The following is a 42,149-nucleotide window of genomic DNA, read 5'->3' as shown; positions in this document are numbered from 1 at the left end:
TGTTTCGCAGCGCGTCAACAACTTTCTGCACGACATCGTTGCGACTGCGGGGCCATCTTCCTGCGCCGTCGGGCTCGTTACTCCGAACCCCAACAGCACCGCTTCCCTTCCTCCCGCGCTGCGTTTCCGTTAGCGCGAAAGAGGCGTGATTCTATGCATCCGCCCCCGTCCGTGCAAGCCTTTTGTGAAGAAAGTTTGAAAAAGCCCCCGTGCGCTATCGCGCACGGGGGCTTTGGGTTCGACGAGCCGTAAATCGCAACGCGTGCCAAGCTCCAAAAATATGACGAGCACGTCTTCCCCCTGTATTACAGGTGGACGCGGAACGCGCAAGGAACCTGACGCGGTCGAGTATCATGCCGCGACCGAACCACGCATTCATATCGATGATGGACAGCACGACTCAACCCGGCGACACCGACCTTCGCGACGAATATGCCGCCCTGCGCGAACGCGCGATCCGGCTGGAAGAACAGGTCCCGCCGCTTCTGCAACGCATCTCGGATATGCTGCCGCGCATCAGCGGCGAATCCGAACTGGCGGACGCGCATCGCGAGCGGCTCGTCGGCGCGCGCAATGCGGCGCTGGTCTCGATCGAAAATTATCAGCAGGCGATTCCATTCCTGCAGACGGCCGACTCGATCATCGAGCAGTTGGACAAGGCGCCCGAGCGCGATGAAGACATCGAGTGGCGGGAATCGCTGCTGCAACGCCTGGACGAGCTGATCGACGTCGCGGTCGTGATGATCGACGATGCGGACAGATACTTCGAGCATGCACAGGCCTGTGACCTGTCCAGCGTGCCGAAATCCATCCTCGAGGATTGAACAGGCTTCCTCGAATCGCGCGGTGCACCGGCCTCGCGTCGTATCCGACGACAACCGCTAGCTGACAATCTTCGTCCCCGCGCCGGCCGCCTCCTCCCCACCCGAAGCGGCCACCCTGCAACCGCCACCACGCGCAGAGCCGGACATCGCTCCTACGGCGAATCCAGCACGATCGTCTCGCTCATCATCGGCACACGGATGTATCCGCCCGCCGCATCGCCATACGCATGCGCGTTCCCGTCGATCACGTACTGCGCCGTCAACGCGCACAGGGTCGCGTCTCGCGCATCGACGGAGCGCAGCATCGATACGTCGATTCCCAACCGCTCCAGCAATTGCCGGCGCTGATTGCGCTTCTGCTTCGCCGACGCCACGGCCTTGCCCAGCATCGCGCAGGTAATCGCATATGGATAGGTCTCGAAGCTCGCACGTCCGCCCGCATAACGCGCGTCGGTCAGCAACGGATAAGCGTCCGCGAGCGCGCGGTAGACGCGCTCTCCCATGAACATCCAGTCGAAGAAGCCCGACGTGCTCGCGATGGCCTGCTCGCGCGACGGCGTCGGGAAGCACGAGATCCGTTCACGCGCGAGCGCCTGTTCGGCCGCGCGGCGGCCGCTTCCCGCCCACCACAGGCTCGGTGCGTCGACGCCAATGGCCACGACGTCATGGGCGAGACATAGTGAAGGCAGCGATTCGGGCGCGATCCGCGCTTCCCGGCAGACGACCGTCGAGCCACGCAGGATCACGAGATCGCACAGCTTCCTGTCGCCGCCGACATCGACACCCGCCACGGCGGCCGGTTCTTGCGCGGCGGATCGGGCCGATCGCATGTGCGTGCCTCAGTCAGCCGGCCGTGCGGCGTACGCGGTGTCGAAGATCGCCTCGAGACCTGGATGGACACCGCGCATCGGGTCGACGACCGACTTCGCCCAGTCGAAATACGCCTGCTTGCGTTCGAGCGGCCAGTCCGCAGGCGGATGCCGGGCGATGTCGCGCAGGTTGCAGATCTTGTCGGCCAGCTTCACGAGCTTCGCGCGCCGGCTGATGGTGGCCGCGTGCTCGACTTGCAGACGCTTGCGCTCGTCCTTCGGCAACGACTTGTCGTCGGTAACTTCCATCACGATGTCCGCCACGTCCTTGCCGAACAGCCGCAGCAACTCCTGCTCGGTCGTCTCCGTATCCTCGACCGTATCGTGCAACACGGCCGCGACGATCACGCGTTCGTCCTCGACGCCGGCCTCGTTGGCCAGCACGTCGGCGAGCGCGATCGGATGATTGATGTACGGCGACGCCTCTTCGTCCTTGCGCCGTTGATTGCGATGCTTGTCCGCCGCGAACGCAATCGCGGCTACCAGCTTCTTCATATTCACCCCTCGTGTGGCCAGACCCGCGACCGCCGAACCGGCCGCGTGCGTTTCGGAACCGCTCATACTACCTGTACGCGATGACCCTTCCCGTGCGCCGGCACCCCGGCGTACTCCGCCGCGTCACGCGCCGCATCACGCGCCGGCCGGCGCGCGCTGCAACTCGACCACGTTGACCCGCGCGCCGAAGACGTCCTTCACGAGCGGCAGCAGGTGGTCGTGGTGCGTCAAAAACAGCACCTGGGTGCGCGTCGACAGATCGCGCAGCGCATCGAGCCCCGCCTTCGCGCGCGCGTCGTCGAAATTGATGAACAGGTCGTCGGCGACGAACGGCAGCGCCGTGCGGCTGCCGAGCTGCAACTCCAGCGCCGCGATCCGCAGCGCGAGGAACAACTGATCGCGCGTCCCTTCGCTCAGCCCGGCGACCTCGACCGACGTTCCCCTGGTACGCCGTGCATACAGCGCGGGCGGCGTCCGTTCGGTATCGACGGTCAGCTTCGCGAATTCGCCCAGCGTGAGTCCGGCGAAAATCTCGCCCGCGCGCCGCAGCATCGGCCCCTGCTTCTGGTCGCGGTAGCGATCCGTCGCCCACTTCAGCAAGCGGCTCGCCGTGGCCGCTTCCAGATACTGTTCGGCCGCATCGCCCATCGCCGCAAGCGCCTCTTGCCGTTTCGACTCGGCGACGGCCGCGTTCGCCTGGCCGTCGATTGCGCCGAATGCCTGATCGGCCACGACCTGCTGCTGCGCCAGCTCGTTCAACCGCTTGCCGATATCGCCCAGCGATTGCTTCACCGCTTCGAGATGCGCCGGCACGTCGGCAATGTCCTGTTCCGCCACCTCGGCCTCGACGGCGGACCGGGAAAGCCCGTCTCCGTCTCGCACCAGCGCCTCGTGCGCGGCATCGACCGCCTGTCGAAGCTGGCGCTGACGATCCGAGCGCTCGGCCAGCGGCAGCGCCGCGTCGATCGATGCGACGCCGGCCAGTTGCAACAGCGGCTGGATGCGCGCATCGGCGCCGGCCACCGCGGCAGCCGCGTCCGCAACCTTGCCGTCGGCCTGCCGCACGGCCTCGTCGGCACGCTCGATCGCGCGCGCGATTTCCCGGGCGGCCGCGAGGCGCATCGTCAGCCGGCGCGCCACGTCCGGCCAGTCGCCGCTCGCCAGCCACTCCGGCGCGAGCGCTTCGGCGAGCCGCCTCGCGCCGGCCTCGAGCGCGGCCAGCTCCGCGCGGATCGCGGCGATCCGGTTGCGCGGCGCGTCGGCATCGGCCAGTTCGGCCGTCACCGTATTCGCGAGCCCGAGCGCACCTTCCGCCGCGGCCAGCGTCGTCGCGCTCGCGGACAGTTTCGCGTCGGCCAGCGCGTCGCGCCATTGCGCTTGCCACGCGTCGTAAGCCGCTTGCGCATGGCCGACCCGCGACTGTGCGATCGCGCATCCGCGTTCGGCTTCCCGCGCGCGATCGTCGAGGCTGTCCTTCTGTGCAGCCGCCTTCTCGGCCGACTGCACGAACGTCTCTGCAACGGCAACGAGCGCGGCCAGCCCGTCCGATTCGCCGCCCCGCGATACCGTCAGCAGCGCCGCACGCAGTGCGGCTTCGGCGCCGGCGCGGGCAGCGCACATCGCGTCGAATTCGCGACGCTGACGATCGAGATCGACCTGGGCGGCGAATACCGTGTCGCGCTTCACGAGCCAGTCCCCCATCGCCGCCAGCGGCATGCCGGGCACCGCGGCCGCCGTCGCGAGCGCGGCCCAGGCGTCGCGATGTGCGGCGAGCTCGCGCTCACGTTCGTCCAGCGCGGCCTGCCGGCGCGTCACGCCCGCACGCGCGGATTCGACCTGCTGACGCAAGGATTGCAGCGTCGCGGCGGCCTGGGTCGCGCCGAGTTGCGCATCGACGAGCTCGTCGGCGAGGCGAATCGCGTCGTCGAGCGCCGGTGCGCCCGTGGCGAGATCGACGGCGCCGTTGCGGATATCGCCCCACGCGCCATCGCGACGCGCACGCGCCGCCAGCACGTCGGCGGTCGTGACGACCTTGTGGTTCTCCGCGAAATGCTTTTCTTGCAGTTCGAGGCGTTCGAGCTCTTCGAGCGCACCGTCGCGCGCCTCGCGCGCGGCGGCGGCCGCACTGGCACGCTCGCTGTCTTCCTTGAGCAACGCGCCGAGCCGCGCCGCCGACGGCACGTCGAGCGCACGCAGCGCATCGACCGGCATGCGCCACTGGCCGAGCGCGTCGAGCGCGCCGGACAGCGTGCGTTCGGCGGCCGCGATTTCGTGCGCCAGCGCCTGCTCGCGCGGGCCGCTGTTGCGAAAGCCCTGCGCATCGGCCAACGCCGCGCGCAATGCTTCCGGCACGTCGACGGTCGACAGGCGCGCCTGTTGTTCCCGGACCTGCGTCAGTTCGCGCGTGCGTTCGTCGAGCGATTCGCGCGCACCGGCAAGCGCCTGGTGCAGCGCGCCATGTTCGCGCAGCAGGTTCGCGACGGTCTTCAGCGACAGCGCCGTCGGCAACGCGGCGCGCAGCGACGCTTCGTCCGTCGGCCAGCCGAGCTGCGCGGCCGCCGACAACGCGGCGGACAGATGCCGCTCGACGTCCGCGCCGAGCAGCAGCAGATCCTGCGTGTGATTCATGCATGCGCCGCGCAGCCGATCGAGCGCCTCGATATCGGCTTCGAGCGCCAGCGTGTCGGCATCCGCGACGATCGCCTCGCGCGCCTGCCGCTTCGCGAGCAGGTCGGCGCGTCGCTCCTCGAGCACCTTCTGCTCGGCCGCGAGATCGCCCTGCGCTTTCAGCAGATCCGCATACGCGGTCGGCGGCAACTCGACGACCGCGCCCAGTTCGGCCAGCGCGGCGTCCTTGACCGTCAGCTCCTTCAGGTACGGCGCGAGCCGTCGCACGCGTTCGAGCTTCGAGCGCAGCGCTTCGAGCCGGCGTTGCTCCGCACGCGCCTGCTCGATCTGCTGCTCGACCGCTTCGCGCGCATCCTTGCGATCGACCCAGTCGCGCGTGCGCACCTGGACCGTCTTCAGCTCGGTCACGGCTTCGTTGAACGCCGTTTCGGCCAGCGTAAATGCGCTGCCGCTACGACGCGGCGCCCACAATTCGAGCGCACGCGCGTCGAGTTCCTCGCGCACCCGCCCGAGGCTGCCGACGCCGGCAGCCGATTCGAACAGCACCTGGCCGAGCTTGTCCGATGCGTCGAGAATGCTGCGACCGCCATCGACCAGCCGCCCGTGATCGAGCCCGAACATCTGCTCGAAAAATTCGCGCGTCGCGCCGTCGAGGATCGCCGTCAGATAGTCGTCGGGCAGCTTGTCGTCGGCCGGCGTGCGCAACGAACTGCGCCCGCGCGCACGGTGGAACGCGAGCTCGCCCGTGCCGCTCTCCAGCACGCCGCCGATCCGCAACTCGGGCGTGCTGTGCAGGAAATCGAGCGGCGTCTGCAGCTTCATGCCGAACAGCAACTCGGACACGGCCGTGCGGATCGTCGACTTGCCGGCCTCGTTCGGCCCGACGATCACATGGAAATCCTCGCGGGCCGACGGGAAACGCAGCGTCTCGTCGGTGAACTTGCCGTACTTGATCAGATCGAGCTGGCCGATGCGCATCGCTTACTCCCCCCTCGCCAGCCGTGCCAGCAACGCGGGCCCGACCTGCTCGACCAGCGCCGTCAGCTCGCCCGCACGCGCCATCGTCAGCAACGGCACGTCCTCCTTCACGTCGCTGCGGACCTTGCCGACGAACGGCTTCAGGTCGCGTTCGAGCAGCGCGAGGAAATCCGGATCGCGCGCGGCGTCGGCCAGAATCTGCTTCAGATCCTCCAGCGCCTCGAGCGGTTCGCTTTCGCCCGGCTGCCGATCGGCGGCGGACGTCGCGAGCCGGACCTTCTCGAGCCACAGCCGCTCGTTGCCGATGATGCCGATCTGGTTCAGCACCTCCGCACGCAACTGCGGCGCGCGGCCGAAAAAGAGACCGTGCGCGGGCGTGCGCCCGGTGACGGTGACGCGCACCGCGCGCGGCACGTGGCCGTCGACGGTCAACAGCGCCTCCAGCGACTGACCGATCTTTCTCGACAGATCCGCAACCGACTCGCAATCGGACGCATCGACCGATACGGCTTCCCAGCGCAGCACGTCGAGATACAGGCGCTCGACCTGTGTCTTGCCTTGCTCGACCGTCACGAGTACCGCGCCGCGCCGGCCCGTCTCGCGGATATGGCGCCCCTGCAGGTTGCCGGGAAACACGACGGTGGACGCGCCCGTCCATTGCTGGAATTCGTGCACGTGGCCGAGGGCCCAGTAGTCGTAGCCTTTCGCGTGCAGTTCGGCCAGCGTGCACGGTGCGTAGTTCGCATGCGCCGCATACCCTTCGAGCGCCGTGTGCAGCACACCGATGTTGTAATAGCCGGGCACCGGATCCGGATAGCCGATCGCGAGATTGTCGACGACGGCCTTGTCCTTGAAGCTCTGCCCGTGCAGCGCGACGTCGAATTCCGGCAGCCTGAAGGTTTCCGGCTTGCGGTGGCCGAACACGGTGACGTTGTCGGGCAGCGTCAGCTTCTTGGTCATCTCGCTTTCGGCATCGTGATTGCCGCCGAGCACGAACGCGCGGATGCCGGCCTTGCGCAGGCGGCCCATCTGCTGGCCGAAGAAGATGCCCGTGTTGTGATCCTTCCAGTCGCCGTCGTACAGGTCGCCTGCGATCACGAGGAACGCGACTTCCTCTTCGATCGCACGATCCACGAGTTGCCGCAGCGCCTCGCGCGACGCGTTGCGCAACTGCGCGGCCGGCGCGTCGGGATAGGCGCTCAGGCCGTGCAACGGGCTGTCAAGGTGAATGTCTGCCGCGTGGATGAACTTCACGAAGGTTCCTCTGTTTCATGACGAAGGGGCGACGTCGCTCGCGCGGGCCCGTGCCGTCAAGCGTCGTCCCGGGAGCCGCCGGGCTTGCCACCGCACTTGCGACATGCGTCGGACCGGGTCGCGCTGCCCGCTGCAAGCGGGTCGGGATGGTACCTGAAAGCGGATGACGACATGCGTTCTCCGTCGGTGCGGATGGCGGGAAAGCATGCGATACCGATGCGAACCGACATTGTGCCGCAGCAGGAGCGGGCGACAGCGATACCGCGCCGCTGAAGAACGGGCAGCGCAGGAAAAGAGGCCGCGCGATCGTCCGGTCGCGCGGTTGCGCTCCGGACCATGTTTCGAGCGAAACGAAACGGGAACGGCGCCGAACGGGCAGCAGGAAAGCGCACAGGATTGCCCCGCGTGCGCGCGATGCGCTCAGTCGCCGCGCGGGACCGGCGGCGGCGCATAGCCGCTATCGTTGCCGGGAAACGGATTCGCGTTGTGGCGCAACACGTCCTCGTCGCTCTCCTTCTGCGCGAACAGCGCGACGCCGATCACGCCGACGTTCGCGGCATCGCCGTACTTCGAGTTCGCGACATAGCAGTCCGGCACGGCCGCGAAACGGAACGCGGCGACTTCGTCGCGGCTCTTGCGGAAGCCCTCGATCGTCAGCGTGCGGCCCGGATACAACACGTAGCCGCCGTTCGCATAGCTGCCCGGCCGCCCCGACCGCACGTCGAGCCCGTCGACCGTCGACACGACTTCGAACGCGCGCCGCCCCTGGTTGCGCAACACGATCATGTAGCGCGAACCCTCGACGCCCGCCATGTGCCAGCGGCCTTCGCGGCGCGCGAGACGCAGCGGCGCGCCCTTCTCGTCGGTAAACGACAGCGCGATGCCGCCGTTCGCAAGTACGACGCGGGTCGGCAGCCGGCGCACCTGCGGCGCGGGAAGATGGCTGGGCAGCACGTCGTTGTAATAAACCGACGCGAGATCCGTCGGCGACGTCGGATCAGCACGTTCGAATTCGACCTGCCGGGTTTCGGATCGCACCGACTCGCCCCACGCGGTGCCGAGCCCGCGGCGCTCGCTGGCGTCCGGTGCGGGGGCGGGCGCGGCGGTACCGGGAGGCGGCGGGGGCGGCGCCGCACAGGCGGCCAGCCAGAGCGCGCAGGCGAGCGCGAGAAGACGGAACACAAGGGTCATGACGTGATGCCTCGGAATGTTGTCGGATCGCGCCGGGCAGGCCGGATCGGCACTTTTGTATCGTCTGTCGTCACGGGTATCGATCGGACATGCCCGCCCATGCCGGCCGGCGGTGCCATCGCAGCGGTCGGCGGTCGGGAGCCCCGTTATTTAAGCATGATGCGCGGGCATTGGGCAGGGTCGCCCCTCGATCCCGGAATGATCGAGCGCGGCACCTCGGTGATGTTCGTTGGAGCTATTTTTTCACCGATGCAAGCGTTGCTGCCAGGCGACCCTGCGCACGGCACCGTCGAAGGCACTTCAACCGCTCGCGATCCGAGAACGCGGTCGGCAGACACCGTTTCGATGCCGGCTCGACCCGCCCGACATGCAAGACGGCAACGCATCGCTTTCGGGCAATGCGGGAACCGGGACGACGGCGGCCCCGCCTTCCCGGGCATCGACTATTCGATGGGGCCGGTCGTCGCGCCCCGACGACGCCGACTTCAGATCATCGTCTCGCGCTCGGTCGCACGGGCGAACCGCGGCTCATGCGGTGACCAGCCTTTCATGCGGTTGCTCGAGAAAACCGTCTTCGTAGAAATAATCGAAAAACGTGCGCAACCAGTCGTTGGCTGGACGCAGACTCGATGCGAGCACGTCACCCGCGAGCCGCTTCAACTGGGTGACGTCGATCGGAAGAATGCGCCCGACCGTCGGATCCGCAACGGGATTCAATTTTTTGAGTACCGGAATCAGCATCGAAAGCGGATGCGCCGGATCCTGCCGGACATGTTCCGCCAATGCCGCGAGCCACGCGTCGTAGCTCATCCGTTCGATCGCGAAGCCTTCGTCTTCGATGAAATCGACGAGCGCATCCAGCGAGTTCCAGCGCGGGTTGATCACATGCACGCCATGCCCCGCGGCAGTCGGGTCGAGCGACGCGCGTACGATGATCCGGCTGACGACGTCGACGGGCAGGATGTTGTCGAAACCGACGTCGCGCGGCGCCTTCCCGAACAGGATGATGCCCTTGATCAATCGACAGAACAGATCGTCCAGGTTCATCCGCCCGCTCGCGGCATGCCCGACGATCCGCGCCGGACGATAGACGGTGACGGGAACGCCGCGCGCGTGCGCCTGCGCGAGCAACTGCTCGGCGACCCATTTGCTTTGTTCATAGCCGCTCGTCAGGTGTTCGTGGAACGGCACCGCGAGCGTTTCCGGCAACGCATCCGAATAACGGTCGAGCGTACCGACCGTGGACACGTAGTGAATCGGCGTCACTCGATGCTGGCTCGCCAGTCTGACGATGTCCTGAGTCGCGAGCACGTTGACCTGCTTCAGCGTCGCGTACGGATAAACGAAGTTGACCAGCGCGCCGTTGTGGTAGATCGCATCGATTTCACGCGCGAGCGCGTCGAATGCAGCCGCCGACAAGCCCAGGTTCGGTTCGCCAAGATCGCCCGGCACGGCCACGATCCGATCGCGGTGCTGCGCGTCCCACAAGCCATGCGACTGCATCGCGGCCTCGATACGTCGTACGCCGGCGGCCGGATCGTCGGCGCGGACCACGCACATCACGCGTGCGTCGGTCGTCGCGAGCAGCGTATGAAGCAGGTGCACGCCGAGGAAACCCGTCGCGCCCGTGAGCAATACCGTGCGATACGGTCGCAACACATACGGTTGCCGTGTCTCGATTGCCGGGTCGAGCCGCGCTTCACCCGACAAATCGACGGCCGGCGTATCGCGATGCACATCGCCATTCGCGATACTGGCGGCCAGGCCGGCGATCGTCGGCGCGGCCAGCAGCGTTTCCATGTCGATCGGGTGCTGAAGCCGCTCGCCGATCTGATACAGCATCACGGTCGCTTGCAGCGAATCGCCGCCGAGATCGAAGTAATTATCGTGAATGCCGATGCGTGGCTGCTTGAGCAACACGCACCAGATGTCGTGGATCGCCGTTTCGACGATGTCGCGAGGCGCCGCATGACGATCATGCTGGCGAACCTCGACGTCACCGGAAAGCAGCCGGACGCGATCAATCCTTCCTTTCGCGGAACGCGGCAGCGCAGCGAGCGCGACAATTGCGCCGGCGGACAGTGCCGGCATGCCGCGCTGCCCGGCCAGTCGGCGCACGATGTCCGCGGCGTCGGCCGTCGCGTCCTGATGGAACAGCGCATGGTCCCATTGTCCGTTTTCCGCGATCCGCTCCACGAGCGCGACCTCATCGACACCCGCCTGCCGTGCAACGTCGGCCTCGAAATCGAGCCAGTCCGCCGTCGTCTCTTCGGAACACGCGCGTCGGTCGGGCAGCCACATATGACAGCCATGCTCCGTGTGCCACGCGTCCAGCGTCGTACGCAACCACGTACCGTTGCGCGTGACGGTCAGGCTGTCCCGGTCCGGCTCGCCGTTGCGCAACATCAGATCGGGCACCGAATGCCCCGACACGACGAGCGTACCGAGTGCATCCCCACCCGCCGGGTTCAGATGGGTGTCGGCGACGAACACGGATCCGTTTGCCGATACCACGCCCGATTCGACGCGATCGAATTCATCGGCCGACGAAACCGCATGCGGGAGCGACCATGCAGGCCAGCACAATCGCCGAAAGCGCTTCGCGCCGGGTGCGAGCTCGGCGAGTCTCTCTGCGTCCTCACGCGTCAACGAGCGTGCATCGGCCATGACCCAGTCGGTGCGAAGCGCGCCGGCCGACAGCATCGAGGAGGCGCGGACGATATGACGCGTCGCTTCCGGACTCAGGACGATACCGTTCCAGTGCGCATTCGGAGCCGCCGCTCGCCGCAGAAACGCAGGATCGCCGGCGCTCGCGATCTGGTGCAGCGACAGTCCGGCACTCAGTGCGCCCAGTACCGTCCACAACGCCGTATGCGACAGCGGCCCGTCGCCCAGCGCAACATCCCGCGATGCGCCGGCCGGTACCGTCGCTCCGAACGCGCGCGCGGCTTCGACGAGCTGGGCGTGGGTATAGCGCATGACGCGCCAATCACCGTCGACATCGCGCCGCAGCAACGAACAGGCACCCTGCACCGGGTCCGAACGATCGTCGAGCGCACCGCCGATTTGCCCGTACATCGGATCCCGCTCGTCGAATACGTAACACATGACGCCGGTCAACGGCGTATGCTGCGCAGTCGTCACGCAGCTTCGCAGCGGCTCCGGCGACCAACCGCCATCGACGATCGCATCGAACGCGGACGACGGCAGATTCGGGTCGGTCATCACGCAATCGATGCCATACGTCAGGCCGGACAGCAGCAACACCAGCCCCGAGACGGGGTCATCGCATGCAATCAGTACACGCTCGCCCGGCCGATAGCCGAAACGCCGCCATTGGCGAACAGCACGCTGCACGCGATCGGCAATCGTTCCATAGGTGACGCCGTGCGCGCTGTCCGGCGACTCGCGCCCGTCCAGTCGGGAAAAGGCAATTCGATCCGGCGTGCGAGCGGCATGCGCGGCGATATGCGCCGACAACGTCGCGTCGCCAATCGACGCGGATGCAGACGCGTCGAGCGTCGCACCGGTACCCGCCGACGATCGCGCATCGAGCACCAAATCGCACACTTTTCGCGGGGTCGCGTCGACCAGGACTTCCAGGAGTCTGCGGTATTGCAACGCCATGCGCTCGATAAACGCCGTGTCGAATCGGGCCGTGTCGTAGGTCAACTGAATCGTCAGCGTATCCGTGGGCAATACGATCAGCGTCAACGCATAACTCGTTTCCTCGACGGCGCGCGGGTCGTCGATCCGCCACCCGCAACTCGCCGCGAGCCGGTCGAACGCATCCCGGCCCGGATAGTTCTCGAATACGTAAAGCGTCTCGAAGAGCGATTGCTGGCGCGGCACTTCGCTGCATTTCAATACGTCCGCGAGTGCGCTGTGCGCATGCTGTTCCAACCGTTGCGTATCGGCTTGCAAGCGTCGCAACCAGTCGGCCGTATCGAGCTCGCCGTCGAGCGTCGCACGCCACGGCAGCGTGTTGATGAACAGACCGGCCATGCGTTCGATACCGTCCACCTCTGCGGCACGCCCCGATATGACGATGCCGCCGACGACGTCGTTGCAACCGGCGTAGCGCGCAAGCAGCATCGCCCACGCGCCCTGACAAAGCGTGTTGAGCGTCACCCGGGCGACGCGGCATGCGCGGCCAGCCGCCTCCATCCATCCGGCCGGCATCGTGTCGGCCCGAACCGACAGCGTGCGACGCGGCTCGGCGCCGCCTGCGGCACCGTTTGCCGGCGAAGGGAATACCGACGGCGCGAATCCTGCCGGCCTGCGATAGCCGCGCAACAGATCGCGCCAATAGTCGAGCGAACTGTCGCCATTGCGTGTGCGCAGCCACGCAACGTAGTCGCGATAGTCCCGCGCGATGGCAGGAAACGGCGCATCCGGACGGGAATAGCGCTGGAAAACCTCGCCGAGCAGCAACGGCATCGACCAGCCGTCGAGGATCGCGTGGTGATAGGTCCAGAGGAACCGATGCCGTTCGTGACAGAGCTGAATCAGCGTGACGCGCATCAGCGGCGCGACGCTGAAATCGAAGCCACGTGCGCGGTCGCTCGCCAGCAGGTGTTCGAATCGATCGGCTTGCTCGTCGGCCGCTCGATCACGCCAGTCGATCATCTCGAACGGCAATCCGACCGTATGCCGGACGACCTGCAACGGATTCTCTTCATGCAGGCGAATGAACAGCGTCTTGAGTGTGTCGTGGCGATGCACGACCGCTTCCCACGCGCCGCGGAATCGCTCGAGGTCCAGCGGGCCGTGCAACACGCAGGAAAATTGCTCGACGTAGATGCCGGAGGCCGGGTCGAGTCGCGAATGGTGAAGCATGCCTCGCTGCAGAGGCGTAAGCGGGTAAATGGTGTCGACGTTTCGGGTCATCCTGGATTCCTGGTGCGGTCATGCTCGACGAACGCGCGCTATCGCGCGCCGCCGCGTTCAGCGCTCGAGTGCGTCGATTTCTTCCAGCAGCGCGTCAAGCGCGTCCTGGTCGACATCGAGTTGAGGAACGTCGTCGGGTGTCAGACCGCCCACCCCGTCGGCGCTGCAATGGCGAATCAGCATCGTCAGCGCCTCTTCGACGCGGCACATGAGGCAGCCGATGCTTTCGTCGACGCCCGGCACGCCGAAGAAGCTGGACTCCATGGTCAGCCTGCCGCGCGACACATACGCGACGACGTCCAACAGGTGCGTGCGCCGCTGGCGCGGGCTGCGGATGCCCGGCGCCGGCTCCGGCGGCCCGCCGTACAACGGCGACGACGGCCCCGACAATTGCTCCAGTTGACCGAGGTAGGTAAACAGGATCGGCGCACGTGGAAACGACGTCAGCGCATCGGCGCCGGCCTGCGGTTTCGTGTCGAGATAGCGCAGAACGCCATAGCTCGCACCCTTTCGCGGCACCTCGCGCAGCCGCGCCTTGACCGACTTGACGAGCGCCGACGGTTCCGCGGCGTTGACCGGCGTGTCGATCAACACCGGATAGATCGACGTGAACCAGCCGACCGTGCGGCTCAGGTCGATCGCATCGCCGAGCGCGTCCCTGCCGTGCCCCTCGACATCCACCAGCAACGCATCGCTGCCGCTCCATGCATGGAAACCCGCGTGCAACGCGGCGATCAGCAGATCGTTCGCGTCGGTGCCATAGGCACGCGGCGCCGTGGTTCGAAACGCGTGCGTCAGATCCGCATCGAGCGTGATCGCGCAACTGAGCGACGATTCCTGATAAGCATGCTGAACGATCGAGGTCAACCCGTGACGCATCAGCGCCACCCGCTTCGGCCCACCCAGCACGTCGCGCACCTGTGCGTTCACCTTGCGCCAGTAGAGGCGATCGTCGTCGAGCGCGTCGCCCTGCGCCAGCGCAAGCCACTGGTCGACCCAGGCCTTCACGGAGCTCGTCTTCAGCGGCAACGCCGCGGCCGTGCGGGCGCGCAACCGCAGATAGCAATCGGCCAGGTCCTGCAGCAGGATGCTCCATGACACGCCGTCGATCGCCATGTGATGAACGACGATCAACAGCCGGCTGCTCGACACGCTGGTGCTCTCGAGCCACCTGACCGCCATGAGCCGGCCCCCTTCGAGGTCGAGGCTGCTCTGTGCTGCGTCGATCGCGCCGCGCCACATGCGTTCGCAACGCCGGCCAGCCGGGTCGATACACCGAACGATCGCAAAATCGACGGCATCGGAGCCGCCGTCGCCGGCAAACACGTGCCGCATTTCGTCGCCGTGCGCGACGAACCGGGAGCGCAGCACGTCGTGATGGCGCATGACGACGCGAATCGCCTCGGCCATGATGTTCGCGTCGGGCGTCTCGTCGAGCGGAATGAGCAGCGCCTGGTTGAAGTGCGAACGATCGACGTCGACGCGCTCGACGAACCATTGCGCCGCCGGGCCGAGCACCGTCTCGCCATGCACCGGTCCCTGATCGACATCGAGACCCGGCGTTTCGCGCACCACCGTCGACAGGCTCGCCACGGTCGTATGCAGGAAGATGTCCTGCGGCTTCAAATACATGCCGTCCAGCGCGGCCCGCGATACGATGACCGCGGCGAGAATCGAATCGCCGCCCAATTCGAAGAAATCCTGATCGACGCCGACCGACGGCTGGCCGAGGACGTCGGCCCAGATCGCGGCGAGTTTGCGTTCGATGTCGGTCGACGCGCTACGGTCGGCCCGCTCGCTCGCGCAAGGCAACGGGAGCCCGCCTGCGTCGAGTGCGCCGTCCGCGTCGAGCGGCAGCCGGTCGAGCACCATGATCGCGTCGGGGTGCATCGAGTCCGGTAACGCGCGCTTCAATGCCGAACGAACCGCGTTTTCGAGTGCATGCGCGTCCACGTGGCCGTCATCCGCGACGAGATAGGCGACGAGCATTTCCTGCGTGTCCCGAACGACGCACGCACAGGCGACGGCGGCCACACCGGGGATCGCGGAGATGGCCTGCTCGACCGTGCCGATCTCGATCGGCACGGGCCGGTGACGCGCGACCCGTGCAGAAGGATCGGCGCACAGCAAGTCGGCGCCACGTCGGACGACCGACACGCCGGTGGATATCAGCGTCCTGTCCGTGGGCGCGGTTTCGAGCGGCGCTCCCGCACCCAACGCGTGGATCGACGCGCCGTCGAAGAAATGCAGTGTTCCGGCCTGACGATCGTCGGCGAAACTGCCGGACGATCCCAGCGCGAACGCAACGCGTCCCGGATACGACGGCGCCAGCAATTGCCAGCCGTCCGGCCCGGCCGCGAACGCACACAGTGCCGAACCGGTGTCCGCGCGCCGCACGGGGACGAAGTACGCCGCTGCGGGTATCCGGTTGGCCGCGGCGAACGACTTCAACGTATGCGGATGCTCGCCGTACGCGACCAGCGTGCGTGCCCGCCCCAGGCCGGCGACATCGGCACGTTGCAACAGAAGCGACGGCAGGAGTAGCGACGGGCCACCCGCGACCAACCGGTCGAGTTCCGCGTACGCGATGTCCGCGATCGCCGGGTCGCCGGAAGCGAGCGCGCCAATGGCGGCCCGCTCGGACAGTCGAGCCGTGCCGCCGACAAGCACGACCTGGGCGAGCGCCGCTGCCGACAGCCAGTCATGCGCTCCGTGCGGAACGAGCGCCGTTGCGTTGGCGTCGAGACGGAACAATTGACCGACATAGTCGAGAAGCGGCTCGACCGCCGACGCATTGCCTGCGGCAACGCCGTCGGCGCGCGCGGCGACGTCGCGCGCATGCGCCACTTCGATCGCATCGATCTCCCAGCCGGACCACTCGTCGCTACGGCCGCGGCACACTGCGTCGGCCGTGTCGGCCGACACCGTATAGCATGCGTCGACGGCGCGGATCGCGAGCAACGCGACCGCGCGCTCGGCGACACTTTGCAGTCGGAGTTCGACACGTTTTCCGACACCGATTCCGAGAGCATCCAGTTGCGCGCGGACGGCGCGAACCGCATCGCGGACCTCGCCGTTGGTGATCGCGCGATGGTCGAATTGCCAGACGACGCGCGAGGCATCCCGCTGCACATCGGATTCGGCATGGGCCGCGCGGCGCACGAATGCGTCGGCCGCGGCAATGCGGTTTCGCGCATCGTCGATCGGTGCGGTCGCGAGTGTGTAATGGTGCAGAGAACGGCTTGTGTCAGCCACCACCTGCTCCACGAGATGCGCATACTGGCTCGCGAATCGCTCGATCGTTCCGTCGTCGAACAGATCCGTATTGAACGTCCAGGCGGTCAGATATTCGTCACCGAGATCCTGTACGTTGAGCGTCAGGTCGTGTGTCGCACCGCGCGTACCGGTGCTCGATGCGGCGAGACGCTCGCGATAGAACGGCACACCGCTCCCGCGTTCGGCGGCGAAATCGCCGCGGGCCTGATTCCAGTTGTACATCACCTGGTAGATCGGCGACCGGCTCGGATCGCGTGCCGGACGCAGTGCATCGACCAGCAACGGAAATGGATAATCCTGGTGATCGAGCACGCGCAGCATCATCTCGCGCGTGCGCCGCAGCAGATCGTCGAACGAATCGTCCGGTCGGACTTCGCACGCGAGCACGACGGTGTTCACGAAATGACCGACCACGCTCTCGCTGCCCGGCGCATTGCGCCCGGAAGTCGGTGCGCCGATCATCAACCGCCCCTGCCCGGTATGAAGGTGAAGATGCAACTGGTAGACCGCGAGCAGCAGCATGTACGGGGTCACCCGCAGCAGCCTGGCCGTGTCGCGCACCTGGTGCGACAGTGTCGCGCCGAGCGACCGGTCGTATACGCGGCCATGCTCGGTTTTGCGCGGCGGACGCAACCGGTCGGTCGCCAGGCTCAACACCGGAAATCCGTGTGCCAGCTCGCGTCGCCAAAACGCCGCGAGATGCTCGCCGTCCGCGCCGTCGAGCCGTGCGCGCTCGTGTTCGACGCAATCCTTGTACTGCACCGGTAGAGGCGGCAACTTCAGCGGCTCACCCGCGCAGGCAAGCCGGTAGAGCGTGCGAAGCTCGTTGAGCAGGATCTCGAGCGACCAGAAGTCGGCGGCAATATGGTGGACGTTCAACAGCAGCGCCGTGCGAATCGCGTCCGCGCCGTCCCGATCGTTCAGCAGCAGCTTGAGCCGGATCGGCGATTGCGTCAGGTCGAACGGGCGATTCGACTCTTCGTCGATCCACCGGCGGATGGCGGCTTCGTCAGCCCCAAACACGCGATCGACCGAGAACTGCGCGCGCGCTTGCGACCCTACCTGCTGACGCGGCTCGCCATCGATCACGCGGTACGCGGTGCGCAGGATCGGGTGGCGTGCGATCAGATAGTCGACGCAGCGACGCAGCACGGATATGTCGACATCGTCGTCGATGCGCGTCGCGTACGTCACGTTGTATGCCGCACTGTCGGGATTGAGCTGATGCAGCGACCAGAGCGATTTTTGCGCGAACGAGAGCGGGTAGGTGCCCGCCGTTCCCGCGAATTGCTCGAGCAGCGCGACGAGCGTCGCCTTGTGGGTCTTCAGCTCGTCGACGAGCGCAGGTGTCACCGCGCCCTTCGGCGCCTTGTATTGCAACTTGCCGTCCTGGGTCCAGAGCTCGATTCCGCGCCCCGCCAGTTCGTTGATGAATTCGATCGAGCTCACAGCTCCCCTCCTTCCATTTCCACGCCGAACGTCGCTTCTCCCGACACCACGTCGATCCGGTCCGCGACGCGCGACGGTGGTGCTCCGTCGAGCGCCCGCGACTCGCTACGGTCGAGCGTGGCCACGATCGTGCGCACGACGTCGTCGACGGTCGCGCCCTCGAGCAATCGCCCGAACGGAACATCGACGCCCAGCTCGCTGCGCAATGCATTGCGGAATTCCGCGGCCATCAGCGAATCGAGCCCGAGCTCGATCAGCGGGATATCCGGCGCGATCCGCTCGCTCGACGTATGCAGGGTCGCGGCGATTGCGTCGGTCAGGTGTCCGCGCAGCAATTGCATGCGCTCGTCGTCCGGCAACCCCGCGATGCGCTCGCGCAAGCCGTGGCCGGTACCGGTCGTGCGATTCGCCGTCGGCGCGGGCGGCACGAGTTCCGACAACAACGTCGCCATCGCGCGGCTCGGGCTGCGCTTGATCAGCGTATCGACTTCCACGTTCCAGATCTGCGTCTGCCCGTCCGGTTCGGCTACCAGCGTGTCGAACAGGCGCAATGCGGCGTCCGGCTCGATCGGCTCGAGACCGAACGATGCGATGCGGCGCAGTTGCCGCGCGTCGAGCTGGTCGACCATCCCGTTGCCGCCCCACAGGCCCCAGTTCATCGTGTGCCCGGGCAGGCCGTCCTGATTGCGCAAGGCCGTCAGCGCGTCCACGTAGGCGTTCGCGGCGGCGTATGCGCATTGCCCCGGGGAGCCGATGCAGGCCACGATCGACGAAAACGATACAAAGTGCCGCAGCGGCAGATGCGCGGTCGCACGATGCAGATTCGACGTCCCCGCGACTTTCGGCGCGAGCACCTTCAATACGTCGGTCATCGGCTGGGTCGCGAGCAGGCCGTCGTCGAGCGTGCCCGCCGCATGCAGGACACCCACGAGCGGATGCGCGGAATCCGCTTCGAGCGCATGGACGAGCGCGTCGGTGTCGGTGGCCGACGCGACGTCGGCCGCCACGAATTCGACGATCGTGCCGTGCGCACCGGCGATCGAGGTCAGGCGAGCGCGTTCGCTGTCGGTCGGCACCTGGCGGCTGGCGGACACGATCTTCGGCACACCATTCCGGATCAGTTGCTCGATCACCCGCGTACCGATTGCGCCGCGTCCGCCCGTCACCAGATAGGCGCCGCGCGCAAGCGGTTGCGCCCCGCCGGCGTCGCGTGCAACGAGCCGCGGGACATATACGGTGTCGCCGCATGACACGAACTGTGTCTCGCCGGTCGCCGCGGCGCCCGCCAGTGCGGTCAGCGCGCTCGCGCAAGACGTCGCATCCGGCGCCGGCAGATCGACCACACACACCGGAATGTCGCCGCTCTCGTGCATCAGGCTGCGGGCGACGCCCCAAGCCGCCGCCTGAAACGGCGACACGCGCACGTCGATGCCGGGCACGTGCTGCGCCGCCCGGGTCACGATGCAGACGGTCGGCGCGCCCTGCGGCCAGCGGGTCGACTGCACTTCGCGCCAGAAGTTCGCGAAGCGCCGGTAAGCCGTGCCGACTGCAGCGAGTTCGTCTTCGGATCCTGCATCGCCTATCGACGGCCACACGTAGAGCAGTACGGCAGGTCGTGCATTCGGGCCGGCGAGGGCGTCGTCGTCGAGCGCAGCACGAATGCGCCGGGCGCCTGCATCGTCGTCGAACATGTCGTCCATCGTCAGCGCCGCGATTGCACACGCGTTGCCAGCGTCTTCACATGCGTGCCCCAACATCGCATCCAGCGCGGAACCGTTGCCGATCAGCACGAAGTTCGCGCGTGCGTCAGCCGCTTCACGTGTAGCCGCGAACGGCCGCCAGACGAGCGTGTTCAGCGCGACTGGCTCCGAGGTCCGCCGAAATCGGCGCGGATCGACGGCCATCAGCCGCAGTCCGGAGACGACGGCGACGCAGGTGCCCGCGTCGTCGTATAACGAGAGATCCGCGGTTGCAAGGCTGCGCTTCACCCGGGCCCGCACCGCGCACCACACCGCCCGCACGTCGGGCATCGGGACGCAGGCGATCCGCTCGATGCCGATCGGCACGAAGGCAGTGTTCAACTCCGCATCCCATAGCGCGCCCGCGACGGTCTGAAACGCATTGTCGAGCAGCGCCGGATGAACGATGCGGACGAGGTCGTTCGTGCCGTCCGGCTCCATTTCGATTCGGGCCAGCGCCACGTCGCCGCCCCGCGACAGCGCGCGAATCGAGCGAAATGCGCCGCCGTATTCGAGCCCGGTCGCTTGCAAGCGCTCGTAGAAACCGTCGACAGGCAACGCGTCGCCGCATTGCATGCGCCATTCGTCAAGTGCCGGCGCGTCGGGAACGCCGTGCGTCGTCCCGATCCGCGCGGCGCACTGCAACGTCCATTCGGGTTTGCAAGCTGCCGTGTCGTGACAGGCGTGAATGTCGATCCGCACGCCTTCTTCGCCGGGATGCAAGGTATCGCCTGCGTGCACGACCGTGCCGAACGTCACCGCGCTGCCGGGCTCCAGCGTGAGCGCGTTATCGAACGACACGTCACGCGCGAACAGCCACGGACCGCTCCCGGATTCCGACTCCGCGCCATCACGCCGCGACGCGGCGTCGAGCAGCGCCTCGACGAACCCTGCCGCCGGGAAAACGAGTTGCCCGTGCACGCGGTGTCCGCCTAGAAACGGCAGATACCGATCGGATACCTCGCTCTCGTAGCGACGGCGGTCCGACGCCGGAATCGCGAGACGCCAGCCCAGCACGCCGCGACCGGCGGTCCGACGCGTGACGGCTGCGCTCGTCAGCACGTTCGCCCGCTGCGCCGGCTCCCGCGCATTCACCCAGTAGCGGTGCGCTTCGAGCGGATACGGCGGCAGCACGCCGCGGCGCGCAGCTTGCCGCATCGGCGCACCGGTTCGGGACCGCTCGTATGCATGCCAGTCGACACGACGGCCGCACATATAGATATGTGCCAATGCACGCAACAACTGCTCGGTCTCGCGCCCGTCATTGTTCATCGACGGCAACGCAATCACGTTGCCATGATCTGCCCGCTCCGCCATGCAGGCGGTGACGAGGCCTGCAAGCGTCTTGCCGGGCCCGATCTCGACGACCGTCGTCACCTTGTCGTCGAGCAGGGTGTCGACACCCGCACGGAAGGCCACCGTGGCCCGGACATGCTCGACCCAATACGCGGGATCGCACAGGCGTTCGACCTCGAATCGGCCCGTCACATTCGAGACGATCGGAATCGCAGGCGCGCGATACCGCACGGTCGCGGCCACGGCGCCGAATTCGGCAAGCATCGGCTCCATCAGCGGCGAATGGAATGCGCGCGATGCCGCCAGCGCCTTCGTCGCGATGCCGCGCGACGCGAACAGCCGCTCGATCGACTCGATTGCGTCGGGGTCACCCGACACCAGCACGCTCTCCGGTGCGTTGTCCGCGGCGATGGCGACCCGTCCGGGGTAGTCGCGCACGGCATCGGCCACGTGACGTACGCTCGCGAACACCGCGAGCGCACGGCCCGGCGCGGTGAGCGTATCCATCAACCGCCCGCGCGCCGTCACGAGACGGCAGCCGTCTTCGATCGAGAACACGCCGGCGATGCACGCAGCCGCGTACTCGCCGATGCTGTGGCCCATCACGACATCGGGCACGACGCCCCAGTGCATCCACAAGCGCGCGAGCGCGACCTCGAGCGCGAACATCGCAGGTTGCGTGTAACGCGTTTCGCTTATCCGGTCCTGATGGTCGCCCCACAGCACGTCCACGAGCGACAGTTCGCCTTGCGCCTCGATATGGCTGTCGCATGCGTCGAATACGTCGCGAAACGGCGCGAAATCCCGATAGAGCTGCCGAGCCATGCCAGCGCGCTGCGCGCCCTGTCCGGTAAACAGGAACGCAAGCCGGTCGCGAATGCCGCCGGGCTGCCCGCTCCGGACCGTCATGGCCCGCGCGGCGTCCGACAGCGCATCGAGCAGCGTGTCGCGGGAATCCGCGACGATCGCCACGCGATGCCGATGGCTGTCGCGTGCGAGACGCAGCGCGCTGGCGACCGCGGCGGGTGCCACCGACGCGTCTGCCCGCACGTGCGCCGCGCAGTCTTCGATCGCCTGCTTCAACATCGGCGCCGTGTGGGCGGACAACGGCCAGATGTCGTGACGCGCGTGACCGGCCAGCGCGACGTCCGCGTCGGGTTCCGCCGCGCACGCCTCCTGCCATGCCTCGACGATCAAGTGTGCGTTCGTGCCGCTCATGCCGAACGAGCTGATCGCCGCCACTCGCCGGCCCGGTCGGGACGACGGCCACGCCGCATGCTCGGTCGCGACGCGAATGCCGTTCGCATGCCAGTCGACGTGCGTGGTCGGCGTATCGAAATGCAGGTGCCGCGGCAGTTCGCCCTTCTGCAGCGCGCAGACGACCTTCATCAGCCCGGCGACCGCGGCGGCCGATTCGAGGTGCCCGATATTCGTCTTGATGCTGCCGACGTACAGGTCGCCGGTGCGGTTCGTGTCGCGACAGTACACGTCCTCGAGGGCACGCAGCTCGATCGGATCGCCGAGCGGCGTACCGGTGCCGTGCGCCTCGACGTAGTCGACGTCGGCCGGCGACACGCCGGCGTGCTCGAGCGCCTCGCGGATCACGTCGCGCTGCGCGCGGCCATTCGGCGCCGTCATGCCATTGCTGCGCCCGTCGTGATTGACGGCGGAGCCGCGGATCACCGCCCGGATCGGCCTGCCCTGTGCCCGCGCATCGGACAGCCGCATCAGCGCGACGACGCCGCAGCCTTCGCCGCGCACGTAACCGTCGGCGGCGGCGTCGAACGTCCGGCAGCGGCCGCTCGGCGACAGCGCCTGAAGCTCGCTCAGCGCGATCGTCATCTCCGGCGACAACATCAGGTTGACGCCGCCCGCGAATGCGACATCCGACTCGCGGGTGCGCAGGCTATGGCAAGCCAAATGGACCGCGACGAGCGACGACGAGCACGCGGTGTCGAGATGCAACGCCGGGCCATGGAATCCGAACAGGTAGGAAATGCGTCCGGCCGCGAAGGGCCGCGCGGTCCCGAGCGACGTCTGTGCATAGCTGAGCGTGTCGCCCGCTACGCCTTCGCTAACGCGCGCGTAGTCGTCGACCGATGAACCGACGAACACGCCGGTTCGGTACGACGCGATCGCTTCTCGCGAAAAGCCGGCGTCTTCGAGTGCACGCCAGGTGCATTCGAGCAGCAGCCGCTGCTGCGGATCGATATGCGGCGCCTCGCGCTCCGACACGCCGAAGAATCCCGCATCGAACCGATCGACGTCGTCGATGAAGCCGCCATGCCTGCTGTAGCTCGTGTCGCGACGGCCCGGCCGAGGATCGTAGATCGCATCGGTCCATCGATCAGCCGGCACGGAGCCGACGGCGTCGGTCCCGTCCGCGAGCATCGACCAGAGCGTGTCGGCGGAATCCGCCCCGCCGGGCAGACGGCAGCCCATGCCGACGATCGCGATCGGTTCGTTCATCGCGCTGCGCGCTTCGGCCAGTTCGCGTTGCAGCGCGTCTATCTTCAGCAACGCTTGCTTCACGGGAGTAAGGGGCGCGGCGGGCGCGCGATTGGACTCGATCATGTGTACCACTCCAGACGTTCGCGGAACGAGACTGCCGGGGATCGGCTCAGCGCTGCAGCGCTTTCAGCAGCAGCGCTTCGGCCTGCGCGTCGGAGAGCGCCGCAAGCTGCTCCCGGGTATGCGGCGCCTCGGCGCCGCCGACGATCGGCGCGGAACGCGCGTGCGCGGCGGCCGATGCGGGTGCGCCGCTCGATCGCAATGCATCGGCCGCGCCCTGCATCCGCGCCAGATGAGCCGCAAGCTGCTCGACATTCGAACAGTCCCACAGCACGGCGGCATCGAACGTCAGCCCGATCGTGTGCTGCACCTTCAACGAAAACTGGAGCGCGCTCATCGAGTCGAAACCCATCTCGACCCACGCGGCCGTGCGCGACACCTGCGTCTCGGCGATCTTGAGCCGCTCGGCGACGATCTGTACGATCCGGTCCGCGATCTCGCGCTCGATCAGCATCGGTTCGGAATGGGTCGCGGTCTCGGCGACGGCCGGCGCCACCGCACCGTCCCGCGCAGCGCCCGCACCCGTCGCATAGGCGCCGTCGGTCCAGCTGGCGACGGCGCGCAGTTCGCCTTGCAGATACGCACGACGACACAGCGCGCGCGCGATCTTGCCGCTGGAAGTCTTTTCGATGGTCGCCGGCTCGACCAGCACGATCGCGTGCGGCGTGACCCCGAAGTCCTCGCCGATCGCCACCACCATCGCGCGCAGCGTGGCGTCGAGGTCCAGCGTCCGGCGCGCGGTGCGGCCGACTTCCTGGATGATCACGAGCTTCTCTTCACCGTCCGCTTGCACCGATACGGCGGCGCCGCATCCGCGGCGCAACGCCGGCACGGCGTGCTGCACGCATGCCTCGATATCCTGCGGATACAGGTTGCGCCCGCGAACGATCAGCATGTCCTTCACGCGGCCGGTCACGTACAGGCGGCCGTCGACGATCGCGCCCAGATCGCCGGTGCGCAAGAACGGACGTGCGCCGGGTTCGCCTTCGAAATGCGCGTCGAACGTCGACCGTGTCGCTTCCGGGTTACCGTAGTAGCCCACGCCGATCGCACCGCCGCGCACCCAGATCTCGCCGACACCATTCGGGTCGGCAACCGGGCGACCGTCGGGGCCGGCGATCCGGATCTCGGTGCCGGGCGCCGTGCCGCCGCACGACACGAGACTCTTCGCGTTCGCAGCGCCGGGCTGAACCGGTTCGACGAGGCCGGCGGCGAGCTTCACGTTATCGACGTCCAGGTAATGGGCGCCGTCGCCGTAAGGGACACCCGACACGATCAGGGTCGCCTCGGCCATCCCGTAGCACGGATAGAACGCCCCCCGAGCGAAGCCGTGCGGGCTTGCGGCGTCGATAAAATCGGTGACGGTCTGACGATGAATCGGTTCCGCGCCGCAGAACGCGACACGCCAACTGGACAGATCGAGCCGGCCCTCGTCGTCGCTTCCGTCGAGCGCGGCAGCGGCAAGCGCATAGGCGAAATTCGGCCCGCCGGACGTCGTCGCACGATGTGCGGAAATCGCGCGCAGCCATCGGCCCGGCTGCTGGACGAACGCAACGGGCGACATCAACACCACCGACAGCCCGATCGACGCCAGTTGCAACGGCATCGACAGTCCCATGTCGTGATACAGCGGCAACCACGACAGCATGCGGGTGTCGCGATCGTGTCGCATCAGCAGCGCGATCGACCGTTGGTTGTCGATGATGTTGCCGTGCGTGATCATCACGCCCTTCGGCGTGCCCGTCGATCCGGACGTGTATTGAAGGAACGCAAGATCATCCGGCGCCGGCATGCGCGGCAACGCCGACGTATCGTTCGCGCCGGCATCGACGAGCGCTTCATACGTGACGAGCTTGCAGCCGGCGAACAGCTGCTGCGTCGCGCGCAGGGTCTCGATGGTATCGATCGAGGTCGCCGGCGCCACGATCAGCGCGGCGCCGCAATTGTCGGCAATCGCTTGCAGCTTCGCCCATTGCGCGACCTTGCGTACCTGCTGCGGATGATAGGCCGGCACGGCGACGCGCCCCGATGCCAGACATCCATAGAACGTGCAGACGAACTCGGCGCTCGTCGGCAACAGCAGCAGCACGCGGGCGCCCGGCTCGGTCAGTTGCGCGAGTCCGCGCGCCACACGCGTCATGCCGGCATGCAGATCGCCGAACGTGCTTTCGCTTTCGATCGCTTCGCCGTCGCGCAGGATGGTCAGCGCGATACGGTCGGGGTCCCGCTCGGTGTGATGGGCGAGCGTCTCGACGATGGAAGTCGGTTCGGCTTCCATCTGAAACACGTTCGGATTCGAATGCGTCGTCATGGTCTATCCAGAATGAGGTCGGTGCGAGCCGTCGCGCAAAGGCGGCGGCTCGCGCACGAGGGGGATCTCATGCGTGTCGCAGGAACGCGTCCGCGATCGCGCGGCGATTGAGTTTGAGGTTGCGCGTGCGCAATCCGCTTTCGACGTCGAATGCGCGGTCGGTGAAAATCACCTTCACCAGTTGCCGTTGTGCAGGCAGCGTGCCGTTGACCGCACGGACGAGTTCGCGCAGCGCGTCGGTGACTTCGGGATCGTCCGGCCGGCGCGTCGCGATGACGACGCCGAGCCCCGCTTGCGGGCCCGCCATCACGACGGCCACGTCGACACGCGGATCGCGATACAGCAGCGCCTCGATCGGCTCGGGATGGAATTTCTCGCCGTTGCTCGTGATGATCGCGTCCTTCTTGCGCCCGACGACGTGCAGAAAGCCGTCTTGGTCGAATTCGGCAATGTCGCCCGTCGCTACCGCATTCGGCGCGATGAATGTCGCGCGACTATCCTCTTCCGGCGCATCGAAGTAGCCGAGCGACAGCAGTGCGTTCCGTGTGACGACGACTTCGCCGTCCTCCAGCAACGAGACGCTGCCCGGCTCTGCCGGCTGGCCGACCGTACCGACGCGTACCCGTCCGGGCTTGTTCCACGCAACCATGCCTGCCTCGGTAATCCCGAATGCCTCATACAGCTCGATCCCGCAATCCCAGAAGAAATCGAGCGCCGCGCGCTTGATCGGCGCCATCCCGGTAACCATGTAACGGATGTTGCCGCCGGTCAGTGCGCTCAGTCGCTCGGCGAGCGTCGACGGGTCGCCGCCCGGTCCGGCAGCCGCTCGCGCCAGCGTATGCAGCGTCTCGTACAGCACCGGCGGCGCGATCACGAACGTCGGACGGTGTCGCTTGAGACCCGGAAAGAGTCCGTGGAACGGTACCGACACGAGGTCGATCCCGTGATACAGACAGAAGTAGTACGTCATCCGTTGCTGGTAGTTCGCGAACGGCAAGAACGTCAGGAACCGCTCGCCCGGCGCGACGCCGAATGCGTCGCCATACAGATCGAGCAAGTGCGAGGTGCCGCTGCGGCTCATCACGAGCCCTTTGGTCCGGCCTGTCGTGCCCGAACTGAACACCAGGGAATGGGTATCGGGTACATGCTCCACCCGCACCGGCTCGATACGCGCGTGCGAATCGCCGCGGCTGGCGGGATCGATATCCACGACGCGCCCGGCAATCGCGCCGGCGGTATCGGGCCATCGTGCGTCCACGGCCAGCACGCTCAGCTGGTAGCGCTCGATCAACGCGTCGCACGTGTCGAGCAGGCCATCGTTCGGAAAAGCGACCGATACGCAGCCGAGCTCGATGCACGCCAGATCCCACACCATCCACGGATAACCGTTCGGCGCGGCGATGCCGACGCGCGCTCCGGGTACGAGGCCGATTGCCTTGCCGCGCTCGACCGTGGCGAGCACGTCTTCGAACAGTTCGTGGAAGGTCCGGACGGTTTCGGCGCCCTTGTCGTCGACAAAGGTCAGGGTATGGCTGCTGTCGCGCAAGCGCGCGACGAGATCGTCGAAGGTCATCATCGGCGTTGTCCCGTCACGCGTGCGCGACGCCCTCCGCGGACGCGTAGTACTTTTGCGCGGCACTTTCATACATGTTCCAGAACAGCTTGCACGTGTGGCGCACCGCGAACAGCGCTTCCTGCTGCATCTCCACGGTCGTGCACAGATCGGTCACGAGCGAGATGCCTTCGGCGACGTGCGCGACGTCCTCTTTCTGGTGAACGGAGAAGAATCGCGTGTCCTCCTCGGTGAGCCCGTAGCACTTCGCCAGAATCGAGTGGCGCGCGTCGCCCGCACGGGTTTCCAGGCTCTGCCCTTCGCTCGCGATCATCACCGCGGCGGCGCCGATATGGTAGGTACCCTCGCCCTTGCAGTTCTCGAGGCGATAGTCGATCAGTTCGCGCGTGGCCTCGGACGGCGTCCATGCATCGCGCTCCTCGTCGCCGATGTTTTGCGCACGAATAAAGTCCTCCATGAGCTCGACATGGTTCTTCGTTTTCGAGAAGCGCCCGGTTTCCTCTTCGAACAGGTTGTACAGCAGCCGGCGCTTGTGGTCGGGAAACGGGCAGCGGAAATACAGATTCTCGATGTACTCGAGAAAGTACCGGGTGATCTGGTATCCCTCGAGCGTGATGATCTTCAGCAAGCGCCAGTTTTTCTGAGGCGTGAACAACTCCGCGAAGATCGGGTGATCGAGTGTGAGCTGCTCGTCCAGCGTTTCGCGCAGCGCGCGGGAAAACGTCGCTTTGTCCATCAGCACGGCTTCTTTGGTGAGGGTCATGATCGTTCCCTGTCGGTGAGGTAACCGGCAATGTAATGGCGGCTTTCAAGACTGAAACCTGTCCGTTCGGGCGACTGTTTCCACGGCCGCGCCAACCCTGTACGTCAGTGCAGGTAGGCAGTGCGGTGGCTGGACGCTATAAAGCGGAACCCCTACGGCACTTGGAGAATCCGATGGACGACCACGCGAACGTGTTCGCTACGCTTACCGAACTGATTCCGCAGATTGCTGCGCTCGATATTGCGCCGGACATGCTGACGCGGAAAACGTCGCTGACGTCGGATCTGATGCTCGATTCGATCTCGCTGCTGTCGCTGATGGCGCTGACCGAGGATCGGCTCGGCATCAGCTTTGCATCGCACACCGAACAGGTCGCGAACCTCGAAACCATCGGCGATGCGGTCGATCTGGTGGAAATGCTGTTGTCCGTGAAAGCGTAACGAGATGACGACGAACGATCATCCGCTCGACACATGCAGGGTGTCGGCAGCCGGCGGCTACGACCGTGTCTGTCTGCTGGATGCAGGCGATCTCGACGCGCTGCGCGCAGCGGCCGATGCCGGCGATGCGGCATCGGCCGGCGTAGCGAATGCGGAGCCCGACGCGCATACGCGCATCGCTCGACTCCGCGACGCATTGAACGCGCCCGGTTCCGGGCGGCTCGCCGTCGTCGTCGACGATCCCGAGATGCGTCGCACGCGCGCATTCGCGTCCTTGCCTCGCATCCTGTCGGCCGCGCTCGACGTTGCTTTCGCATCCGTTGCGAACGCATGCATCGTCGTGCTCGGCGACCCGCTCGCGGACGGCACGAAGTCCATTGGCGAAGGCAATACGCTCTCGCCGGCGTCGCTCGACACGCTCGCCGATGCGGTCGCCGAAACCGTGTTCGAGGTACGCCGCCGCGCCGACACGTACTTCGAGCAAGAGCCGCTGGCGTTGCCTGCCGAAACTGCCGGCACGGCCTGCCTGCTGACGGCTGAAGCGGTGCTGGCCTGGCTTGCGACGGAAGCGTCGCCCGGGCTTCACGTGGTGCGTGGCGATCGGCGCATTGCGTGGCGCGAACTCGCTGAATGCGTCGCGCGATGGGCGCTCATTCCGACGCGAAGCAATGCTGATCAGGCCGGCTCCGACGCCGTTCTCGCGCTACTCGAAACGAACCTGAAGCATGCCGAGCACATGCTCGGATACGCGGATGGCTCGTACGTGCCCCTGACCGACATCTCTTCTCACCGACTGCACTGCGACGGCTTCGACTGGCGAGCCCGGATCGCTTCACGCGTCGCCGCTCACGCGGCCCGGCACGAGCGGCGCGACGCTCCCCGCTTGGTCGACCTGCCGTCGGCGCGCCGGATCACGACCGGCAGCGGGCATGGATATCTCGCTGCCGGGCGCGGCCCGCGGGCCATGTTGCTCATCAACGCATTCGGCATTCCGCATGACGTGTGGCACGACTTCGCGGCCGGATTGGCGCCGGATTTTTCGCTCTATGTGGCGGACGATGCAAACGATGCGCCAGGCGATGCAGGGCTGACGCGCGCCTACTATTCGAGCCCCGACGCGCCGAACCGCTACGCGCGAAGCGTGGCTGAATTGCTCGACGTCGAGGGAATCGACGCGATTCACGTCGCGAGCTGGTGCGGAGGCGCCCGATACGCGCTGGCGCTGGCTCGCTCACTTCCCCGCCGCATCGCGTCGATGAGCCTGATCGCCCCGTCGTTTGCCGGCGCGCAGGACTACGACGGCGCCGACAGCGCCTACGAGAACAATCTCAATACGATGTGCTCGCTCGTCGCGCGCATGCCGAAGGCCGCGGACAGCATGGCCAAATCGATGATCGGACTTCTGGAGAAGCGGGCACGAAGCGACGTACGCGAAGGCGGCCACGCATCGATGTTCGCGCTACCCGATTCGGCAACCCGTCACTGGCTGCACGCGCCGTTCGTGTCGGCGGCGAACATGATCGAATACAGCCAGCAATTGCTGAATTTTCGCGCCCATCGGATCGAAGCCGAACGCGACGGATCGATCGCCGGCATCCCTGCGCTGCTCGTGACCGGGGAATACGACGAAATGACATGCGCGATACGTGCGCGAGCCATTACGTCGGCCCAGCTTCGTCCGATCCGGGTCGAGCTCCAGGCCGGCAGTCATCACATGGTTCACCAGAATGCGGTGCTGCTGGCGCAACTCGTCGGCACGTTCGTCCGCGATCGGGCGCTGACGCCCGACGCACTGCCGCATCCGAGACTGCGAGTCCTCCCGGCGGCCGACCGTAGCGAGATGGAGATGGAGTCGGGCGAACTATGACGCACGAGCCTTCCGATGCCCGTTCGGACAGTTACAGCCTCGGGGCATCGATCACTAAAGTCGCACTGTGAAGCAAGCCGGATCACACGCGGCCGATCGCGTCGCGCCACGCGCGAACGACGCACAAGCCAACGCCAACCCGCTGGTCGGAGATTTCGAATGTACGCAAACAGCCTTGTCGAACTGATCGGCGATACGCCGCTGCTGTATCTGAAAAGCCTGTCGAACGAACACAGGCGAATCCGCGTGTATGGAAAGCTCGAATGCTACAACCCCGGCAACAGCGTCAAGGACCGGAGCGCGCTTCAGTTGCTCCGCCAGGCCGAGCGCAACCATGGCCTCAAGCCGGGCTGGTCGATCGTCGAATCGACGTCGGGCAACATGGGGCACGCACTCGCGATGCTGTGCGCCACGCGCGGCTATCGCTTCATTTGCGTGCTCGATCCGAAGACACCGAAGACAAATGCCAATCTCGTGCGGGCATTCGGCGGCGAAGTCGAGATGGTCGAACACCCCGACGAGACGGGCAGCTATCAGCGCAAGCGCATTGCGGTCGCGAAAGCGATCGCCGCAAGCGTGCCGAATTGCGTGAACCTCGATCAATACAACAATCCGGCCGCGATCGACGCCCACTATTACTCCACCGGGCCCGAAATCGTCTCCCAGCTCGCCGATCGTCTCGACGCCGTGATCGTGTCCGCCAGCACAGGCAGCCATCTGAGCGGAATCGCACGCTATGTGAAGGAGCGCGATCCGGCCACCCGCGTGATCGGTGTCGAGCCCGACGGCTCGGTCGTATTCGGCGGCACATACCGGCCACATCTGCAGAATGGCGCGGGGCTCAGTTTTCAGCCCGGAAACATCCTGATTCATCTCGTCGACGAAACGATGCGCATCGTCGATCGCGATGCATTCGCCGGCTGCCGTCGTCTCGCGCTCGACGAAGGGTTGCTGCTCGGCGGTTCGTCCGGCGCCATCGCGCAGGCCGCACGCCGCTACGTCGCCACCTTGCAAGGCCCGGCCAACATCGTTCTCGTGCTGCCCGACAGCGGCACCAAGTATCTCGACACGATCTACGACGATCAGTGGCTGGTCGATCATGGCCTCCAGGCCGTGCTCGACGACCTGTGCACCTCCCCGACCCCGCCACGCGCCGAAAGCGCCGTGGCCCTCGAAACCACGTGATCCAGGGACACCCATGAACGACTCCATCCGTACCTTGCTTGCCGACGGCGCACAGTATCCAATCGCGTTGCCGAAGGCCAACGTCACGCACGTCACCTATCGCTGGACGAACGGCGTCGACGACGCGTTGGGCGCGCAGATCGTCGAACTGATGCGGCGCACGAGCGAAAGCGCGCCGATCATCGGCTTCGCCGAAACGATCACGGACGCGGAAGCGAGCCGCTATCTCGAGGAACTGCGCTCGAATCTCGCCGGGGAAAAGGTTCGCCTGCTGACGATCTTCGCGAACACCGGGCAATTGATCGGCCTGTGCACGTTGCGCCGCAACCTGAACCCCAACAATCGCCATATCACCGATCTCGCGAAAGGCATGATCCACGACGCCTGTCGCGGCGGCAGCGTGCTGCCTGCCGCGTTCGTCGAGATCGCGCTGCAATGCGATCGGGACAACGTCGAACTGTTGACGCTCGACGTGCGAGACGGCACGCCCGCTCACCGCGTATGGGAACACTACGGTTTTCAGACGTGGGGCACGTTGCCGGACTACGCCCGCGCGAACGGAAAGATACATGCCGGCCACTTCATGATGCAGCGCGTGGCGGATCTCAAGGAACGTGCGCTCGGCATGCTGATGGGTCGCGACGCCGGCCGCACCGCCCCCGTCGAAGCATCGGTATGAGCCGCGCCATCTACGACGGACCGATCATCGACTCGCACTGCCACATCGCGTCGACGCGCTTCATCCCCACTGCGTTCCTGGAGGGATTCTGCGCCAACGTTCATGTCCGCCTCGTCGCCAATGGCGTACGGAAATCGCGATCGGAACTGCTCGATACCTACCTCGCGCAAAGCCAGGACCACTTCGGCGATGCACTGGTGGCCGACATGACGTCGGCCGGCATCGAACAGGCCGTGGTATTGCTGCCCGATTTCACGTACGTGATGAAAAGCGATCTCACGATCGCCGAGATGTATGCCGAGCATCACGCGATTCTGCAGCGTCACGGCGAGCGCTTTCACGTCTTCGGCGGCATGGATCCGCGCTGGGGCGCCGATGGTGTCGCGTTGTTCGAGAAAGGCGTCGTCGAGTACGGCTTCTCCGGATTGAAACTCTATCCGCCGTGCGGTTACAGCCCGAGCGACAAGCGCCTGTACCCGCTGTACGAAATCTGTCGCGCCCACCGGTTGCCGGTTCTGCTGCACGTGGGGCCGACCAGCCCGGCGCTCGAGTTCGCGTACTCGCACCCCGATCTGCTCGACCGCGCGGCATTCGATTTTCCCGACGTGAACTTCATCCTCGCGCACGGCGCCGTGCATCACGTCGACGCTTGCGCGAGACAGTGCGCGTACCGGCCCAACGTGTATCTCGACGTCAGCGCGTTTCTCGGCTCCCAGCATCCGCAGGGGTGGTCGGTCGCGCTCGCGGAGCTGTTCCGCATGAACATCAATCACAAGATACTGTTCGGCACCGACTGGCCAGTCTTTCGCAACTCGGGCGGCCACCGCAAGGTCATGGAGCAGTTCCTCTCCGCCGATGGCCCGCTCGCCGCGGTCGCGCCGCTGCAACGCAAGTGGTTGATGTCGGGCAATACGCGCGCGCTGCTGCCGGCATCGCGCACGATCGATGCGATCGCGTGATTCCGGCCGTCGCGTGCGACGGCCGTCCCGCACGCACTGCGGGCTCGCGGCTGCCTCGATGATCGGCGCCCTGCTCGTCTGGACCGCATGGCCGGGGCACCGGGCCGACGCGATGGCGGAAACCGCCGACGCGGCGGACCGCTGGCGCGCCGACGAACGGGCGCAGCTCGAATCGATGCGCCTGCCCGCGAACGTCGTCAAAGTCGACCCGTCGAATCGCGTGGCCGCGTCCACAGCGGCGGCTCAGCTCGGCAAGCGTCTGTTCTCCGATCCGCGGTTCAGCCGAAACGGCGCGATCGCCTGCGCGAGCTGCCACACGCCCGATCGCCAGTTCGAAGACGGACGACCGCTGGCGATTGGCCTGAGCATCGGCGTGCGCCGCACGATGCCCGTCGTCGGCACGAGCGATGCGCCGTGGCTGTTCTGGGACGGCCGCAAGGATAGTGTGTGGTCGCAGGCGATCGGGCCGATCGAGGATCACAACGAACACGGCGGCACCCGGCTGCGCGCCGCCCATGTGCTTGCCGAGCACTACCGCGATGCTTACGAGCCGCTGTTCGGACCGCTGCCCGACCTGAGCGCGCTGCCCCGTGACGGGAGCCCGCTCGGCACGGACGCGGAGAAGGCTGTCTGGCAGGGGCTCGACGAACGCACCCGCGCCGACGTGTCGCGCGTGTTCGCGAATCTCGGCAAGGCGATCGCGGCGTACGAAGCGACGCTGCAATACGGGCCTTCGCGCTTCGATACCTATGTCGACGGCGTCCGGACCGGCGACCCGGTCAAGCTCGCCGCGCTGACGCCGACCGAAAAAGCGGGGCTTCACCTGTTCGTGAGCAAAGGGCAATGCGTGACGTGCCACACCGGGCCCATGCTGAGCGACCGGCAGTTCCACAACATCGGCGTACCGCCGCGCAGCGGGACGGCTGCCGATCCCGGCCGCGCGGCGGCGGTCGCCAAGGTGTTGCACGACGAATTCAACTGCATGGGACCGTTCAGCGACGCGAAGCCCGAACAGTGCGAGGAGTTGCAATTCATCTCGACCGACGACCCGCAAATGCTCGGTGCGTTCAAGACGCCGAGCCTGCGCAACGTAGCGCTGCGGCCGCCGTACATGCACGCGGGGCAATTCGCGTCGCTGGACGCCGTGATGCGCCACTACGCGGACGCGCCCGCGGCCGCGATCGGGCATAGCGAACTGAAGCGGATCGCGTTGTCGGACGAGGAGCAACGGCAGCTCGCCGCGCTGCTCGGTGCGTTTTCCGGCCCCGTCGTCGAGCGCTGAGCGTCCGCGCCGTCGTTCGTCAACGCGACGCGTCGCGAACGGCGACGCCCATCACCTTGACCTGGCCGCCGAACGGCAACGCAGCCGCCTGATAGACGGTTCGCGCAGGCCGGCGATCCGCGGGAAACAGGTCGGCATAAACACCGTTCACCTCCGCGAGCGCACCGATGTCGGAAAACGCGATGTCGACGAACACGAGATCCCGTGGGGTGAATCCCGCGGCTTCGATCGCACGGAACAGGTTCGCGAACGCGCGCCGCGCTTCTTCGGCCGGCGTACCGGGCACATAGCGGCCGTCGGCATCCAGCGAAAGCTGGCCGCTGAGATAGCAGGTGTCGTTCGCGACCACTGCGTGGCTAATCGGCGACGGCCACTGCGGCAATTCGTTGCCCGAGGTCACAAAGTGTTTCATGCGGTTCTTCTCCTTGACGCAGGTGACGCAGCCCGTCACGCGTAACGGATCGGCATCCGTTCCCGCGTTACAAATAGTGCTTGACGAGCAACTGAAAGAGATTCGACTGTGGCAGCGCGCCGTATTCGGTCCCAGACGCGCCCGCATTGATCTGCCATTGCAGCGCGACATCGGTTCTGGCGAAGCGATAACGCGCCTCGAGCCAGGTGAGCCGGCTGCGATCGGCGAGGTTCAACCTGACGAAACCGGAGAGATCCAGTCGCTGGATCCAGGCGTCCTGCCACCTGACCATCGCGAAGAGCCCGTCGCGGGTCGTGGGATCCTGCTGGGCGGCCGACAGCGTTCGATACGCGGCATAACCGGCCGGCGGGCCATTGCGCAGCGCCTGCCATCCCGCACGATCGAGCGCGGCGCCGTCCCGGTCATACTCCAGCGTGAAGGAAAGATTGCGCGACGTCGTGCAAGTCGCGCCGGTTGCGAGTTTCCAACGGAACGCGACATCGCTGTACGGCTGCCCAAGCGCACGCGCGAGCGTCGACGGCCCTCGGCCACCCGACCACTCGACGTATCCGACGCACGCGTTGTTGACGAGATGGACCAGGTTGACGCCGAATTGCGGCGAACTGCCGGGCTTCCCGTCATCGTAGATCACGATCTGCGGCGACAGATCCGAGATGACGCGCTGGCTGAACTGAAGCATCCAGCGCGTGCGCTGATTCGTTGCGCCGAAGTCCGGCGAGAACGATGCGTCGGTCGCGCGATCCGCAATCCGTGGGGCGATGAGCACGCTGACGGAACCGTCGGCCCACAATTGCTGGCCGCGCAGCATCACCGTACCGAGCCGGTTCTCGCGCAGGCTCGCGGGATCCACCGAGGTCACGGAACGGACCGCGTTGTCGCGGAAAAAGTCGGTGGGGTTGTAGCCGGTCGCGACGCCGAGCCGCACATTGACGCGGCCGGCCTGCAGCAACGTGCTGCCGCCGCCTACGCGGCCGTCCACATACAGTTCCTTCAGCGTGTTGATCGCGCCCGAGTCGCCATCGAAGCGCCACGGACCGTTCAGGTCGAGCCGGTCTGCAAGACTGATGCCCCAGCCGTTCGAGAATGCATGACGCGCAGTGAGGTCGAGCGACAGGCGCGTGGCCGTCCGCGTCCCGCCCGGGCGCAAGGTGGCGAAACGCAGGCCCGGTTCCAGACTGAACTGGTACTTGCCGTCGTCGACCTTCTGCACCGGCGTCGCGTCGGCCAGCGCCAGCCCGGCCTCTTCCGCGTCGTTGGCATGGCATACGCCCGCCATGCTGGCCAACGCGATACAGGCGATGCCGATGCGCGTCATCATTCGGGCTGAAAACGCGCCATGAAATCGGACTGGAACCAGGCATCCGGAATCTCCCGCGCCACGTAGTCCGCATATCGCATCACGGTCACGAGATTCGGATTGAGCCCGTCGATGATCACGATCTCGGTGGGCCGCAACGCACCGAGCTGCTGTTGAAAGCGTCGATAGAATGCCGTCTTGAGAAGCTTGCCGCTCTCGCTGAAGAAACGTGCCTTCACGGGGCGCGAGTCCGTCGTGTCGATCCACATTTCGATCGAGTGATACGTCATGTCGGATACGCTCTGGACCAGCTTCAACCGGTAGGCACGGCGCATCTGGCGCTCGCCGTCCTGCACGTCCTCTTCCGCCTCGACCTGGGCACGATACCCCTGGGCGAAATTGACGGTGACCACATCGCCGTTCGACGCCTGCCCGAGCAGCCGTTGCTGCGGCGAAATGCGGATCGTCGCCTTGCTCGCCGGATCGAAGAACCACAGATCGTTGCCGCTCTTGAGCATCAGCTTGTTCGCATCGCGTGCCGGCGCGGCGAATCGAATCAGGCTGCGAAACTGACCGCTCGTCGGGTTGATCCGCGAATAAGCGGTCAGTGCGTTCGAATCCGTTTGCTTGCCATCGGTGTATTGGGTCAGCGTGACGTTCAGCGTAAACGGTTCGCTCGGGTTGCGAACGGCGTCGCTCGCGGCGAGGATGCGTTGCGGATCGGGCGCGGCGTGTGCGGTACAGCAGGCGAGTGCGAGGATCGCGGCGGCGCACAGGCGCGCCATCGAATGCGTCTGCATCGGAATCTCCGGGGCAAATACGGAATGACAGGGACGAGTTCGGCTCCCACCCGAAAACGGGTGGAGAACCGGCAAGTTTGGGGAGAAACGGGGCGACGCTGCGGGTGCAGCTCAGTAGCCCGGATACTGCATCTGCAGTGCGACCCATGCGGCCGTGCGCTTGCCGAACTCGGACGAAATCGCATTCAGCGATGCGTCGAGCGCATGCAACGGATAGCGCGTGATCGGCGGGGACAACATCCGCGCCGGCGCGTCGACGCCGGCCACGCGGTCGGGAACGATCGTCAACCCGCGGCGGGTGCGCACGGGTTCGCGGTTCGCGGCCACCGTGTAGGCGGTCGAGCGGAACGTCGTGGAGTAGGCGTCGGCCTCGAGCACGAGCGCGATTTCGTCGACACCCGGCGCGATCGGGATACCGAAATCCTCGTGCGACCAGAACGACACATAGTTGGTTGCAATCGTCGCCATCGCCGGCAAACCGAGGCTGAAGCGGTCGCTCGCGATCTCGGACGACCATGCAGGGCGTCCGAGCCGCTCGCCGACCTGCAGCGCACGTTCGCGCCCGGCGAGCGCCTCGACGAGCGCAAGCGATACCGGAATCGTCGCCGTGACGCCGGTCGTCGTGACGACCTTGCCATCGGCAACGTAACGCTTGCCGTCGACCCAGCGCGTATCGGCAAACTTCTTGCGGAGATCGTTCATCGAATACCAGTGCCCCGTTGCACGGCGACCTTCCAGCAACCCCGCACGGGCGACCACCCAGACGCCATCGCACACGCCGATGATCGTCGCACCCTTCTTCGCCTGCTCGGTCACCCATGCCAGCAGCGCCGGATCGCTGTCGCGATGCACGGCCGGCACGATCACATAGTCGGCCCCTTCGGGCACGCGCTGATCGAACTGGGCGGTGGTTTCGTCCGGAATGACGTTCATCGGCGCGGGAAACATCCGGATGGGGCCCGGTTTCGTCGCAAGCGCGACGAGATCCGCCGCGCCCGATTCGGCCACGATGCCATAGGGAACGACGTAATCGGTCAGCTCGGTATAGTAGTTTTCGCCAACGACGGCGACGATCGGGCGCGTGCGCCCGAAGCGCGGCTGATAGGCGGGCAGCCGGTCCGCGCGTGCCGCCGCGGGCGCCGCGGCGGCCGGCGCCGACGCTTCGCTCGCCGGCCCCGCATGGGCAAGGTTCGCGATACCCGATGCGAACGGCGCGAGCAGCAACAGCATCCAGTACAGCATGACTTTTCGCATTGAAGCCTCTCCGTGTATGGAACTCATCCAGTAATCAGGCATGGCGCCCGTGTCGACCGTCATGACGCCACCGCCGGCGGCAGCACGACGTTGAACGTCACGTCGTCGTCGCGCTGCGCGTCCCGGACCTTCAGCGTGATCGTCCACCAGCCGGGCATGCTGAACTTCATCCCTTGCAGCCGATACGTCCCGTTTCCATTGCCGTCGACCACGCGAGGGCGCGTCGGCAGACCGTGCCCGTGCTGAGGCATCCCGCCGCAGACATCGATGCGCGCACCGCGCACCGGCTCCCCCGACGCACGCTTCACGGTAACGGTCCACGTGTGGATCCGGTTCAGCGGCGGCGGTGTCGTCGGCGGTTCGAGCGTCACGACGTAAGCGCCCGACGCCGTCGTTCGCGTCAGCGACAGATCCAGACCCGCGGGCGCCGGCTGCTCGGCCGGTGCGCCACATGCGCCGAGCATGACGATGCAACTCCCGGCGAAGGCTAACATGACAATCCGCCGACGAATGCATTTCATCGACATTTCATCGACGCCCGATCCGATCGTTCGATCACGCATAGCGAAGCGCATCGACGATCTCCATTCGCGACGCGCGGCGCGCGGGCAGCAACGCGGAAAGCATCGCCACGACGAGCAGGCCGATCGCGGTACCGACGATCAGGTCGTTCTCGCCCCACACACGAATGATCAGCGGCACCGGCGAGCGGCCCGGCGGCGTCCACGTCAGGCCGCTGACGTTGATGATGCCGGCGAGCAACGCCGCGCTGGCAACGCCGAGCACCGCGCCGATCACGCCGAGCAGCAACCCTTCGCACAGGAACAGGCGACGTACGCCCGCCCGGCGCAATCCCATTGCGCGCAGCGTACCGATTTCGACCGTGCGTTCGAACACCGCCGTACTCATTGTGTTGCCGACAGTGAACAACACGATCGCTGCGATCAGTAGCGCAACGAAACCGAACAGCGTCGCGAACATTGCAAGCGCTTGGCCATAGAACGGGTTCAGCACCGTGTAATCGACGACTTCCGTATCGGTACCCGCGAATTTCGTTTTCAGCAGCGTCTCGATCCTGGCCTTCGCGGCCGGCAAATCGGACGTATGGCGCAACTGGACGACGATCGCCGTCGCCTTCGGCCGCTCGGTGCCGTAGACGAGTCGTTGCGCTTGCGCGAGATGCAGGCCGACGTACATGTCGTCGTATTCCTTGATGCCTTGTCGCTCCGCCTTCACGACCTGCAGTTCCGCCACGTTCGGCGCACCGCGCGCGGTCGCCGCAAGCAGTTCGATCCGCCGGCCGCCCGTCCCGGCAGCCGGCGCCACGCGCGTACCCTCGGCAAGGGCCGCGATATCGCCCGGAAGCGGCGAAGCGGGCGTGGTGTCCGCGGACTTCCTGGGCGGGTTGCAGTCGGGTACCTTGAGCGGCCCGCACAGTTCGAGCACGCGCGCGAGGCCCGTCCCGATCACGGCTGCGTCGCCGGTCGTGCCGGTCAGCGCCATCGGCGGGATCGTCACGGGGAAGTGGTAGTCGTTCCAGGCGCGCATCCGGTTCTGGTCGTCGACGCGCACGCCGAGCGCGAGCGCGGTACGCGACAACCCCGCGTCGAAGTTGCCCGCGATACCCTGCAACTGCAGCGTGGGCGTCGCGACGAGCACCATCTTCGCCAGTTCCGGATCGGCCTTCACCGCATCGATGATCGCCTCGTAGTTGTCGATCCCGTACTCGGAAGGATTACCGCTGCCGAACTCGTAGAACCCCTTGCGTTCGATCTGCAGATGGCCGCCGTACTTCACGTAATCGGTTTGCAGGCCATACGTGATGTTGCGCGTATAGCCGCCGAACAGCAGCACCGCGTGCGCGCCGACGATCATCGCGAGCAAGGTCGTGATCGAGCGGCGACGGTTGCGCAGCAGATTGCGGAGCGCGAGCAAAAAGGTCTTCATGCGAACGCCTCCTGGTCGTCGGTGCGCGTCACGCCGGACACGATCCCGTCGGCAATGTGCACGACATCGTCGCCTGCCGCGATGACCTGCGGATCGTGCGACGAAATCACGAACGACACGCGCCGCTCCCGTTGCAACCGCCGCATCAGCGCGATGATCTGCTGGCCGGTCTTGCTGTCCAGATTGGCGGTCGGCTCGTCCGCCAGCACGAGGTTAGGCGACGCGACGAGTGCGCGCGCGATCGCGACGCGTTGCCGCTGCCCGCCCGACATCTGTCCCGGACGATGATGCGCTTTGTCCGCGAGGCCGACCGCATCGAGCATGTCCCGCACCCTCAGCGCGCGTTCGGACTCCGTCAATCGCGTGCCCGCGAGAAGCAGCGGATATTCGACGTTTTCGTGCGCCGTGAGCACCGGCAGCAGATTGAAGTTCTGGAAAACGAAACCGAGCCGTCGAGCACGAAAATCGGACAGCGCGTCGTCCGACAAACGACCGACCTCTTCGCCCGCCACGACGATGCGGCCGCGGTCGGGCCGGTCCACGCATCCGACGAGATTCAGCAACGTCGACTTCCCGCTGCCGGAAGCACCGGCAATGACGGTCAGTTTTCCGTCGCGAATGTCGAGCGTGACGTCGCGCAGCGCGGTCACGTTGACGGAACCCATCAGATACGACTTTTCAACGGCTTCGAGTATTACGGCGTTCATGGTTTCGATATACGAAGTTGGCAGGCCGCGACAGCACGGTGCAGGACGATCGCGCAGCGCAGAATACCAACTTGCGTGTAGGGAAAAACCTGTTCGTTGGGGCAGCATCCGGGCGCGCATCCGCTACCGGGATGGCATGTCGCGCCCCGCATTCGCGAACAATCACGGCCGGGACGGATCGTCAACCTGTACCGTCGGACGGCACCCGTCGCCGGCCCTTGCCATTACGCTGCACCGTCATCGGCGCGCCGCCCCGGACCGGATCGCGGCCGCGACGCGTCACGACTTCCGCTCTCAATCGGCATGCCCGTCAAAATAACGCCCTGGTTCATCCTGCATCGCCCGCGACCCGCGGCCACGCACCGGCTGTTCTGCTTCCCGTACGCCGGCGCCGGCTCGCTGCTCTATCGGCGCTGGGCGCTCGATCTGCCCGACTGGATCGAAGTCGTTGCGGTCGAACTGCCGGGACGCCAGACGCGCTTCTCGGAAGCGCCGCCCACATCGCTGGATGCGATGACGGATGCGTTGGCCACCGCCACGAACGGGCTCCTCGACAAGCCGTTCGGCATCTTCGGATACAGTTTCGGCAGTGTCGTCGGTATCGAATGGCTGAGGGAACTCGATCGACGACGGCTTCGCGGGCCCATTCACGCATTCTGCGCAGCGCACCGCGCGCCGCATGTTGCCCCTCGTCCGTTATCGATTCATCGGTTGTCGGAACCGGAGCTCATCGCCTGGCTGAAGACGATGGGCGGCACACCGGATGCGTTGCTGTCGGAGCCTGACTGGCTTCGGCATTTCCTGCGCGCGCTGCGAGCCGATCTGGCGCTGGCCGAAGGATATTGCGCCGATACGCCTTTCGCGTTGCGCTGCGGGCTGACCGTATTTGGCGGCTTGCACGATCCGCATGTCGATATCGACGCGTTGCGCGAATGGCGCCGCTACAGCGACGGGCCGTTCTCGCTTCATCGTTTCGACGGCGATCATTTCTTTATCCATGCCAGGGAGCGCGAACTCCAGGATCACGTTGTCGCGACGCTGGCCGCACACGCATAGTCCCGATACAGGGGCCCCGTCGCGCCCGCATGGCTTGCGAGGCCGTTTCCTCACAGCATCACGCGCTCGATCCCGCCATGGTTCGCCCGTGCGACATAATCGGCCATCCAGTTCTCGCCGAGCACCTGGCGCGCGA

At 66.3% G+C, this 42,149-nt stretch carries 27 protein-coding genes; 8 read left to right on the top strand and 19 right to left on the bottom strand.

Going from position 1 to position 42,149, the window contains the following annotated elements; genetic code table 11:
• Nucleotides 1–386 precede the first annotated feature (386 nt).
• Nucleotides 387–824, top strand: coding sequence for an ATPase (locus WS89_RS20960; RefSeq protein ID WP_257128195.1), 438 nt, complete (start codon nucleotides 387–389; stop codon nucleotides 822–824).
• Between the two features lie 152 nt (nucleotides 825–976).
• Here the strand turns inward: WS89_RS20960 and WS89_RS20955 are convergent, their stop codons facing one another.
• The 11 genes from WS89_RS20955 to WS89_RS20905 all read right to left on the bottom strand — a co-directional run bounded on the left by WS89_RS20955 (nucleotide 977) and on the right by WS89_RS20905 (nucleotide 28,107).
• The gene (locus WS89_RS20955) at nucleotides 977–1,654 is read right to left on the bottom strand and encodes a DUF429 domain-containing protein (RefSeq protein ID WP_059503468.1); all 678 of its coding nucleotides are present in this window, start codon (nucleotides 1,652–1,654) and stop codon (nucleotides 977–979) included.
• 9 nt (nucleotides 1,655–1,663) lie between these two features.
• A complete protein-coding gene (locus WS89_RS20950) occupies nucleotides 1,664–2,188 on the bottom strand; it encodes an HD domain-containing protein (protein ID WP_027786250.1) in 525 nt (174 codons plus the stop codon).
• Between the two features lie 135 nt (nucleotides 2,189–2,323).
• Nucleotides 2,324–5,794 carry an ATP-binding protein gene (locus tag WS89_RS20945; protein ID WP_059793183.1) on the bottom strand — a complete coding sequence of 1,157 codons (3,471 nt, stop codon included), beginning with the start codon at nucleotides 5,792–5,794 and terminating at the stop codon, nucleotides 2,324–2,326.
• 3 nt (nucleotides 5,795–5,797) lie between these two features.
• Nucleotides 5,798–7,048, bottom strand: a complete 1,251-nt coding sequence (locus tag WS89_RS20940) for a metallophosphoesterase family protein (protein WP_059793180.1) — start codon at nucleotides 7,046–7,048, stop codon at nucleotides 5,798–5,800.
• A 420-nt stretch (nucleotides 7,049–7,468) separates the two neighbouring features.
• Complete coding sequence (locus WS89_RS20935; protein WP_059793178.1) at nucleotides 7,469–8,239, bottom strand: hypothetical protein; 771 nt, start codon at nucleotides 8,237–8,239, stop codon at nucleotides 7,469–7,471.
• Between the two features lie 528 nt (nucleotides 8,240–8,767).
• Complete coding sequence (locus WS89_RS20930; RefSeq protein ID WP_082741927.1) at nucleotides 8,768–13,129, bottom strand: thioester reductase domain-containing protein; 4,362 nt, start codon at nucleotides 13,127–13,129, stop codon at nucleotides 8,768–8,770.
• Nucleotides 13,130–13,186: 57 nt separating this feature from the next.
• Nucleotides 13,187–17,854 (bottom strand): condensation domain-containing protein, encoded by a 4,668-nt coding sequence (locus WS89_RS20925; RefSeq protein ID WP_059793174.1) that lies wholly within the window; start codon nucleotides 17,852–17,854, stop codon nucleotides 13,187–13,189.
• Complete coding sequence (locus tag WS89_RS20920; RefSeq protein ID WP_082741926.1) at nucleotides 17,851–23,463, bottom strand: type I polyketide synthase; 5,613 nt, start codon at nucleotides 23,461–23,463, stop codon at nucleotides 17,851–17,853. Before WS89_RS20920 ends, WS89_RS20925 begins: the two co-directional genes overlap by 4 nt.
• A gap of 46 nt (nucleotides 23,464–23,509) precedes the next feature.
• A complete protein-coding gene (locus tag WS89_RS20915; protein WP_059793170.1) occupies nucleotides 23,510–25,771 on the bottom strand; it encodes an AMP-binding protein in 2,262 nt (753 codons plus the stop codon).
• A 67-nt stretch (nucleotides 25,772–25,838) separates the two neighbouring features.
• Nucleotides 25,839–27,347 carry an AMP-binding protein gene (locus tag WS89_RS20910; RefSeq protein WP_059793168.1) on the bottom strand — a complete coding sequence of 503 codons (1,509 nt, stop codon included), beginning with the start codon at nucleotides 27,345–27,347 and terminating at the stop codon, nucleotides 25,839–25,841.
• Nucleotides 27,348–27,360: 13 nt separating this feature from the next.
• Nucleotides 27,361–28,107: a TenA family transcriptional regulator gene (locus WS89_RS20905; RefSeq protein ID WP_034208799.1), complete on the bottom strand. Its 747-nt coding sequence runs from the start codon at nucleotides 28,105–28,107 to the stop codon at nucleotides 27,361–27,363.
• A gap of 173 nt (nucleotides 28,108–28,280) precedes the next feature.
• On the opposite strand from WS89_RS20905, the gene WS89_RS20900 reads away from it, so the two are divergent.
• The 6 genes from WS89_RS20900 (at nucleotide 28,281) to WS89_RS20875 (ending at nucleotide 34,519) form a co-directional block, all read left to right on the top strand.
• Nucleotides 28,281–28,547 (top strand): acyl carrier protein, encoded by a 267-nt coding sequence (locus WS89_RS20900; protein ID WP_059793166.1) that lies wholly within the window; start codon nucleotides 28,281–28,283, stop codon nucleotides 28,545–28,547.
• A 340-nt stretch (nucleotides 28,548–28,887) separates the two neighbouring features.
• A complete protein-coding gene (locus tag WS89_RS20895) occupies nucleotides 28,888–30,414 on the top strand; it encodes an alpha/beta hydrolase (protein ID WP_156440585.1) in 1,527 nt (508 codons plus the stop codon).
• Nucleotides 30,415–30,573: 159 nt separating this feature from the next.
• Nucleotides 30,574–31,599 (top strand): PLP-dependent cysteine synthase family protein, encoded by a 1,026-nt coding sequence (locus tag WS89_RS20890; RefSeq protein ID WP_059793162.1) that lies wholly within the window; start codon nucleotides 30,574–30,576, stop codon nucleotides 31,597–31,599.
• Nucleotides 31,600–31,612: 13 nt separating this feature from the next.
• Nucleotides 31,613–32,278 (top strand): GNAT family N-acetyltransferase, encoded by a 666-nt coding sequence (locus WS89_RS20885; RefSeq protein ID WP_059793161.1) that lies wholly within the window; start codon nucleotides 31,613–31,615, stop codon nucleotides 32,276–32,278.
• Nucleotides 32,275–33,237, top strand: a complete 963-nt coding sequence (locus WS89_RS20880) for an amidohydrolase family protein (RefSeq protein ID WP_059793159.1) — start codon at nucleotides 32,275–32,277, stop codon at nucleotides 33,235–33,237. The genes WS89_RS20885 and WS89_RS20880 overlap by 4 nt, the downstream gene beginning before the upstream one ends.
• Before the next feature lie 58 nt (nucleotides 33,238–33,295).
• Complete coding sequence (locus WS89_RS20875) at nucleotides 33,296–34,519, top strand: cytochrome-c peroxidase (protein WP_257128194.1); 1,224 nt, start codon at nucleotides 33,296–33,298, stop codon at nucleotides 34,517–34,519.
• Nucleotides 34,520–34,538: 19 nt separating this feature from the next.
• Here WS89_RS20875 and WS89_RS20870 read toward each other — a convergent pair whose 3' ends face one another.
• The 7 genes from WS89_RS20870 to WS89_RS20840 form a co-directional block, all read right to left on the bottom strand.
• Nucleotides 34,539–34,931: a RidA family protein gene (locus tag WS89_RS20870; protein WP_034209439.1), complete on the bottom strand. Its 393-nt coding sequence runs from the start codon at nucleotides 34,929–34,931 to the stop codon at nucleotides 34,539–34,541.
• A gap of 67 nt (nucleotides 34,932–34,998) precedes the next feature.
• Nucleotides 34,999–36,267, bottom strand: coding sequence for a hypothetical protein (locus WS89_RS20865; protein ID WP_059793185.1), 1,269 nt, complete (start codon nucleotides 36,265–36,267; stop codon nucleotides 34,999–35,001).
• Nucleotides 36,267–37,049: an outer membrane lipoprotein-sorting protein gene (locus WS89_RS20860; RefSeq protein WP_034208804.1), complete on the bottom strand. Its 783-nt coding sequence runs from the start codon at nucleotides 37,047–37,049 to the stop codon at nucleotides 36,267–36,269. The genes WS89_RS20865 and WS89_RS20860 overlap by 1 nt, the downstream gene beginning before the upstream one ends.
• 111 nt (nucleotides 37,050–37,160) lie before the next feature.
• A complete protein-coding gene (locus WS89_RS20855; RefSeq protein WP_059793155.1) occupies nucleotides 37,161–38,303 on the bottom strand; it encodes a DJ-1/PfpI family protein in 1,143 nt (380 codons plus the stop codon).
• 59 nt (nucleotides 38,304–38,362) lie between these two features.
• On the bottom strand, nucleotides 38,363–38,797 hold the full coding sequence (locus tag WS89_RS20850) for a FixH family protein (RefSeq protein WP_257128193.1): 435 nt from the start codon (nucleotides 38,795–38,797) through the stop codon (nucleotides 38,363–38,365).
• Nucleotides 38,798–38,858: 61 nt separating this feature from the next.
• Nucleotides 38,859–40,250 (bottom strand): ABC transporter permease, encoded by a 1,392-nt coding sequence (locus WS89_RS20845; protein ID WP_059793151.1) that lies wholly within the window; start codon nucleotides 40,248–40,250, stop codon nucleotides 38,859–38,861.
• Nucleotides 40,247–40,957 (bottom strand): ABC transporter ATP-binding protein, encoded by a 711-nt coding sequence (locus WS89_RS20840; RefSeq protein ID WP_034208808.1) that lies wholly within the window; start codon nucleotides 40,955–40,957, stop codon nucleotides 40,247–40,249. The genes WS89_RS20845 and WS89_RS20840 overlap by 4 nt, the downstream gene beginning before the upstream one ends.
• A 303-nt stretch (nucleotides 40,958–41,260) precedes the next feature.
• Between WS89_RS20840 and WS89_RS20835 the strand changes: the two genes are divergently transcribed.
• On the top strand, nucleotides 41,261–42,013 hold the full coding sequence (locus tag WS89_RS20835; protein ID WP_059793149.1) for a thioesterase II family protein: 753 nt from the start codon (nucleotides 41,261–41,263) through the stop codon (nucleotides 42,011–42,013).
• Nucleotides 42,014–42,063: 50 nt separating this feature from the next.
• On the opposite strand, the gene WS89_RS34935 is transcribed toward WS89_RS20835, so the two are convergent.
• Nucleotides 42,064–42,149: DUF3400 domain-containing protein (locus WS89_RS34935; protein WP_124557562.1), on the bottom strand; the 86-nt coding region annotated here is incomplete at its 5' end.

Origin of the sequence: Burkholderia sp. MSMB1072, from assembly GCF_001524725.1 — a bacterium.
Taxonomy (GTDB): domain Bacteria; phylum Pseudomonadota; class Gammaproteobacteria; order Burkholderiales; family Burkholderiaceae; genus Burkholderia.
This window is presented reverse-complemented; position numbering and strand designations above follow the sequence as displayed.

Coding starts and splice junctions, on each gene's coding strand:
- WS89_RS20960 (WP_257128195.1), top strand. CDS start 387: ATGGACAGCACGACTCAACCCGGCGACACCGACCTTCGCGACGAATAT.
- WS89_RS20955 (WP_059503468.1), bottom strand. CDS start 1,654: ATGCGATCGGCCCGATCCGCCGCGCAAGAACCGGCCGCCGTGGCGGGT.
- WS89_RS20950 (WP_027786250.1), bottom strand. CDS start 2,188: ATGAAGAAGCTGGTAGCCGCGATTGCGTTCGCGGCGGACAAGCATCGC.
- WS89_RS20945 (WP_059793183.1), bottom strand. CDS start 5,794: ATGCGCATCGGCCAGCTCGATCTGATCAAGTACGGCAAGTTCACCGAC.
- WS89_RS20935 (WP_059793178.1), bottom strand. CDS start 8,239: ATGACCCTTGTGTTCCGTCTTCTCGCGCTCGCCTGCGCGCTCTGGCTG.
- WS89_RS20930 (WP_082741927.1), bottom strand. CDS start 13,129: ATGACCCGAAACGTCGACACCATTTACCCGCTTACGCCTCTGCAGCGA.
- WS89_RS20920 (WP_082741926.1), bottom strand. CDS start 23,463: ATGATCGAGTCCAATCGCGCGCCCGCCGCGCCCCTTACTCCCGTGAAG.
- WS89_RS20915 (WP_059793170.1), bottom strand. CDS start 25,771: ATGACGACGCATTCGAATCCGAACGTGTTTCAGATGGAAGCCGAACCG.
- WS89_RS20910 (WP_059793168.1), bottom strand. CDS start 27,347: ATGATGACCTTCGACGATCTCGTCGCGCGCTTGCGCGACAGCAGCCAT.
- WS89_RS20905 (WP_034208799.1), bottom strand. CDS start 28,107: ATGACCCTCACCAAAGAAGCCGTGCTGATGGACAAAGCGACGTTTTCC.
- WS89_RS20900 (WP_059793166.1), top strand. CDS start 28,281: ATGGACGACCACGCGAACGTGTTCGCTACGCTTACCGAACTGATTCCG.
- WS89_RS20890 (WP_059793162.1), top strand. CDS start 30,574: ATGTACGCAAACAGCCTTGTCGAACTGATCGGCGATACGCCGCTGCTG.
- WS89_RS20885 (WP_059793161.1), top strand. CDS start 31,613: ATGAACGACTCCATCCGTACCTTGCTTGCCGACGGCGCACAGTATCCA.
- WS89_RS20880 (WP_059793159.1), top strand. CDS start 32,275: ATGAGCCGCGCCATCTACGACGGACCGATCATCGACTCGCACTGCCAC.
- WS89_RS20875 (WP_257128194.1), top strand. CDS start 33,296: ATGATCGGCGCCCTGCTCGTCTGGACCGCATGGCCGGGGCACCGGGCC.
- WS89_RS20870 (WP_034209439.1), bottom strand. CDS start 34,931: ATGAAACACTTTGTGACCTCGGGCAACGAATTGCCGCAGTGGCCGTCG.
- WS89_RS20865 (WP_059793185.1), bottom strand. CDS start 36,267: ATGACGCGCATCGGCATCGCCTGTATCGCGTTGGCCAGCATGGCGGGC.
- WS89_RS20860 (WP_034208804.1), bottom strand. CDS start 37,049: ATGCAGACGCATTCGATGGCGCGCCTGTGCGCCGCCGCGATCCTCGCA.
- WS89_RS20855 (WP_059793155.1), bottom strand. CDS start 38,303: ATGCGAAAAGTCATGCTGTACTGGATGCTGTTGCTGCTCGCGCCGTTC.
- WS89_RS20850 (WP_257128193.1), bottom strand. CDS start 38,797: ATGTTAGCCTTCGCCGGGAGTTGCATCGTCATGCTCGGCGCATGTGGC.
- WS89_RS20845 (WP_059793151.1), bottom strand. CDS start 40,250: ATGAAGACCTTTTTGCTCGCGCTCCGCAATCTGCTGCGCAACCGTCGC.
- WS89_RS20840 (WP_034208808.1), bottom strand. CDS start 40,957: ATGAACGCCGTAATACTCGAAGCCGTTGAAAAGTCGTATCTGATGGGT.
- WS89_RS20835 (WP_059793149.1), top strand. CDS start 41,261: ATGCCCGTCAAAATAACGCCCTGGTTCATCCTGCATCGCCCGCGACCC.